Source organism: Paraburkholderia sp. Tr-20389, from assembly GCF_017104565.1.
GTDB lineage: Bacteria > Pseudomonadota > Gammaproteobacteria > Burkholderiales > Burkholderiaceae > Paraburkholderia.
In genome coordinates, this window is sequence record NZ_JAAGPD010000050.1 from 1 (window position 1) to 57,671 (window position 57,671).

The 57,671-nt window shown below is 64.1% G+C and carries 47 protein-coding genes (1 of these 47 running past the window's edge); 26 read left to right on the forward strand and 21 right to left on the reverse strand.

The genetic code is table 11. The features are described 5' to 3' along the window. A partial coding sequence (gene rsxB, locus G3N95_RS33835; RefSeq protein WP_205974446.1) for an electron transport complex subunit RsxB occupies nucleotides 1-554 on the reverse strand: 554 nt, incomplete at its 3' end. A gap of 377 nt (nucleotides 555-931) precedes the next feature. Between rsxB and G3N95_RS33840 the strand changes: the two genes are divergently transcribed. Beyond that, nucleotides 932-1,564 carry a TetR family transcriptional regulator gene (locus G3N95_RS33840; RefSeq protein WP_007583389.1) on the forward strand — a complete coding sequence of 211 codons (633 nt, stop codon included), beginning with the start codon at nucleotides 932-934 and terminating at the stop codon, nucleotides 1,562-1,564. Between the two features lie 143 nt (nucleotides 1,565-1,707). Here G3N95_RS33840 and phaZ read toward each other — a convergent pair whose 3' ends face one another. Next, nucleotides 1,708-2,988 (reverse strand): polyhydroxyalkanoate depolymerase, encoded by a 1,281-nt coding sequence (phaZ, locus tag G3N95_RS33845; RefSeq protein ID WP_205974447.1) that lies wholly within the window; start codon nucleotides 2,986-2,988, stop codon nucleotides 1,708-1,710. A gap of 219 nt (nucleotides 2,989-3,207) precedes the next feature. After that, nucleotides 3,208-5,364, reverse strand: a complete 2,157-nt coding sequence (locus G3N95_RS33850; protein ID WP_241019106.1) for a glycoside hydrolase family 15 protein — start codon at nucleotides 5,362-5,364, stop codon at nucleotides 3,208-3,210. Nucleotides 5,365-5,607: 243 nt separating this feature from the next. On the opposite strand from G3N95_RS33850, the gene G3N95_RS33855 reads away from it, so the two are divergent. Further along, nucleotides 5,608-5,853, forward strand: coding sequence for a hypothetical protein (locus G3N95_RS33855; protein ID WP_012401476.1), 246 nt, complete (start codon nucleotides 5,608-5,610; stop codon nucleotides 5,851-5,853). A gap of 232 nt (nucleotides 5,854-6,085) precedes the next feature. Here the strand turns inward: G3N95_RS33855 and G3N95_RS33860 are convergent, their stop codons facing one another. Next, the gene (locus G3N95_RS33860) at nucleotides 6,086-6,241 is read right to left on the reverse strand and encodes a DUF3096 domain-containing protein (protein ID WP_012401475.1); all 156 of its coding nucleotides are present in this window, start codon (nucleotides 6,239-6,241) and stop codon (nucleotides 6,086-6,088) included. 401 nt (nucleotides 6,242-6,642) lie between these two features. On the opposite strand from G3N95_RS33860, the gene G3N95_RS33865 reads away from it, so the two are divergent. After that, the gene (locus G3N95_RS33865) at nucleotides 6,643-7,800 is read left to right on the forward strand and encodes a lactonase family protein (RefSeq protein WP_205974449.1); all 1,158 of its coding nucleotides are present in this window, start codon (nucleotides 6,643-6,645) and stop codon (nucleotides 7,798-7,800) included. A 106-nt stretch (nucleotides 7,801-7,906) separates the two neighbouring features. Here the strand turns inward: G3N95_RS33865 and G3N95_RS33870 are convergent, their stop codons facing one another. Both G3N95_RS33870 and G3N95_RS33875 read right to left on the reverse strand, forming a co-directional pair. Beyond that, the gene (locus tag G3N95_RS33870; RefSeq protein ID WP_205974450.1) at nucleotides 7,907-11,992 is read right to left on the reverse strand and encodes a DNA translocase FtsK; all 4,086 of its coding nucleotides are present in this window, start codon (nucleotides 11,990-11,992) and stop codon (nucleotides 7,907-7,909) included. A gap of 120 nt (nucleotides 11,993-12,112) precedes the next feature. Beyond that, nucleotides 12,113-12,706, reverse strand: coding sequence for an META domain-containing protein (locus tag G3N95_RS33875; protein ID WP_205974451.1), 594 nt, complete (start codon nucleotides 12,704-12,706; stop codon nucleotides 12,113-12,115). 313 nt (nucleotides 12,707-13,019) lie between these two features. Between G3N95_RS33875 and purT the strand changes: the two genes are divergently transcribed. From purT to G3N95_RS33905, 6 genes are all read left to right on the forward strand, one after another. Beyond that, nucleotides 13,020-14,234: a formate-dependent phosphoribosylglycinamide formyltransferase gene (gene purT / locus G3N95_RS33880; RefSeq protein ID WP_205974452.1), complete on the forward strand. Its 1,215-nt coding sequence runs from the start codon at nucleotides 13,020-13,022 to the stop codon at nucleotides 14,232-14,234. A 38-nt stretch (nucleotides 14,235-14,272) separates the two neighbouring features. Next, nucleotides 14,273-14,461 carry a DUF6726 family protein gene (locus G3N95_RS33885; protein ID WP_205974503.1) on the forward strand — a complete coding sequence of 63 codons (189 nt, stop codon included), beginning with the start codon at nucleotides 14,273-14,275 and terminating at the stop codon, nucleotides 14,459-14,461. A gap of 68 nt (nucleotides 14,462-14,529) precedes the next feature. Beyond that, nucleotides 14,530-14,910: an MliC family protein gene (locus G3N95_RS33890; protein WP_205974453.1), complete on the forward strand. Its 381-nt coding sequence runs from the start codon at nucleotides 14,530-14,532 to the stop codon at nucleotides 14,908-14,910. A gap of 255 nt (nucleotides 14,911-15,165) precedes the next feature. Beyond that, entirely contained in the window at nucleotides 15,166-16,818 is a 1,653-nt protein-coding gene (locus G3N95_RS33895) for an acetolactate synthase large subunit (RefSeq protein ID WP_205974454.1), read from the forward strand. Nucleotides 16,819-16,897: 79 nt separating this feature from the next. Continuing rightward, complete coding sequence (locus G3N95_RS33900) at nucleotides 16,898-18,334, forward strand: aldehyde dehydrogenase family protein (protein WP_205974455.1); 1,437 nt, start codon at nucleotides 16,898-16,900, stop codon at nucleotides 18,332-18,334. A gap of 440 nt (nucleotides 18,335-18,774) precedes the next feature. Beyond that, a complete protein-coding gene (locus G3N95_RS33905) occupies nucleotides 18,775-20,226 on the forward strand; it encodes a DEAD/DEAH box helicase (RefSeq protein WP_205974456.1) in 1,452 nt (483 codons plus the stop codon). 71 nt (nucleotides 20,227-20,297) lie between these two features. Here the strand turns inward: G3N95_RS33905 and gluQRS are convergent, their stop codons facing one another. After that, entirely contained in the window at nucleotides 20,298-21,182 is an 885-nt protein-coding gene (gene gluQRS, locus G3N95_RS33910) for a tRNA glutamyl-Q(34) synthetase GluQRS (protein WP_205974457.1), read from the reverse strand. A 74-nt stretch (nucleotides 21,183-21,256) separates the two neighbouring features. Then, nucleotides 21,257-22,150: a sulfurtransferase gene (locus G3N95_RS33915; RefSeq protein WP_205974458.1), complete on the reverse strand. Its 894-nt coding sequence runs from the start codon at nucleotides 22,148-22,150 to the stop codon at nucleotides 21,257-21,259. 283 nt (nucleotides 22,151-22,433) lie between these two features. On the opposite strand from G3N95_RS33915, the gene dnaE reads away from it, so the two are divergent. After that, a complete protein-coding gene (gene dnaE, locus G3N95_RS33920; RefSeq protein WP_205974459.1) occupies nucleotides 22,434-25,997 on the forward strand; it encodes a DNA polymerase III subunit alpha in 3,564 nt (1,187 codons plus the stop codon). 51 nt (nucleotides 25,998-26,048) lie between these two features. Here the strand turns inward: dnaE and G3N95_RS33925 are convergent, their stop codons facing one another. Further along, nucleotides 26,049-26,807: a glycosyltransferase family 2 protein gene (locus G3N95_RS33925; RefSeq protein ID WP_205974460.1), complete on the reverse strand. Its 759-nt coding sequence runs from the start codon at nucleotides 26,805-26,807 to the stop codon at nucleotides 26,049-26,051. A 339-nt stretch (nucleotides 26,808-27,146) separates the two neighbouring features. Here G3N95_RS33925 and msbA point away from each other — a divergent pair, with 339 nt between their 5' ends. The 3 genes from msbA (at nucleotide 27,147) to G3N95_RS33940 (ending at nucleotide 31,545) form a co-directional block, all read left to right on the forward strand. Further along, nucleotides 27,147-28,940, forward strand: a complete 1,794-nt coding sequence (gene msbA, locus G3N95_RS33930; RefSeq protein ID WP_205974461.1) for a lipid A export permease/ATP-binding protein MsbA — start codon at nucleotides 27,147-27,149, stop codon at nucleotides 28,938-28,940. Nucleotides 28,941-29,025: 85 nt separating this feature from the next. Continuing rightward, a complete protein-coding gene (locus G3N95_RS33935; protein ID WP_241019107.1) occupies nucleotides 29,026-30,030 on the forward strand; it encodes a glycosyltransferase family 4 protein in 1,005 nt (334 codons plus the stop codon). Between the two features lie 240 nt (nucleotides 30,031-30,270). Continuing rightward, nucleotides 30,271-31,545, forward strand: coding sequence for an O-antigen ligase family protein (locus tag G3N95_RS33940; protein ID WP_205974462.1), 1,275 nt, complete (start codon nucleotides 30,271-30,273; stop codon nucleotides 31,543-31,545). A gap of 27 nt (nucleotides 31,546-31,572) precedes the next feature. On the opposite strand, the gene G3N95_RS33945 is transcribed toward G3N95_RS33940, so the two are convergent. From G3N95_RS33945 to upp, 12 genes are all read right to left on the reverse strand, one after another. Beyond that, a complete protein-coding gene (locus G3N95_RS33945) occupies nucleotides 31,573-31,869 on the reverse strand; it encodes a hypothetical protein (protein ID WP_205974463.1) in 297 nt (98 codons plus the stop codon). A gap of 126 nt (nucleotides 31,870-31,995) precedes the next feature. Beyond that, on the reverse strand, nucleotides 31,996-32,157 hold the full coding sequence (locus tag G3N95_RS33950) for a hypothetical protein (protein ID WP_205974464.1): 162 nt from the start codon (nucleotides 32,155-32,157) through the stop codon (nucleotides 31,996-31,998). 226 nt (nucleotides 32,158-32,383) lie between these two features. Continuing rightward, complete coding sequence (locus tag G3N95_RS33955) at nucleotides 32,384-32,572, reverse strand: hypothetical protein (RefSeq protein WP_205974465.1); 189 nt, start codon at nucleotides 32,570-32,572, stop codon at nucleotides 32,384-32,386. 77 nt (nucleotides 32,573-32,649) lie between these two features. After that, nucleotides 32,650-34,119: a ribonuclease G gene (gene rng / locus G3N95_RS33960; RefSeq protein ID WP_205974466.1), complete on the reverse strand. Its 1,470-nt coding sequence runs from the start codon at nucleotides 34,117-34,119 to the stop codon at nucleotides 32,650-32,652. A gap of 9 nt (nucleotides 34,120-34,128) precedes the next feature. Beyond that, nucleotides 34,129-34,755: a Maf family protein gene (locus tag G3N95_RS33965; protein WP_205974467.1), complete on the reverse strand. Its 627-nt coding sequence runs from the start codon at nucleotides 34,753-34,755 to the stop codon at nucleotides 34,129-34,131. Between the two features lie 161 nt (nucleotides 34,756-34,916). Then, a complete protein-coding gene (gene rlmH / locus G3N95_RS33970; protein WP_205974468.1) occupies nucleotides 34,917-35,387 on the reverse strand; it encodes a 23S rRNA (pseudouridine(1915)-N(3))-methyltransferase RlmH in 471 nt (156 codons plus the stop codon). A gap of 70 nt (nucleotides 35,388-35,457) precedes the next feature. Continuing rightward, the gene (gene rsfS, locus G3N95_RS33975) at nucleotides 35,458-35,916 is read right to left on the reverse strand and encodes a ribosome silencing factor (protein ID WP_205974469.1); all 459 of its coding nucleotides are present in this window, start codon (nucleotides 35,914-35,916) and stop codon (nucleotides 35,458-35,460) included. A 2-nt stretch (nucleotides 35,917-35,918) separates the two neighbouring features. Beyond that, on the reverse strand, nucleotides 35,919-36,635 hold the full coding sequence (locus G3N95_RS33980; RefSeq protein ID WP_205974505.1) for a nicotinate-nucleotide adenylyltransferase: 717 nt from the start codon (nucleotides 36,633-36,635) through the stop codon (nucleotides 35,919-35,921). Between the two features lie 51 nt (nucleotides 36,636-36,686). Beyond that, complete coding sequence (gene hemF, locus G3N95_RS33985; RefSeq protein ID WP_205974470.1) at nucleotides 36,687-37,619, reverse strand: oxygen-dependent coproporphyrinogen oxidase; 933 nt, start codon at nucleotides 37,617-37,619, stop codon at nucleotides 36,687-36,689. A 264-nt stretch (nucleotides 37,620-37,883) separates the two neighbouring features. After that, nucleotides 37,884-39,161, reverse strand: a complete 1,278-nt coding sequence (purD, locus tag G3N95_RS33990) for a phosphoribosylamine--glycine ligase (protein ID WP_205974471.1) — start codon at nucleotides 39,159-39,161, stop codon at nucleotides 37,884-37,886. Nucleotides 39,162-39,438: 277 nt separating this feature from the next. Further along, nucleotides 39,439-40,167, reverse strand: a complete 729-nt coding sequence (locus G3N95_RS33995) for a YebC/PmpR family DNA-binding transcriptional regulator (protein ID WP_205974472.1) — start codon at nucleotides 40,165-40,167, stop codon at nucleotides 39,439-39,441. Nucleotides 40,168-41,269: 1,102 nt separating this feature from the next. After that, entirely contained in the window at nucleotides 41,270-41,920 is a 651-nt protein-coding gene (upp, locus tag G3N95_RS34000; RefSeq protein ID WP_205974473.1) for a uracil phosphoribosyltransferase, read from the reverse strand. Nucleotides 41,921-42,199: 279 nt separating this feature from the next. Here upp and G3N95_RS34005 point away from each other — a divergent pair, with 279 nt between their 5' ends. The 13 genes from G3N95_RS34005 to G3N95_RS34065 all read left to right on the forward strand — a co-directional run. Next, entirely contained in the window at nucleotides 42,200-42,979 is a 780-nt protein-coding gene (locus tag G3N95_RS34005) for an SDR family oxidoreductase (protein ID WP_205974474.1), read from the forward strand. Between the two features lie 72 nt (nucleotides 42,980-43,051). Then, the gene (locus tag G3N95_RS34010; RefSeq protein ID WP_205974475.1) at nucleotides 43,052-43,441 is read left to right on the forward strand and encodes a methylglyoxal synthase; all 390 of its coding nucleotides are present in this window, start codon (nucleotides 43,052-43,054) and stop codon (nucleotides 43,439-43,441) included. Between the two features lie 64 nt (nucleotides 43,442-43,505). Next, on the forward strand, nucleotides 43,506-44,480 hold the full coding sequence (locus tag G3N95_RS34015) for a quinone oxidoreductase (RefSeq protein WP_205974476.1): 975 nt from the start codon (nucleotides 43,506-43,508) through the stop codon (nucleotides 44,478-44,480). A gap of 271 nt (nucleotides 44,481-44,751) precedes the next feature. Continuing rightward, the gene (locus G3N95_RS34020; protein WP_205974477.1) at nucleotides 44,752-46,743 is read left to right on the forward strand and encodes an alkyl sulfatase dimerization domain-containing protein; all 1,992 of its coding nucleotides are present in this window, start codon (nucleotides 44,752-44,754) and stop codon (nucleotides 46,741-46,743) included. A 171-nt stretch (nucleotides 46,744-46,914) separates the two neighbouring features. Continuing rightward, a complete protein-coding gene (locus tag G3N95_RS34025) occupies nucleotides 46,915-47,028 on the forward strand; it encodes a hypothetical protein (protein ID WP_007583456.1) in 114 nt (37 codons plus the stop codon). Beyond that, a complete protein-coding gene (gene kdpF / locus G3N95_RS34030; protein ID WP_020069547.1) occupies nucleotides 47,025-47,117 on the forward strand; it encodes a K(+)-transporting ATPase subunit F in 93 nt (30 codons plus the stop codon). Before G3N95_RS34025 ends, kdpF begins: the two co-directional genes overlap by 4 nt. Beyond that, nucleotides 47,114-48,919: a potassium-transporting ATPase subunit KdpA gene (gene kdpA / locus G3N95_RS34035; protein WP_205974478.1), complete on the forward strand. Its 1,806-nt coding sequence runs from the start codon at nucleotides 47,114-47,116 to the stop codon at nucleotides 48,917-48,919. Before kdpF ends, kdpA begins: the two co-directional genes overlap by 4 nt. A 57-nt stretch (nucleotides 48,920-48,976) precedes the next feature. Next, nucleotides 48,977-51,061, forward strand: a complete 2,085-nt coding sequence (kdpB, locus tag G3N95_RS34040) for a potassium-transporting ATPase subunit KdpB (protein ID WP_205974479.1) — start codon at nucleotides 48,977-48,979, stop codon at nucleotides 51,059-51,061. 41 nt (nucleotides 51,062-51,102) lie between these two features. After that, nucleotides 51,103-51,684, forward strand: a complete 582-nt coding sequence (kdpC, locus tag G3N95_RS34045; RefSeq protein ID WP_205974480.1) for a potassium-transporting ATPase subunit KdpC — start codon at nucleotides 51,103-51,105, stop codon at nucleotides 51,682-51,684. 878 nt (nucleotides 51,685-52,562) lie between these two features. Continuing rightward, nucleotides 52,563-55,421 (forward strand): DUF4118 domain-containing protein, encoded by a 2,859-nt coding sequence (locus tag G3N95_RS34050; protein WP_205974481.1) that lies wholly within the window; start codon nucleotides 52,563-52,565, stop codon nucleotides 55,419-55,421. After that, the gene (gene kdpE / locus G3N95_RS34055; RefSeq protein WP_205974482.1) at nucleotides 55,418-56,116 is read left to right on the forward strand and encodes a two-component system response regulator KdpE; all 699 of its coding nucleotides are present in this window, start codon (nucleotides 55,418-55,420) and stop codon (nucleotides 56,114-56,116) included. Before G3N95_RS34050 ends, kdpE begins: the two co-directional genes overlap by 4 nt. 149 nt (nucleotides 56,117-56,265) lie before the next feature. After that, on the forward strand, nucleotides 56,266-56,586 hold the full coding sequence (gene sugE, locus G3N95_RS34060) for a quaternary ammonium compound efflux SMR transporter SugE (protein ID WP_205974483.1): 321 nt from the start codon (nucleotides 56,266-56,268) through the stop codon (nucleotides 56,584-56,586). Between the two features lie 1,019 nt (nucleotides 56,587-57,605). After that, nucleotides 57,606-57,671: the 5' end (the start) of a DUF4126 domain-containing protein gene (locus G3N95_RS34065; protein ID WP_205974484.1), read on the forward strand. It continues 546 nt past the right edge of the window; only the first 66 of its 612 coding nucleotides appear in the window; its start codon is at nucleotides 57,606-57,608; its stop codon lies beyond the right edge, outside the window.

Genomic DNA, 57,671 nt, shown 5'->3' on the forward strand with positions numbered 1-57,671 from the left:
GCCGACGATGCGCGTCTCGCGGCCGCGCGTGCCTCCGCGGCCTCACGCTCCGCCGCAAGACGCGCGCGGCGCGCATCGTGTCGCTCGCGAGCCGCGTCGGCCTGCGGCTGAGTCCACGCGTCCCAGCCCGTCTTGTCTCCCGTCACGGGGATCATCGCGATGCAGTCGACGGGGCAGGGCGGCACGCAAAGGTCGCAGCCCGTGCAGAGTTCGGCGACCATCGTGTGCATCTGTTTCGGCGCACCGACGATGGCGTCGACGGGACAGGCCTGCATGCACAGCGTGCAGCCGATGCACAGGTTCTCGTCGATGAACGCGACGGGTCGTGGGCGCTCGATGCCGTTGTCGGGATTGAGGGGTATCACGGGCTTGCCGAGCAGCTTCGCGAGCCGTGCGACACCTTCGGCTCCGCCCGGCGGGCACTGGTTGTAGCCGGCGTCGCCTTGGGCGATGGCTTCGGCGTAAGCGCGGCAGTCAGGGTAGCCGCACTTCGTGCATTGCGTCTGGGGCAGCAGATCTTCGATGAGATCCGCGAATGTTTTGGACTCTGTCACGGTCGGGACGTGGGGGACATGCTGTTGCCGTCGATCTTGCGCGGCAAATGTTGGCGGTTCAATGGATGCGGTTTCAACTGCGCCGCCGGCATTGTGAGAAGCGCTCGCAGGCGGTGTGCAAACCGCCTCGTGACGCCAGGCCGCTAAAGCCGCTGTCGAGCCAGCACAGCGGGCGCGTTCGGCAATCGGTCAAATGCGTATTATCGCCGATTTCCCCAGTTGTTATTACCGAAGCATGTGCCATAATCGAAGCGCTTTTTTGTAAGACCGCAGGAAGGTGTTCCCACCAACCAGCCCGCGCAGCGCCGCCGTTGCAAGGCCATGCAATTGGACGGCGAGCGATCCGGATTAACGCGGCTCACGAAGCACATGCCACCATGAATCAGCCGAAAATCAAAAGAGATCCTGAAGGCACCCGTCGCCGCATTCTGCTTGCGGCAGCCGAGGAGTTTGCGAATGGTGGGTTGTTCGGCGCACGCGTCGACCAGATTGCCCGCCGCGCGGAGACCAATGAACGCATGCTCTACTACTACTTCGGTAGCAAGGAGCAACTCTTCACTGCAGTCCTCGAACACGCGTTCAGCGCGCTCACGGAAGCCGAGCGCACGCTCGATCTCGCGGGCGTCGCGCCCGTCGAGGCCGTCACGCGGCTCGCGCACTTCGTGTGGGACTACTATCGCGATCACCCCGAACTGCTGAGGCTCGTGAACAACGAGAATCTGCACGAGGCGCGCTATATGCAGAAGTCCACGCGCATCCGCGAAATGATCTCGCCGATCGTTGCCACGCTCGGCTCGATACTCGAGCGAGGGCAGCGCGCGGGGCTGTTCCGCACCAACGTCGATCCGCTGCGTTTTTACGTGACGCTGTCTGGGATGGGCTACTACATCGTGTCGAATCGCTTTACGCTCGAAGCGACACTCGGCCGCGACTTCAGCGCGGCGGCGGAGCGCAGCGAAGTGATCCAGATGAACACCGAAATCCTGCTCGCTTACCTGATGCGCCGCTAGGCGCAACCAGACGCGCAACGCTGCAAAGAAAAACGGCCTCGCAAGAGGCCGTTTTTGCATTCATCAGTCTTCAATTTAGGTGGATGCAGGCGCAACATGTCGCGGCGCCTGAGGCACGCGGCTTGCGCGCCGTGCCCGCCACGTTACGCTTCGACGCGTTCTTCCGCCTTACGCGTTGCCTTCGGCGTGTGCTCGAGAATGAAGTCGCGCAGTTGCGGATAGATGATCGTGCGCCAGCGGCGGCCAGAGAAAATGCCGTAGTGCCCGCATTTCTCAGCGGTGAAGTGACGACGGTCTTTCTCCGGAATGCCCGTGCACAGTTCGTGCGCGGCGCGCGTCTGGCCGCTGCCGGAGATATCGTCGAGTTCGCCTTCGATCGTGAAGAGCGCGGTCTTCTTGATGTCCTGCGGGCGCACGGGCTGGCCGTTCACTTCCCAGGTGCCTTCAGCGAGACTGAATTCCTGGAACACGACACGGATGGTCTGCAGATAGTACTCGGCTGCCATGTCGAGTACCGCGTTGTATTCGTCGTAGAAACGGCGATGCGCTTCCGCATCTTCTTCGTCGCCGCGCAGCATGCTCTGGTAGTAGTCCCAGTGCGATGCAGCGTGACGCTCCGGATTCATCGCGACGAAGCCCGTGTGCTGCAGGAAGCCCGGGTACACCTTGCGGCCGAAGCCCGGATAGTTCGAAGGCACGTTGTAGATCACGTTGTTCTCGAACCATTCGATCGAATGTTGCGTAGCCAGCGAGTTGACGGCCGTCGGGCTCTTACGCGCGTCGATCGGGCCGCCCATCATCGTCATCGTGCGCGGCGTGTCTTCGCCGCGGCTCGCCATCAGCGAAATGGCGGCGAGCACGGGCACCGTCGGCTGGCAGACCGAGATCACGTGCAGATTCTTCGCGCCGATATGGCGGATGAACTCCTGGATGTAAGCGATGTAATCGTCGAGGTCGAACGGGCCGTCTTCGATCGGCACCATGCGCGCGTCGATCCAGTCCGTGATGTACACCTTGTGATCCTGCAGCAGCGTGCGCACGGTGTCGCGCAGCAGCGTCGAATGGTGGCCCGACAGCGGCGCGCACACCAGCACGACGGGCTCTTCTTTCAGTTGGGTAACAGCGTCGCTGTCGTCCGAGTAGCGCTTGAAGCGCAGCAGGCGGCAGAACGGCTTCTCGACGATCGTCTGTTCGACGATCGGGATGTTGCGGCCGTCCTTGACGATCTGATGCAGGTTGAACTCGGGTTTCTCGTAGTCCTTGCCGAGACGGTACAGCAGCTCGTAGCCGGCGGAGAGGCGTGTCGCGCCGGGCACATAGGCGAACGGACTGGCCGGATTCGCAAACGATTTCGAGGCGGCCTGAGCCCAGGCGGTGAGCGGGCTCAAAAGTGCCCGCTGGAATTCGTGGAATTGATAGAGCATGGGTGCTCCAGCGTTAGCGGTTCGCGCAGGGCAGCGTGTTTGACGCGCAGCGACGAGGCGGGCCGTTTTCTGGTTACGTGTGGATGGTTGGTGACGGATTATCGGCCGACTGGTTCGGATGATGATATAGAAGCCATACGATTTGTGCAATGCAACAACAGTGCGCTGACGCACGCACCGGATGTCATAGTTACGTCATCGTCAATCCGCCCGTTTTCTTTAGACAACGGGCGACGATTGAGTACCAGCATCTGACATGCCAGCGGGCGGCGGGCCGCCTTGTCCGCCTTCGCCGTCGTGAGGAGGCTGACCGGCGGCGCGCGCCATCTCCTGTTCGTGTTTCATCAGATTGAGCCCCGTATGAACGAGGGCCACATGGGAAAACCCCTGTGGGAAATTTCCGACAAGTCGGCCGTCAGCGGGGTCGTATTCCTCGGCGAGCAGGCCGACATCGTTCGCCAGCGACAGCAGCCGTTCGTACATGTCGCGCGCCTCGGCGACGCGCCCCTGCAGCGCGAGGTTGTCGACCATCCAGAAACTGCACGCGAGAAACGTCCCTTCGCCGGGCGGCAAGCCGTCGTCGAATTCCGTCGTGTGATAGCGCAGCACGAAGCCGTTGCGCATCAGATGTTTTTCGATTGCATTGACGGTGCCGACGACGCGCGGATCCGATGGCGGCAAAAAGCCGAGTAGCGGCATCAGCAGCACGCTCGCATCGAGTTCGTCGCCGCCGTACGACTGCGTGAACGCGTTGAGCCGCGCATTCCAGCTTTTCTCGCAGACGTCCGCATGGATTTGCGCGCGGACCTCGCGCCAGTGTTCGAGCGGCCCCGGCAGATCGAATGCTTCCGCCGACTTGATCGCGCGATCGAACGCGACCCACGCCATCACCTTCGAGAAAGTGAAATGCTGACGGCCGCCGCGTGTTTCCCAGATGCCTTCGTCGCGCTCCTGCCAGATCGTTTCGAGGTGCCGGAGCATCGCGCTCTGCACGTTCCATGCGGTTTCGTCGGCCTGCAAGCCGCCGACGCGCGCGAGATGCAGCGCGTTCATCACTTCGCCGTACACGTCGAGCTGCAACTGGCCGACCGCGTTGTTGCCGACGCGCACGGGCTTCGAATTTTCGTAGCCCGGCAGCCAGTCGAGTTCGAACTCGGGCAGCCGGCGCTCGCCCGCGAGCCCGTACATGATCTGCAACTGCTCGGGCGAGCCCGCCATCACGCGACCCAGCCACGCACGCCACGCACGCGCTTCATCGTAGTAGCCGCCGCGCATCATCGCGAGCAGCGTGATGGTGGCATCGCGCAGCCACACGTAGCGGTAATCCCAGTTGCGCGAGCCGCCGATTTTCTCGGGCAGCGACGTGGTCGGCGCGGCGACGATGCCGCCCGTCGGCTCGTACGCGAGCGCCTTCAGCGTCAGCAGCGAGCGGCGGATGGCGGGCGCGTATTTGCCTTCGACGGTGCCGCGCGCGGCCCATTCGAGCCAGTGATTCTCGGTGCGCGCCAGCGCAGTGTGCGGATCGCGCGCGGGAGGAATGCGCAGATGCGATTCCGAATAGGTGAGCGAGAACGGCACGCGCTCGCCCTCCGACACGGTGAACTCGGCGACCGTCTTCATGTTTTCGCCGTGCAGGTCGACGGGCGTGCGCAGCGCGACGGTGTCCGGTCCGGCAATCGCCTTGATGCCGCTCTCGTGCGCAAGGCGGCTCACCCACGGAATCGAAAAGCCGTAGTCGAAGCGCAGCACCAGTTCCATGCGCATCTTCACGGTGCCGCGCTTGCCGACGACGATACGGATCATCTCCGACCAGCCGTTGCCTGGCGGCATGAAGTCGATCAGCGTGACGGCGCCGTCGGGCGTCTCGAAGTCGGTCTCGAGGATCAGCGTTTCGCCGCGATAGCGGCGGCGCGTCGCGCGTGCGAAGCCGGGTTTCAGCTTCGGTTCGCTGTCGTCGTGTGCATCGGTGTTCGCCTCGGCGGCCGCTGCGTCTTCGCGTCCGGCCGCTCGCGAGACGGGCGGCGCGTCGGCCTGGCGGGGAACGGGCTTGTCGGTGGAGGTGGGGTGTCCGCTTTCGCGCGTTCGCGTGTCTGCTCGTGTCTCCGCTTGTGTCTCCGCGTGTGTCTCGTCACGCAAACGCGTCCGGTCGTGGCCGAATTCGTCGGCGGGAGGCAGGTCGGCGGTGTCTTCGCATTCGACATCGTCGGCGGGCGCGATCAGCCAGCGGCCGTTGTCCTCCGTGCCGAGCAGCGCGGCGAAGCACGCGCCCGAGTCGAAACGCGGCCAGCACAGCCAGTCGACGGAGCCATCGCGCGAGACCAGCGCGGCCGTGTGGCCGTCGCCGATGAGTGCATAGTCTTCGATCAATGCGGGCATGGTAGGGCGGTCGGTCAGCGTGTAATAAGTGCGCTTCCGCACGGCGCAAAACGGTGCGCGAGCGTCGTTGTTACCGCGCGCGTGCACTATGCGACAAAGTCGCACGCCAGCGAGCGTCAAGGGTATTGGCAATACCGTTTTTGGATGCTTACAATCGGTTCGAACGTGACTTCTGATGAATCGCAGCCCACCGGCGCCCGGTGTTGCAGCATGCAGCCACGGCGTCGCTTTCGAGGATAAGCCATGCTGAACCCGTCGAAATCCGACTGCATCACGATTCTCTCCGCCGCGAGTCAGTTGCCGGATGACTCGCTCCTTCCACTCGACTTCCGCACGCTCGGCCTCTCGCGCAACGGGATGGAAACGGCCGCAGCGTTTCTGATCGAACGTGCCTGCTTCAAGCGCTATAGCGAAGCCGACGGTCATTATGCCGTCGGCGGCCTGTCCTTGCAGGGACGCTGGCGCCTCGAGCAACTCTCGAACGGCTGACGCACCCGCGCGTCAGTCCGCATTCGGAATCGCCGGCAGATCGCGGCGAATAAGTGCATGACTTGCGCGGACCGCGAGAAGCGGCCTGTGTGAATGCGCGCATCTGCGTGTGATGCAATCCGAGGCGTCGTCGATACGCCACTCGCGCCCCAGCGCTCCGCAGCAGGTAGCGGACGGTCTGCACGGGCGCGCTTTCGCACGCGCGTCACGCGCGTCACGCGCGTCACGCGCGTCACAAGTGCCCCGTTCCGCCGACGCCGAACAGCCCGATCAGTCCGATGATGATCAGATACAGCGCGACGATGTAGTTGAGCAGGCGCGGCATGATCAGAATGAGAATGCCGGCGATCAGCGCGACGAGCGGGCCGAGCGTGAGATGGATGTTCATGGCGACTCCTGTTGTTCGAATTGTTCGGGTGATTCGGATGCTTCGGACCAACGGCGACACTGCGCAACCTGTCGGTTGGCCTGCGTTCGCTCGAACGACTGGGCGAATCGCGGACAACGCTCTTATACTTCCCCACACTACGAAACTGACGATCAGCGGCACCGGCCGGGCCAACGAGGGCGCACCAGCGCACCGGCCGCTGCCGTCATGAATCCGTCACGACCACGGCACGCTTCGATCGAGCCGCGCGGCAGACCAGCGACACGCAGAATCCAAATAACCCGTCTCGCCAGGAGGTCGTCATGCAGCGTCGTACACGAGTCGTAGCGTGTGTCGTGCCACAGTCTTTCAATTCCCATCCGGGCCATTCGCTACGCTGGATCATCAGAGGGTTGACACTCATGGTATCGATTGCCGCTACGCAGGCCTTTGCGCAAGGCACTGCCGCCGCGCCCGCCGACGGTGTCTACGATCTGATCGTCGGCACCTACACGGGGCCGAAGAGCGAAGGCATCTACGTGTACCGCTTCGACACGAAATCGGGCGATGCCACGCAGGTGTCGTCGGCGAAGACGGACAATCCGTCGTACGTGATCGCATCGCGCGACGGCCGCTACGTGTACTCCGTCAACGAGCAGCCCGGCGACAACGGCCCCGCCGAACAGCGCGGCGGCATCAGCGCGTTCAGCTTCGATGCCAAGAACGGGCAATTAACGTTCCTGAACCGCGTGTCGTCGGACGGCAACGACCCGTGCTATCTGAGCATCTCGCCGGACGGCAAATATCTGACGACGGCCAACTACTCGGTGGCCGCGAACCCGGGCGGCAGCTTCGCGGTGTTTCCGTTGCAGGCGGACGGCCAGGTCGGTGCATCGGTGCTGACCGTGCATCACGACGGCGGCGGACCCGTGAAAGGGCGCCAGGACAACGCACATGTGCATTCCACCGTGTTTTCGCCGGACGGCAAGTATCTGTTCGCGCAGGATCTCGGCACGGACAAGCTGTACTCGTACCGCTACACGCCCGACGGCAGCCGCGGCCTGTTCGGCCCGACTGAGAAGCGCTACACCGACGTGAAAGCCGGTTCGGGTCCGCGCCATCTCGTGTTCGGCACGGACGGCAAGTACGCGTATCTGACGAGCGAACTGAGCGCGACCGTCACCGTATTCCGCTACGACGACGGCAAGCTCACGCAGTTGCAGGTCGTGCCGATGACGAAGCCAGGCTTCAAGGGGCAGGTGGGGGCGGCCGCGATCCATCTGTCGCCGGATGGCCGGTTTCTTTACGCGAGCAATCGAGGCGACGCGAACGAGATCGTCGTCTATGCCGTCGACCCGGCCAATGGCCATATCCGCGAAGTCGGTCGTCAGTCGAGTCTTGGAAAAGCGCCGCGAGAATTTTCAATCGACCCGACGGGGCAATGGCTGATCGTCGGCAACCAGAACAGCGATACGGCGTACGTGTTCCGTCGCGATCAGCAAAGCGGACTGCTGGAGGCGAACCCGAAGCGTATCGATCTCGGCTCGCCCGTCGACTTCAAATGGGTGTCGCCGTCGTGACGTGACGTGACGGGCGAGGTTGCCCGGTCTACATGCGTTTTTGATCGGGCCGCTGCATGTTCTGTCGTTCTCGCGGCGGCCCGTCACGGTCCAGCGTGAACGCGCCTTACTCCGCCGGTCCGGGCGCGAGCACTTCGCGGCTGCCGTTGATGCCCATCGCGGACACGAGGCCTGCCGTCTCCATCTGCTCGACGAGCCGCGCCGCGCGGTTGTAGCCGATGCGCAACTGGCGCTGCACCGCCGAAATCGACGCGCGGCGCGTACGCACCACGAACGCGACGGCTTCGTCGTACAGCGGATCGGCTTCCGCATCCGGCGTTTCGCCGAACAGGTCCTGCGTGGCGCCGCCGTCTGTCGCGGGACCGTCGAGGATGCCCTCCACGTATTCCGGCTCGCCGAACTGCTTCAGATGTTCGACGATCCGATGCACTTCCTCGTCGGCGACGAACGCGCCGTGCACACGCTGCGGGTAGCCGGTGCCGGGCGGCAGGAACAGCATGTCGCCCTGGCCGAGCAGCGACTCGGCGCCCATCTGGTCGAGAATCGTGCGCGAGTCGATCTTCGACGACACCTGGAACGCGACGCGCGTCGGAATGTTCGCCTTGATGAGACCCGTGATCACGTCGACGGAAGGGCGCTGCGTCGCGAGAATCAGGTGGATGCCCGCCGCGCGCGCCTTTTGCGCGAGGCGCGCGATCAGCTCTTCGATCTTCTTGCCCGCGACCATCATCAGGTCGGCCAGTTCGTCGATCACGACGACGATCAGCGGCAGCGGCGAAAGCGGCTCGGGTGCGTCGGGCGTCAGTGAGAACGGATTGCCGATCTTCTTTTCTTTCGCGGCGGCGTCGCGGATCTTCTGGTTGAAGCCCTGCAGGTTGCGCACGCCGACGGCCGACATCAGCCGGTAACGCTTCTCCATCTCGCCGACGCACCAGTTGAGCGCGTTCGCCGCGAGCTTCATGTCCGTCACGACGGGCGCGAGCAGATGCGGAATGCCCTCGTACACGGAAAGCTCCAGCATCTTCGGATCGATCATGATGAGGCGCACGTCTTCGGGCGTTGCCTTGTAAAGCAGCGAGACGATCATCGCGTTGATCGCCACCGACTTGCCCGAACCCGTCGTGCCCGCGACGAGCATGTGCGGCGCCTTCGCGAGATCGGTGACGACGGGGTGGCCGGTGATGTCCTTGCCCAACGCGAGCGTCAGATTCGACTTCGAGTGCTGATAGACGTCGGCCTGGAGAATCTCGGAAAGGCTGATGGTCTGACGCTTCGCATTCGGCAGTTCGAGTCCCATGCAGGTCTTGCCGGGAATCGTCTCAACCACGCGAATCGACGTCAGGCCGAGGCCGCGCGACAGATCCTTCATGAGCCCGACGATCTGGCTGCCGCGCACGCCGAGCGCGGGCTCGACTTCGAAGCGGGTGATCACCGGGCCCGCCGATGCGCCGACCACCGTCACGGGCACCTTGAATTCCTGCAGACGCTGCTCGATCAGCGCGCTCGTTTCGGCGAGCTTTTCTTCGCTGACGGGTTCGGCGTCGGACGATGCCGGCGCGAGCAGATCGAGCGCCGGCAATTCGATATGTGAGGCCGAAGGAGCATGGAACTCGAACGCGGGTCCGCTGTGGCCGCGTACTGCAGGACGGGGCGGCTGCGCGGCTGATGGCGTGTCCGGTTGTGAGTCCTGCTGCGCGTCCAGCGGATCGTCGGGTTCGTGCTGTTGCTGGACTGACGCTTGTGCGTCGTCCTGCGCATGAGGAGTGGGACTGACCGCGACGTTTTCCACGGACGCCGCCGCGCCGGACGCCGCAAACGGGAAACGCACGATGTTCGACGGCGCTTCGGGCGTGCTGGCCGTGGATGTCTCGTCGACAGCGGCTGGCTCGATGACGGACGGGAGCGGCACGACGCTGTACGCAGCCGCGTTCGACACGGGCGCATGATGCGGCTGTATCGAGGGAGCGCTGGCCGAGGCGGCACGCAGCTGCGTCACGGATTGCGTGATCGACTCCCATGGCGCGAGCGGGGTAGGGGAGGACTCGACGTGTTCTGCGGACGCTTGTTGTTCCGCCGTCGGCGTCGTGGCTTCGCTGTCGGCTACCGATGACGGTGCAGCCGGCTCTCTTGCGGCTGCGTGTTCATCGGCGATGGCGTCCTGGTCCTGGGCGAGCGATTCCGTTTGCCGGGCTGTTTCTTCGTCACGCTGCATCGACGCCGATTGCGCGGGCATTGCGATGACGTCTTCTGGTTCGGATTCGAGCGACGGTGCCGGTGTTTCGGAGGCGGGCGCAGCAGCATCGGATTGGGTATCGGTGACGCCCGGAGCCGCGAATTCGGCGGAAGCGGGTTCTGCGATGGCCGGCGCGGTCGTCATTTGCGCTGATACGGCCTGTACCGCAGCGGTGGGCGCTTGCGCTGCGATGGCCGCAGCTATCGTCGTGTCGGCAACAGGAGCCGGAATGACGGGGGCAGCCACCGGCTCTGCATGGTGAACGGGAGCCGCGGTTTGCGCTTGATGCGCGACATGCGGCTCAACGTGTTCGGCCTGCGCGTCCGCAGTGTTCGCGACGACAGGCGCTTCCGGTTCAACCGCGAGCGCAACGTCTGCCTCTGCCTCTTCATCGTTTCGTTCGGCGTTCGCCGCTGCAACTGCGAGCGCGGCTGCTTCCGCAACGGGTGTCATGTGCGAGGCGACACCATGCTGTTGCAGGCTGTCGCCAACGTCAACCGAAGCAATAGGTGTTGCAGCCGGGGCTGCAACCGCCTCAACGATCGCGGCAGACACTTGAACAGGCGCATCCGAAGGCGGCGTCGCCGCTTCTGCGCGCGCGCCACCGATAACCGCTTCGAGCGCCGACACGACATGATCGACGGCGGCGACAGCGGTCGAGCCCGCAACCGCAGGCGTGCCCGGCACAGCGACGATGTCCGCCGGTGCCGCAATCACAACGGGCGTAGCGATGTCGGGCGCGTTGCGCGTCTCGACGACCTTCGCGGGATCGCTGGCCGTGCGGCGAGCCAGGCTCGCGCCAGCCAGCGTCGTCCAGCGCGCGGCGTTTTCCTCGATGCTGCGCAAGGTTTCCTGCACGCTCGCCGCCGGCGCGACAGGCTGTGCCGGCTGATTGGCTCGCGTGTAAGCGGGTACCTTGAGATTCGGCGTGTTCGGACGCATCGCCGGCGAACCGGACGGCGCGGCTGCGTGGCGCGACTGTGCCGTGTGCATTGCAGTGCCGAGCGACGTCGACTGGCGGCTCTGCGAGAGTCCGGCAGCGCGTAACGACGCCGAACGTGCCGACGTCACCGCCGGGTTCACCGACACGCCGCGCGCCGCCGCCTGAGCGGCCGCTGCCTTCGACGATTGCAGTGCAGCCGTGCTGCCGAACACCGTCGGCGGCGTGGACGCGACACGTGCGGCCTCCATCGTGACGGGCGCGCTCTCGCGCGTCTGCGCGCGGGCCGCGTCCGGACCGAGCCAGCCGGCAGGTGCGACGGGTTCGGAGGGTGTCCATGACGTGGGGCGGCCGGGGTTGCGGCCGGACGCATGACTGCCCGCCGCGCCAGACGGCGTGCCGCCCGTCGCATGGCGCGCGACGCCTGCGCCGCCAACAGTCGGGCCGCCCGACATCCCCATCGTTTCGCCTGTCACGCCGGCAGCCGCCGCGCCGCGCGTCTTCGTGGCGGGCGGTCGCCACACGGTGGGTCGTGCGTAGCGTCCATTGGCCTTCGGCGCCATCGTATTGATCGGCGCACTGCTATGCGACGGCGTCGAGTCGACGGCGGCGGCGCGCGCGTGGCTGCGCGGCTCATCGTCACGGGGACGGCGCGCGAGGCCGAGGCCGAATGCTTCGTTGGCCCAGCCGACGAACGACGACCACCGGAAGCCGATCAGCCACGGCAGTGCGATTACGAACAGGCCGAGCATCACGAGCGGCGTCGCGACGCGGCCCAGCAGATGCGTGAACCCCGTCGACAGCGCATGCCCCAGTCCGTCGACGCCCTGCACGTTGACGAGCGATGCCTCCAGCGTGCAACTCGCGATCAGCACGCAGAGAAAGCCGAGCCACAGCCGGATCGTGCCGGGGCCGCGCAGGCCCGCGCCGCCCGGCAGCGCGGACTTCACGAGACGCCACACCAAGGGAAGAAACCAGACGGCGGAAGCGCCGAACCAGCCGAAAACTACCGTTTGCATGCTAGACATCAACGAATGACGGATGCGCAAACGCGCGAGCCGTCGAGTTTAACTGGGCGAAACTTCTCGCTTCCCAGGCGTGCAGCGTGCGCAGGCTGTCGATGCTCGCCGGACGCGCGCTCATTGGCCGCGCCGCGCGAACACGAGCGTGTCGCCGTCGCCGAGCATCAGTTGAAGCTGCTGCGGCTTGCGCATGTCGACGGCCGAGTGTTCGATATGCGCGAGCGCATCGAGATACGCGGCTTCGATCTTGCCGCCCGCCGTCGCGCAGGCCATGCGCGTACCCGCGAGCGGGCCGAAGCTCAGCTTGCCGTCCTTGAGCGAATAGGTGCCCGTGTAGCGGTTGCAGCCCGAAAAGCCACTTGCGCGCCGCTGGCCCGTTTCCGTCGACAGCACCAGCGTGACGGGTTCGCCGCCTGCGTTACCCGGCACCTCGCGCGTGCCGCCTGCGGCGAGCTTCCAGCCGGTGAGCTGCCAGTCGGTGTTGTCGAGCAGTTGCGTGGCTGCGGGGTTGAACGGATCGGGCGGCGGGGCTTCCGAGTCGGGGTGTTTCGGCAGCGAGCAGGCGGCGAGCATGGCGATCGACACGACGGCGAGCGCTGCGCCTGCGCGGCGGCGGAACGATGCCCAGACTGCGCGGTCAGGTGCATGCGACGATGCATCGGGTGTGGCGTTCGAGCGTGCGTCGCGTTGCGTGGCAGACGTGGGCTGCATATCGTCGTTCCTCTCTAAACTGGCGAAGGCGTAAGGGTATCGCACTACGCTTGCCGCATGCGAGCGCAAACGCGGGTGACGAAACGCATAGGCAAAAATGCATCGGTGCCGCGACGGGGCCGGTCATCGCCGGCAGCAGTCCCATCGCGATACCTCGGCGGCCGGGCGGAACGGCACGTCGGATGGCTCGAAACGCAGCCGGCAACACAGGTTATCGGCACGCGGCAGGCGTAGTCGCAGGGGCCGCGCATGTTAACATCGCCGCAGTCATTCATTCCACCCGCTTTTTGTCAAAAAATTCTCTGGAGCTTCCATGCAGATCGGCCAACGCATCGGCACACCGCTTTCGACTTCGGCTACGCGCGTCATGCTGCTCGGCGCGGGCGAGCTGGGCAAGGAAGTGATCATCGCGCTCCAGCGGCTCGGCGTCGAAGTGATCGCGGTGGACCGTTATCCGAACGCGCCGGGGCATCAGGTCGCGCATCGCGCGCACGTGATCGACATGACAGACCCGAAAGCGCTGCGCGCGCTCGTCGAAGAAGAGCAGCCGCATCTGATCGTGCCGGAGATCGAGGCGATCGCCACCGACGCACTCGCCGCGATCGAAACGGAAGGCGTCGCCGAAGTGATCCCGACGGCGCGCGCCACCCAGTTGACGATGAACCGCGAAGGCATCCGCCGCCTCGCCGCCGAGGAACTCGGCCTGCCGACTTCGCCGTACGCGTTCGCCGATTCCGTCGAAGAGCTGAAGGCGGGCATCGCGAAGGTCGGTTATCCGTGCGTCGTGAAGCCGGTGATGTCGTCGTCCGGCAAGGGGCAGTCGGTGCTGCGCAGCGACTCCGACATCGAACCCGCGTGGCAGTACGCGATGGCGGGTGGACGCGTGAATCATGGCCGCGTGATCGTCGAAGGCTTCATCAACTTCGAATACGAGATCACGCAGCTGACCGTGCGCGCGATCGATCCGGCCACGCAGCAGACGGCGACCTATTTCTGCGACCCGATCGGCCACGTGCAGGTGGCGGGCGATTACGTCGAGTCGTGGCAGCCGCAGCCGATGAGCCCGCGCGCGCTCGAACAGTCGCGCGACATCGCCGACAAGGTGACGAAGGCGCTCGGCGGCCGGGGCCTGTTCGGCGTTGAACTTTTCGTGCGCGGCGATGACGTATGGTTCTCGGAAGTGAGCCCGCGTCCGCACGACACCGGGCTCGTCACGCTCGCGTCGCAGCGGCTTTCCGAGTTCGAACTGCATGCGCGTGCGATTCTCGGCCTGCCCGTCGATACGACCCTGCGTGCGCCGGGTGCGTCGGCCGTGATCTACGGCGGGCTCGACGAAACGGGCATTGCGTTCGAAGGCGTCGCGCAGGCGCTCGCCGTGCCGGGTGCGGATCTGCGGCTGTTCGGCAAGCCCGAGAGCTTCGTCAAGCGCCGCATGGGCGTGGCGCTCGCAACGGCGGGCGATATCGGCGAAGCGCTGCAGCGCGCGAAACAGGCTGCGGCGGCTGTCAAGCCGGTGTCGGCGAAATAAGGCCGTTGCAAGGAGTGCAGTGCGTGAAGCTTGAACAGATGAGCAGCGCAGCCGCGCGGCGTGTTGCGTTGCTGGCGGCGTCCATTATGACGATGACGTCGCTGGGCGGCTGCGGGCTGGCCGCTGCGCCGTGCCGCATTGCCTCGGCGGGGCTGAAGATCGTTCCCGTCGTCGGTCACGTCGCCGCCGCGCCGACCGATGCCTGCGCCGACGTCATCGATCCCTGATCACTCGACGCAACCTTCAGCACAATCTCCTGGTCATAACGGCACAGCGTCAGGAAACGAGGCATTCGATGAGCAGACGGTGGTGTGCGTGGTTGGGCCTGCTGGGGTTATTCGCCGCTTCGGGCGTGGTGGACGTGGCCAGTGCCGCTGATTTGCTGCCGTTGCCCGATATCCGGACCGCGCATCGCGTGACGCAGAAATACACCTGCGCGACGGGCCGCGTCCTCCAGGTCACCTATCTGAACGCAACCAACGGTCAAAGCTTCGCGGTGCTGCCGGTAAAAGGCACGCAAATGCTGTTCGTCAACGTGCTGTCCGGCTCGGGCGCGAAGTATCAGGCGGGCAGCTACACGTGGTGGACCAAGGGGCCGCAGGCGACGCTCTACGACGCCATGCTCGGCGAGGACGCGCCGCCGCTGCTGTCCGATTGCGTGACCATCGTCCGTTGATGCTCTTCTGACTGCCGCACGGTGGCTATGTCCGTGCCGCGCTGTAGCGGGCGCGTTCATTTTTCTCCGCGCCTCGCAGCCTGCCCGTGAAACGGCACGTTTCTGCCTGCGGTAGTAAGCTGTGTGCCACGCAATGGCCGCGCCCCGTATCGATGCATCGGCGCGGCTGTCATCGTTTTCGATCATCCTTGTCCGCGTGCCGTCGAGTGTCAGAGTCACGGCCCGGTCTGCGTTCGTTCGTCAAGCGAGACTTCCATGAAAGCATCGGATCTGTTCGTCAAATCGCTGGAGGCTGAAGGCGTCGAGTACGTGTTCGGCATTCCCGGCGAAGAAAATCTCGATCTCCTCGAATCGCTGCGCCGCTCCCGCATCAAACTCGTGCTGACGCGCCATGAACAGGCGGCCGGCTTCATGGCCGCGACCTATGGCCGTCTGACGGGGCGCACGGGCGTGTGTCTGGCAACGCTTGGGCCGGGCGCCACTAACTTCGTGACGGCCGCCGCGTATGCGCAGCTCGGCGGCATGCCGATGCTGATGGTCACGGGCCAGAAGCCGATCAAGTCGAGCAAGCAGGGCCATTTCCAGATCGTCGACGTGGTGCGGATGATGGAGCCGCTCACCAAGTACACGCGGCAGATCGTGTCGATCGGCAATATTCCGGCGTCGGTGCGCGAGGCGTTCCGGCAGGCCGAGGAAGAGCGCCCGGGCGCCACGCATCTCGAACTGCCCGAAGACGTCGCGCACGAAGAGGGCGACGGCAAGCCGATTCCGAAGAGCTATAGCCGACGGCCCGTCGCCGAAGAAAAAGCCGTCCAGCACGCGGTGAAGGCAATCGTCGAGGCAAAGCATCCGTTGCTGATGATCGGCGCGGGCGGCAACCGCAAGACGACGCGCAAGATGCTGCGCGAATTCGTCGACCAGATCGGCATCCCGTTCTTTACCACGCAGATGGGCAAGGGCGTGATCGACGAATCGCATCCGCTGTGGCTCGGCAACGCGACGCTCTCGGACGGCGACTTCGTGCACCGTGCGATCGATCACGCCGACTGCATCATCAACGTCGGCCACGACGTGATCGAAAAGCCGCCGTTCTTCATGCGCGGCGCGGATGCCAACGAGAAGACCGTGATCCACGTGAACTTTCTCGGTGCGGAAGTCGACCCCGTGTATTTCCCGCAGATCGAAGTGGTCGGCGACATCGCGAACGCTGTGTGGCAGATGAAGGAAGCGCTGCAAGGCAAAGGCGAGCATTGGGACTTCGCGCGCTTCAAGGAAATCAAGGCGCATTTCGAAGCGCATCTGGCGAAAGGCCAGCACGACGACCGCTTCCCGATGTACCCGGTGCGGGTCGTCCACGACGTGTACGAAACGACGCCCGTCGACGGCATCCTCTGTCTCGACAACGGCATGTACAAGATCTGGTTCGCGCGCTACTACCGCGCGCACGAGCCGAATTCGCTGCTGCTCGACAACGCGCTCGCGTCGATGGGCGCGGGGCTGCCGTCGGCGATCGCGACCAAGATCGTGCATCCCGAGCGCAAGGTGATGGCCGTGTGCGGCGACGGCGGCTTCATGATGAACTCGCAGGAGCTGGAGACGGCCGTGCGGCTGAAGCTCGATCTCGTCGTATTGATTCTGCGCGACGACGCGTTCGGCATGATCCGCTGGAAGCAGGAGAACATGAACTTCCCCGACTACGGGATGATGCTCAGCAACCCCGATTTCGTCGACTACGCGAAGAGCTATGGCGCGCAAGGGCATCGCGTCGGCTCGGCGGAAGAACTGGCGCCGCTCGTGCGCGAGTGCTTCGCAACCCCGGGCGTGCACGTGATCGACGTGCCCATCGATTACTCCGACAACGAGCGCGTGCTGAATCGCGAGATCAAGCGTCTGTCCGCGCAGCTTTGAGGTTTCAGTCCGGTGCGCGGCGGCGCCGTTACGGAACGGTCGTTGCCGCGCGTCGCTGATCGATCAAGGAGAACGAGTCATGTTGCAGAAGAGTTACCCCTACTATCTCGCGAACGAGCCCGTCGCCGCGAACACCGATCTCGAAGTCACCGACAAGTTCAGCGGCGAAGTGGCGACGCGCGTCGCGATGGCCGATGCGAAGGCCATCGATCAGGCGATCGGCGCCGCCGTCGCCGCGCTGCCCGCACTGCGTGCGTTCCCGCCGTTCAAGCGTCAGGCCGTGCTCGAACATTGCGTGAAGCGCTTTCGCGAGCGCGCCGACGAAATGGCGATGGCGCTGTGCATCGAAGCCGGCAAGCCGATCAACGATTCGCGCGGCGAAGTCACGCGTCTGATCGATACGTTCAAGGTCGCGGCGGAAGAATCGGTGCGCATCGACGGCGAAATCATCAACCTCGAAATCTCGCCGCGCGCGAAGGGCTATCACGCGTACGTGAAGCGGGTGCCCATCGGGCCGTGCTCGTTCATCTCGCCGTTCAACTTTCCGCTGAACCTGGCAGCACACAAGGTGGCGCCCGCGCTGGCGGCGGGCGTGCCGTTCGTGTTGAAACCGGCGAGCCGCACGCCCATCGGCGCGCTGATCATCGGCGAAGTGCTCGCGGAGACCGATCTGCCGAAAGGCGCGTTCTCGATCCTGCCCGCGCATCGCGACGGCGCCGACCTGTTCACCACGGACGAGCGCTTCAAGCTGCTGTCGTTCACGGGTTCGCCTGCCGTCGGCTGGGATCTGAAGGCGAAGGCGGGCAAGAAGAAGGTGATTCTGGAACTGGGCGGCAACGCGGCCGCGATCGTCGACGGCGATCAGCGCGACAAGCTCGACTACGTCGTGGAGCGGCTCGCGTTCGGCGCGTTTTATCAGTCGGGGCAAAGCTGCATCGGCGTGCAGCGCATTCTCGTGCATGCGTCGCTCTACGACGCGTTGCGCGAGAAGCTGATCGCGAAGACGAAGTCGCTGAAGATGGGCGATCCGAAGGACGAAAAGACTTTCGTCGGGCCGATGATCTCCGAATCGGAATCGCGGCGTCTTTCAGGCTGGATGGACGGCGCGGTGAAGGCGGGTGCGAAAATCGTCGCGGGCGGCAAGGTGGACGGCGCGATGTTCGAGGCAACGCTGCTGGAGAACGTCGGACGCGAGACCGACCTGTACCGCAAGGAGGCGTTCGGGCCGGTGGCGATCCTCGAAAAATTCGATGATTTCGCGAGCGCGCTCGCGACCGTCAACGACAGCGATTTCGGTCTGCAGGCGGGCGTGTTCACGGATTCGCTGGCGCACGCACATCAGGCATGGGATGAACTGGACGTGGGCGGCGTGGTCATCAACGATGTGCCGTCGTTCCGCGTCGACAACATGCCGTATGGCGGCGTGAAGGACTCGGGGCTCGGCCGCGAAGGCATTCGCTACGCAATCGAGGACATGACGGAGCCAAGGCTGATGGTGATGCGCGAAACGTGGTGAGGAAATGGGGGCGGGAGGCGGGCGGCGCGGTGTCGGACGCATGTCAGCCCGTTGTCACCAGATTGCCTTGCGCAGCGTCTACGCTGCCCGCGTCGGCATGGTCCGTCCCCGCTTGAAATATGCCGTCATGTGGCGCTGCAGCGCCGGTAAGGCGGTAAGCCTGCATGCACGGCAAGGGTAGGCGGCCCGAAGTGCTACAATACCGGCCTTTCCGGCGGGTGTTTCCGCCGGCGGGAGCCGGCCGCATGCTTGCTGATACCAACTGGTACGTAAGCGGGGCCTTATACGGGACGCCGTGGCTCCGCCTTCATCCTGATGCCCTCCGCGGCCCCGGCCGCTGCAGAAGAAGCTGCAGAAACTGTTTGAGCGGACGCCCACGCGCCCGCCTTTGGCAACGCGCAAGCGGTCCGAGCGCAGGCGCATTTTTAGCGAAAGCCACCATGTCCGATACAGCAACCACGCCTACCAACGCGACCTTCGACCAGTTCGGCCTTCACGCCGACATTCTCAAAGCCATCGCGGAGCAGGGCTACACGACGCCGACGCCAATCCAGGCCCAGGCGATTCCCGTCGTGCTGGGCGGGCGGGACGTGATGGGCGCCGCGCAAACGGGCACGGGTAAGACGGCGGGTTTTTCGCTGCCGATCATCCAGCGTCTGTTGCCGCTCGCGAGCACGAGCGCGTCGCCGGCACGACACCCGGTGCGCGCACTGATCCTCACGCCTACGCGTGAACTCGCCGACCAGGTCGCCGCGAACGTACGGTCGTACGCGAAGCACACGGCGCTGCGCAGCGCCGTCGTGTTCGGCGGCGTCGATATGAACCCGCAATCGGCGGAACTGCGGCGCGGCGTCGAAATCCTGATCGCGACGCCGGGACGTCTGCTCGACCACGTGCAGCAGAAGACGGCCAATCTCGGCCAAGTGCAGATGCTCGTGCTCGACGAAGCCGACCGGATGCTCGACATGGGCTTCCTGCCCGATCTGCAGCGCATCCTGAACCTGCTGCCGACCGAACGTCAGACGCTGCTGTTCTCGGCGACTTTCTCGCCCGAAATCAAGAAGCTCGCGTCGACGTACCTGCGCAATCCGCAGACGATCGAAGTGGCGCGCAGCAATTCGACGGCGACGAACGTCACGCAGATCGTCTACGAAGTGGCGGAGGGCGACAAGACGGGCGCCGTCGTGCAACTGATCCGCCAGCGCAGTCTCAAGCAGGTGATCGTGTTCTGCAACAGCAAGATCGGCGCGAGCCGGCTTGCGCGTCAGCTGGAGCGCGACGGGGTGGTTGCGACCGCGATTCACGGCGATCGCACGCAAAGCGAACGGATGCAGGCTCTGGACGCGTTCAAGCGCGGCGAGATCGAAGCGCTGGTCGCTACGGACGTCGCGGCGCGCGGTCTCGACATCGCCGAACTGCCTGCCGTGATCAACTTCGATCTGCCGTTCAACGCGGAAGACTACGTGCACCGGATCGGCCGGACGGGCCGCGCGGGCGCGTCGGGCGATGCGCTGTCGCTGTTCAGCCCGAACGAGCGCAAGCAGCTTGCCGATATCGAGAAGCTGATCAAGCGGCCGCTGGATGTGCAGCGTCTGACGGTCGATACGCCCGTGCGTCATCATCACGACGAACGCGGCGCACGGCGCGACCGCGACGATCGTGGCAGCCGCCGCCGGACGACGGGTGCGCACGAGCGTCCGTCGCATGGCTCGCATCATCGTCAGCAGCCCGTCGACGATTTCTTCTTCAAGCCGTACGAGCCGTCGCCTGCGGCTGCGGCCAAGCGTGATGAAGCGCCTGCCGCGCCGCAGAAGCCTGCGTCGAAGCAGCCGCTGGCCGCGTTGCTGGGCGGGTTTGGGATGCCGCGCAAGACGACGACTTCGTCGAATTGATGTCGCGGCAGTGGTAGATTCTGATTGCTTTGAAAATGGCGCCTTCGGGCGCCATTTTTATTGCCGCTGCGTTATTGCCGCGTGATGCGCGCCGACCACGCTGCTGTGGCTTCCGAGTAGAACGCATCAAGCGATGTCGCGGCCGCCGCACCCAGCTTCAATCCCAGATGTCGCGCAGCGTGATTCAGCGCGACGAGCGGTTCGGTTGCGTCGAGCGCCGCTGCACCCGTCTGCTTGCTGAGTTTTTCGCCGTCGGCGTTCGTGACGACGGGCACATGCAGGTAGGAGGGCGTAGGCACACCGAGGCAGCGTTGCAGATAGATCTGTCGCGCGGTCGAGTCGAGCAGGTCGGCGCCGCGCACGATGTGGGTGATGTCCTGATCCGCGTCGTCGACGACCACGGCCAGCTGATAAGCCCACTGGTCGTCCGCGCGACGCAACACGAAGTCGCCGACTTCAGTGGCGAGATTCTGGACTTGCCCGCGTTGCCAGCGATCGTCGAATGTCACGATGGCGGCATCGCCGTCCGGCACACGCAGTCGCCACGCGCGCGCGGGCTTGCCGTTCAGGCCGTTGCGGCAGGTGCCGGGGTAGGCGAGCGTCGTGTGCCGGGCGTGCGCCTGAACGAGTGAATCGGCGATTTCCTTGCGGGTACAGCCGCACGGATAGATGAGACCGGTAGTCTGCAGGCGCTCGAATGCCTGCTGGTATAGCGCGACACGCCGGCTTTGCCAGACGGGCGGTTCGTCGGCCGCCATGCCGAAGCGCGCGAGGGTATCCAGAATGTCTTGCGCGGCGCCCGGGACGGTGCGCGGACCGTCGATATCTTCGACGCGCACCAGCCACGTGCCGCGATTGGCGCGCGCATCCAGCCAGCTTGCGAGCGCGCTGACGAGCGAGCCGACATGCAGCGGGCCCGTCGGGGAGGGCGCGAAACGTCCGCGATAGCGTGTCATGCGAGGGCGTCATGAGCCGCTGCGGCACGGCTCATGCGAAACGGGTTCATGCGGCGGGCAATGACGCGCTGCGTTCAGGCCACATCGGCCGCGTGCGAGGCGTGTGCCGCTTCGGCTTGCGGCTGCGCGTCCGGATGGCAGGACGCGCACGTCTTGCCCGGCACGTAGTACGGCGACTTCTGGCCTTCCGGCATCACGACGGCGCGGCAGCCGAAGCATTGCACGGTTGCCGTCGGCTGCAGATTGGGATCGAGCGCGGTGCGGTAGTCGAACACGAAGCATTCGCCGTTGTAGTGCGCACCGCCCACTTCTTCGAAATACTTCAGGATGCCGCCTTCGAGCTGGTAGACGTTCTCGATGCCGACGTCCTTCATATGGATGGCCGCCTTTTCGCAACGGATGCCGCCCGTGCAGAACGACACCACGGTCTTGCCTTCCAGGTCCGCGCGATTCTGCTCGATCACCTCGGGGAATTCACTGAACTTGGTGATGCGATAGTCGAGCGCGTTGTCAAACGTGCCGACATCGACTTCGAACGCGTTGCGCGTGTCGAGCATCACGACCGGGCGGCCTGCATCGTCGTGACCGCGGTCGAGCCACGCCTTCAGCGTGCGGGCATCGACGAACGGCGCACGGCCGAGTTCCGGCTTGATGGCCGGTTTCTTCATCGTGATGATTTCGCGCTTGAGCTTGACGAGCATGCGCCGGAACGGCTGCTTCTCCGACAGGCTTTCCTTGAACTGGAGTTCGGCGAATTTGCCTTCGAACAGCGGATCGTGCCGGACGTAGTGGATAAATTCGCGCACGCGCGCAATCTCACCGGCGATAAACAGATTGATGCCTTCCGGCGCGAGCAGGATAGTGCCGCGCAGGCCGAGTTCGTTGCAACGCGCGGTGACGAGCGGCCGCCATTCGACGATCTTGTCGAGCGTCGAGAACTGATAAGCCGAGAGATTCAGGATATTCATGCTGGTCCAGCGATAAAGCGCCGTGCCCCGCGCGCGCATGGAGGGCGAGCGCAGCACGCGTACGGCAGAAAATGGATTCGAACGCGTATTATCCCTCATCCTGAGAATCGGCCCGCAATCCGCCTGAAGCCGTATTGACTTGCGTTGAAATGGCCGATTGGCCGGTCCCGATTCGCGCAAAGCACCGTTGGCAAACGCTCTTGCACAAGCGTGCCTGGCCGGATGGGCAATCGGGCAGATCGAGGGCGGTTTGCGCGAAATTTTTCAGGAGGGCGGGGTTACAATGTCGCCCATGTCAGATCCCCGCTTCGTCCATCTCCGCGTTCACTCCGAATTCTCGATTGCCGATGGCATCGTGCGCATCGACGACGTCGTCAATGCCGCTGCCAAAGACGGTCAGGGTGCGCTCGCGCTCACCGATCTCGGCAACGCATTCGGTCTCGTCCGTTTTTACCAGGAAGCCCGCGGCAAAGGGGTCAAACCCATTGCCGGCTGCGATGTCTGGATCACGAATCCCGACGACCGCGACAAGCCTTCGCGACTTCTGCTGCTGGTCAAAAACAAGACCGGCTATCTGAATCTTTGCGAACTGCTGTCGAAGGCGTGGCTCACCAACCAGTATCGCGGGCGCGCGGAAGTGGAAACGGCGTGGCTCGAAAGTGGCCTCGCTGAAGGACTGCTGGCGTTGTCGGGCGCGCAGCAAGGCGACGTGGGCCTCGCGCTCGCGGCGGGCAACGAGGAAGCCGCGCGGCGCAACGCGCAGCGCTGGGCACAGATCTTCCCGAACGGTTTCTACATTGAGTTGCAGCGCGGCGGACAAGCCGGTGCGGAAGCGTATGTGCAGCAGGCCGTCGCGCTGGCCGCATCGCTGAAGCTGCCCGTCGTCGCGACGCACGCGCTGCAGTTCATGACGCCCGACGACTTCACCGCGCACGAAGCGCGCGTGTGTATTTCCGAAGGCGATATTCTCGCGAATCCGCGTCGGCAGAAGCGCTTCACGACGGACCAGTATTTCCGCACGCAGGACGAGATGATCGCGATGTACGCGGACATTCCGTCCGCGATCGCGAACACCGTCGAAATCGCGAAGCGCTGCAACCTCACGCTCGAACTCGGCAAGCCCAAGCTGCCGCTGTTCCCGACGCCGGACGGTATGTCGCTCGACGACTATCTGGTCCAGCTGTCGAAGGAAGGGCTGGAAAAGCGCCTGGAGCAACTGTTCCCGGAACAGGCCGAGCGGGACGCGCAGCGCGAAACGTATTACGCGCGGCTCGACTTCGAATGCGGCACGATCATCAAGATGGGCTTTCCCGGCTACTTCCTGATCGTGGCGGACTTCATCAACTGGGCCAAGAACAATGGCGTGCCCGTTGGGCCGGGCCGGGGCTCCGGCGCGGGCTCGCTGGTCGCGTACGCGCTCGGCATTACCGACCTCGATCCGCTGCGTTACAACCTGCTGTTCGAACGTTTTCTGAATCCGGAGCGGGTGTCGATGCCCGACTTCGACATCGACTTCTGCCAGCACGGCCGCGATCGCGTGATCCAGTACGTGAAGGAGAAGTACGGCGCGGACGCGGTCTCGCAGATCGCGACGTTCGGCACGATGGCCGCGAAGGCTGCGGTGCGGGATATCGGCCGCGTGCTCGATCTCGGCTATATGTTCACGGACGGCGTCGCGAAGCTGATTCCGTTCAAGCCGGGCAAGCACGTCACGATCGCAGACGCGATGAAGGAAGAGCCGCTTCTGCAGGAACGCTTCGACAACGAAGACGAAGTGCACCAGCTGCTCGAACTCGCGCAGCGCGTGGAAGGCATTACGCGTAACGTCGGCATGCACGCGGGCGGCGTGTTGATCGCGCCCGGCAAGCTGACGGACTTCTGTCCGCTCTACACGCAGGGTGACGAGAGCGGCGTCGTGAGCCAGTACGACAAGGACGACGTCGAAGCCGTCGGCCTGGTGAAGTTCGACTTTCTGGGTCTGACCACGCTGACCATTCTCGACTGGGCCGAGCGCTATATTCGCCGTCTCGATCCGTCGAAGGAAAACTGGTCGCTCGCGCAGGTGCCGCTCGACGACCCCGCGTCGTTCTCGATCCTCAAGAAAGCGAATACGGTCGCCGTGTTCCAGCTGGAAAGCCGCGGCATGCAAGGCATGCTGAAGGACGCACAGCCCGACCGCTTCGAGGACATCATCGCGCTCGTGGCGTTGTATCGTCCCGGCCCGATGGATCTGATCCCGAGTTTCTGCGCGCGTAAGCACGGCCGCGAGACGGTCGAATATCCGGATCCGCGCGTCGAACCCGTCCTGAAAGAGACCTACGGCATCATGGTCTATCAGGAGCAGGTGATGCAGATGGCGCAGATCATCGGCGGCTATTCGCTGGGCGGCGCCGACCTGCTGCGTCGCGCGATGGGCAAGAAGAAGCCCGAGGAAATGGCGAAGCATCGCGAGATCTTCGCCGAGGGCGCCGCGAAGAACGGCCTGACCCGCGAGAAGGCCGACGAAACATTCGACCTGATGGAGAAGTTCGCGGGCTACGGCTTCAACAAGTCGCACGCGGCCGCTTACGCGCTGCTCGCATACCACACCGCGTGGCTCAAGGCGCACCATCCCGCTGAATTCATGGCGGCCAACATGTCGCTCGCGATGGACGACACGGACAAGGTCAAGATCCTGTTCGAAGACTGCCTCGCGAACAAGATGGCCGTGCTGCCGCCCGACATCAATCTGTCCGCGTATCGTTTCGAGCCGGTCGCGGAAGTGGACGGCAAGCGTTCGCGCACGATCCGCTACGGCCTCGGCGCGATCAAGGGCAGCGGCCAGAACGCGATCGAAGAAATCCTGCGCGCGCGGGAAGAAGGTCCCTTCGTCGATATCTTCGACTTCTGCAACCGCATCGATCGACGCGTCGTCAATCGCCGCACGATCGAAGCGCTGATCCGTGCGGGCGCGTTCGATTCCTTGCACGAGAACCGCGCGCAGCTGATCGCATCCGTCTCGCTGGCGATGGAAGCCGCCGATCAGGCGAGCGCCAACGCGATGCAGGCGGGGCTGTTCGACATGGGCGACGCGCCGTCGCAGGGCCACGAACTCGTCGACGAACCCGCGTGGCCGGACAAGCGGCGTCTGCAGGAAGAGAAGACGGCGCTCGGCTTCTATCTGTCCGGGCATCTGTTCGACGCTTACAAGGACGAAGTGCGCCGCTTCGTGCGCCAGAAGATCGGCGAACTGAAGGAAGGGCGCGACAAGCTGGTGGCGGGCGTGATCGTGTCACTGCGCACGCAGATGACCCAGCGCGGCAAGATGCTGATCGCGCTGCTCGACGACGGCACGGGTCAGTGCGAAGTGACCGTCTTCAACGAGCAATTCGAGGCGCACAAGCAGTTGTTCAAGGAAGACGAACTGCTCGTCGTGCAGGGGCAGGCGCGTAACGACGCATTCACGGGCGGCATCCGCTTCACCGTCGATACGCCGATGGATCTCGGCCGCGCTCGCACGCGCTACGCGCAGGCGGTGAAGGTGCAGATGAACGGCAACGCGAATGCGCATGCATTGCGCGCCGTGCTCGAGGCGTATCGCGCGAAGCCGGAAGACGCTGAAGTCGCGGCGCCGGCTCCGCGTAGCGGTGGCCGTGGTGGCTTCAACAGCAACGGCGATTCGGGCGGGCGCTCGCAACGGCCGTCGGCGCCGATGCCGAACGGGCTCGCCGTGCAAATCGTCTATCGCAGCGACAACGCGGAGGGCGAAGTGCGGCTTGGCGACGCGTGGCGCGTGAAGCCGACGGACGAACTGCTCGCCGCGTTGCGCAGCGAATTTTCCGGCAGCGCGATCGAAATCGTGTATTGACCGCGTGTGACGCCGCGCGCGTAGTGAGCGTGCCGGCGGCATTCGGCGCGGTTAACCGTCCTCGCGGCCCAGTTGTGCGAGCTTCATGAACCGGTAGTACACGGTTTCCGCATTGAACATCGCGATCATGAAGCCCGCGCGGCCGTCGAGAAACCCGCGGCGCAGCAGGTACGTCCGCACGAACGCCCAGACGCCGCGCGCGACGGCCTTGCCGAAGCTCCCGCGCTGGCCGGCCGCGTGGCGCTGCTGCGCACCTGCCGTCGAATACGCGTCGAGCTTGCGCAGCACCGTCTCGAAGTCTTCGTACGAGTGGTGCATCAATTTGCCTTCCAGACGCTTCGCGGGCGACTCGAACATGAGCCGTTCGTGCACGAGGTCGTCGGAGAAGCGCGCGGTGCCGCGTTTGAACAGGCGCGGAATCCAGTCCGGATACCAGCCGCTGTGGCGCACCCAGTGTCCGCAGAACGCCGACAGACGGTCGACGGCATAGACGTCGGCGGCCGGTGTGGCGAGCGCGCCGGCAATCGACACAGCCAGTTCCGGCGTGACGATCTCGTCCGCATCGATCGACAGCACCCAGGTCGTGCCGAGCGCATCCAGTGCGCGGTTCTTTTGCGGGCCGAAGCCCGGCCAGTCGGTATGCGAGAGCACGCGCGCGCCGTGCGAACGGGCGATCTCGACGGTGCCATCCGTGCTGCCGCTGTCGACGACGACGATCTCGTCGGCGAACGCGACGGCGCGCAGGCATTCATCGAGTCTGAGCGCCGCATTCTTCGTGATGATGGCGACGCCGAGTGTGGGTTGTGTCATGCGAATCGATGCCGGGAGAGACGGGCAGGGCGGGCGTCCGGTCCACGCAGCCTGCTGCCGTGGCCGTCGCCCAACGAAAGTTGCGCAAGTATATACATAGCGGGTGCATGCCCACGTAAAGCCGCGGAGGGCTGTCAAACGGCCCAGATTGGGCTCGAGCGGGGCATCCATGGACAGGCGCGCCTGCGCCGTGCCGAAGAAATCCGCAAACGCGTGGATTTCCAATCATTTAGCCGCGCCGGGATGACATGCCGGACGGTTTACAATGTCGCATTTGCAATCCGCCCGAGGGGCGGTCCACGGGTGTCGTGAAGCACGCCCGCATTCCCAGAGGAACTCTTGAGCGCCAAGCCAACGTTAAGCAAGCCCATCGGCTCCGGTGAAGCAACGTCGACCATCGTGGTCCTGCGGCGTCTGTGGCCGTATGTCAAACCGCTCATCTGGACCGTTTTAGCCGGCATTTTGACGATGGGCGTCGTTGCCGCCACCGAGGCGGGGATCCCCGCGCTGCTCAAGCCGCTGCTCGACCACGGCTTCGGCGCGCACGGCAGCGACAGTGCGAAGTGGTACGTGCCGCTCGCCGTGATCGGTCTCGCGTTCGTGCGCGGTGTCGCGCAGTATGCGTCGGGCTACCTGCTGTCCTATGTGTCGAACCGCATCCTGCTGGAACTGCGGCTCACCATGTTCAACCGGATGATTCACAGCAGCGTCGGCTTCTTTCAGCGCGAAACGGCGAGCACGGTCATCAACGCGATCGTCTTCGAGGTGAACCAGATCCTGAACACGCTGACGGGCGTGATGGTCACGCTCGTGCGCGACTCGCTGACGGTCGTGTTCCTGCTCGGCTACCTGTTCTATCTGAACTGGCGCCTGACGCTGATCGTCGCGGTGCTGCTGCCGGGCATCGGCTGGCTGGTCGGCAAGATCAACCGCCGGCTGCGGCGCCTGAACCGCGAGCATCAGAACCTCACCAACGAACTCTCGTACATCGTCGAGGAGACGGTGGGCGGCTACAAGGTCGTCAAGGTGCATAACGGCGAGCAGTACGAGATCGACCGTTTCACGGAGATGAGCAAGCGGCTGCGCGGCTACTCGATGCGCATGACGGTGTCGGGCGGCCTCGCGCAACCGCTCACGCAGTTCCTCGCGTCGATCGCGCTGGCCGTCGTCATCACGATCGCGGTCGTGCAGTCGTCGCACGACCAGACGACGGTCGGCGGCTTCGTCGCGTTCGTCACGTCGATGCTGCTGATCATTTCGCCGCTCAAGCATCTGATGGACGTGAACCAGCCCTTGCAGCGCGGGATGACGGCGGCCGAGCTGATCTTCGGGCTGATCGACGAGCCGTCGGAACCGCCGGGCGGCGGCCGCAAGCTGGAACGGTCGACCGGCGAGGTCGAGTTCCGCGACGTGTCGTTCATGTACGGCGCAAGCGGTCCGATGCAGCGGCAGACGCTGGACACCGTGTCGTTCAAGGTCGCGCCGGGTGAGATGGTCGCGCTGGCTGGGCCCTCGGGCAGCGGCAAGACGACGCTCGTGAACCTGCTGCCGCGATTCTTCGATCCGAGCGGCGGCAAGATTCTCGTCGACGGTGTTGCGCTGCCCGACTACGGCATCCACGAGCTGCGCAGCCAGATCGCGATGGTGAGCCAGGACGTCGTGCTGTTCAACGACACGATCGCGAACAATGTCGCTTACGGCAAGACGGCAGATCCGGAGCGCGTGAACGCGGCGCTGCGCGCGGCCAATCTGTGGGACACCGTGGCCGCGATGCCGAACGGCATCGAAACGCTGATCGGCGACAACGGCATGATGCTGTCGGGCGGACAGCGCCAGCGTCTCGCCATTGCGCGCGCGGTCTACAAGGACGCGCCCATTCTGATTCTCGACGAAGCCACTTCCGCGCTCGATTCCGAATCCGAGCGCCACGTGCAGGCCGCGCTCGAAACGCTGATGAAGGGCCGTACGACGCTGGTGATCGCGCATCGTCTGTCGACCATCGAGCGTGCGGACCGCATCCTCGTGCTCGACGCGGGGCGCATCGTCGAACGCGGCAGCCATCGCGAACTGCTGGCACAGAATGGCCTGTATGCGCATCTGCATCGCATCCAGTTCCAGCAGCACGCGGCATGAGAACCTCTGCGTGAGCATCCTATAGAGAGAACGCCCGCGCGGCCCAGCGCCGCATGCGGGTGCGCCCGCCGCTGCGAGTCGTCCGATGCAGCCGGTGACTATTCAGACAGAAGGCATGATTCACATCTTCAACGGGTTTCACAATCCGAACGGCGGCAGCGAGCAGGAGGCGCTGCGCCTGTACGAGCTGCTGCGCGGCAAGAGCGACGTGCAGCTATGGAGCACGTCGTCGCGGACCTCCGAGGAACTGTCGGCGGCGTATCCGATTCGCCGCGTCGCGCCGCACAAGGCGAGCGTGCCGCGCGGCGGCACTTATGTGTTCGTCGGCGCGCACTGGCGCAACCGTCTGTGGCCGTATTTCGCGGGCCGTCCCGAACGGCTCGTGTACGTGTTCAACACATTTCATCCGAAACTGCTCGCGCTCACGTCGACGCCGCAGCCGCTGTTGCGCTGGCCCGCGGCCGAGTACGTGCTGATCTCCGCGTTCCAGTCGCGGCTGCTTGGCGTGAAGGGCGAGATCCAGCCTTCGCCGATCGACATCAGCCGCTTTGCGCCGCGCGCGCATGAAGCGCATGCGCGACCCGTCGTCGGCCGCTTGAGCCGCGATACGTCCGACAAGCATCATCCCGACGACATCGCCGTCTACAAGACACTCGCCGCGCGCGGTTGCAAGCTGCTGTTGCAAGGCGCGACGACCCTGACGGGCGCGTTGCCGCAAGACGATTCGATCCGGCTTTTGCCCGAAGGTGCGATGTCCGCGCCGGACTTCCTGCACGAACTCGATATCTTTTACTACCGCACGGGCGAACACGTCGAAACGTTCGGCCGCGTGGTGCTCGAGGCAATGGCGTGCGGTTTGCCCGTCGTGTGTCACCGTCATGGCGGCTACATGGATGTCGTGCGGCACGGCGAGAACGGCTATCTGTTCGATACATCCGAAGAGGCGCTGGCGATACTCGATCAGTTGATCGAGCAACCGGCGTTGCGCGCGCAGATCGGCGCGGCCGCGCGCAAAACGGTCGAGCAGCTATATTCGCGCGAGGCGCTCGACGCGCGCACGGCGTTCTATCTACGCGACGCGACGCGATGAATTGCCGGGCCTTACCATTGCTTGCGAGTCTGGCCGGGGCGCAACCAAATCGTACGCACGCCGTGAGATGATGGCGACGGCGCAACTCGTGCCGCCGGCGCGAATGGCAAGAGAGCGGGCAGGATCAAGCAGGCAAGATCGACAAAAGGCACCGGCTGAACGACGCGTGTGCCACTGACGCAGCGAGCTGACGGTCCACAGCTACGCGAGCGCACTTCGTCATTGAGAGTTGAAGCACACATGCAACACGCCAGAAAAGATTCGTATCCGTTGATCCTTGCGCGAACTTTCGCGCTCGTCGCGCTGTTTGCCGTTCCGTTGTCCACTGCAGGCGTCAACATCGCGGCGTCGCTGTTTGCAGCGTGCGCGTTGCTGTCGCCAGAGGTTTGGCGCAACTGGCGTGCGATTTTCACGGACCGTGTCAGCGTCGCCGCGTTGCTGCTCGCCGCTGCGTTGGCGCTGAGCCTCGCGTGGACGAGCGCGGATCGCGGGCATGCGCTCGACTTCCTGATGAAGTACCGCAAGCTGATTTATCTGCCGCTGCTGATGCTGACGTTCCGCGATTGCCGTACGACGGCCTGGACGACCGTCGCGAAGTGGGCATTGTTCGGCGCGCTGACCTTTGCGTTGCTGCTGTCGTGTTCGAATTACGTTGGCTGGACTTCGATTGGCCCGTGGCATTCGGATACCGATCCCATCCGCCGCGCGTGGGTGTTCAAGGATCACATCGCCGCAGGGATCATGACGGCGCTGCTGTTCTACCTTGCGCTGAACTTCGCGAAGCATGCGCGTTCGCGTGCCGTGAAGGCCGTGCTCTATGTCGTCGCGCTGCTCGCGATCGTCAATGTGCTGTTGATGATGCAAGGGCGCACGGGGCAGATCATCGCGATGCTCTTCATTGTGATCTACGTCGTGACGTACTTCGTGTCGCTGCGCGGTATGAAGCCGTGGGTGCGATGGGGCAGTGGCGTCGTGCTGGTGGCCGTCGCGGGTAGCCTCGTCTACGCGGCGCTGCATTCTCACGGCTCGCGGCTCGCTGAAACGAATGACGAAATCAGCGCGTACGAGACGTCGAACAAGAACACATCGATGGGCGTGCGCATCGTGTTCTACCGGCGCAGCCTTGAACTGATAGGCGAGCGTCCTCTCATCGGTCATGGCGTGGGCACCGTGCAGGAAGAGTTCGATGCCTACGCGCGCAACGCCACGGGCGCGGCCGCCGCGACGGCGGGCAATCCGCACAACGAATTCCTGCTGATGGGGATTCAGCTGGGCGCACTCGGTATCGCGCTGTTTGTGTTCTTTCTCGTGCAGATCGGACGGTCCGCGCTCGAGTTGCGCGAGCCGGCGCGCACGATCGTCTTTGCTTATCTGTTCGCCTTTGCGATCGGCTGTTTTGCGAATTCGCTGTTGCTCAACTTTACCGAAGGCAATCTGTTTATTTTCCTCGTCGGTATCTTCCTGAGTTGTCGCAAAGGCACGCCGTCGAAAGCGGAAGAGCGTGTGGCTCGCTAAGCGTCGGCCCGGACGTTTCGAGCTTTGTCAAACCCCGCTCGTCACCAGCGACAGCACCGACAGATCGGGATGTGTGCCCTCGATGATGCTCTTGCCGATGTGCACGGCTTCGTCGCTGGCATCGTCGAGTGTTTTGAAAGACTCCTCGCCGTCGGCGTGAAATGGGACCGTGTGACCCGGCAGTTTCGGGTTCGCGCCGGGATGACAGACGTAGCCGATATAGGTGTAGCGCGCCGTGCCGTCTTTCAGCGACGGCGCGACGTGAATCTCGAAGCCTTCATAGTCGACTTGTTGCCAGCTCAGGGTTACGGCTTCGTCGCTCATGATCGCCTCCGTACGGCGCGTCGTGCGGCCTGAGGGTGACGGGCGGGGCCGACGCTTGCCGGTGTCGTGCGCCGCGGCGAGCGGCGCGAGTGGATAGGGATTGGGGATGGATGGGTACGGGGCGGCTCAGTGACGGTGCCGCAGGCGTTCCCACCAGCGATGCCCGTCGAGGCGACCCGGCATCCCGTCGCGATAGTGATGCTCGCGCCGCAACTGATGCGACAGCAGCGTCACGATCACCGCCAGCACGACGATGCCGACCACGATACCAACCATTGACTCAGCCATGACAGCCTCCGTCTATTGCAACTGCATACGGAAAGTCTAGTTGATTTGCCGGAAGAGGGCGCGGGATCGGCTGCCTCGCCTGTGAGGCGCCAGGCGCCAGGCGCCAGGCGCCGGTCAAACCCGTTTCGGTTTTCCCATTGACGCCGCTCGCGATCGATCGCTGTAACCTCTACACGGAAGCGATTGAAATTTCGTATCGCACATCGATGCGCGGCGCATCGGCAGGTCAGTTTTCGTCGTCGGAAAGCAGCGCTTCCAGGCCGAACAACCAGGCGATGCCGAAGGTCAGCATGCCCGCCGCCGTGCGTTTTCGCTGGGTGTTTTTCTCGTGAGCGGACGGACTGCAAAGCCCGTCGTAGCAAGGGCTCGGCAGGGGTGTCTGATCGTCGTTGTAGTCGTATTGTTCGGAGCGCATGTCGCCTCCCGCGTGCGGTGTCGATTGCGACCAAGCAAGCGATGTGCCCGACGGGTTGGCTTTGATGGACGGCGCGGTTACATCAGGACAATATCGTACTGCTCCTGACTAAGATTCGACTCGACCTGCAATGACACCGGCTTGCCGATGAAGTCGATCAGCATCGCCAGATGCTGGGATTCTTCCTCCAGGAACAGATCGATCACCTGCTGCGAAGCGACCACGCGAAACTCGCGCGGATTGAACTGACGCGACTCCCGCAGAATTTCACGCAGCACGTCATAGCAAACGGTGCGTGCCGTTTTCACCTGCCCTTTGCCCTGGCACACGGGACAAGGCTCGCACAGCACATGCGCGAGCGATTCGCGCGTACGCTTTCTGGTCATCTCGACGAGACCCAACTGCGAGAACCCGTTGACCGTCACACGCGTGCGGTCGCGCGCGAGCGCCTTCTTCAGTTCTCCAAGCACCTGATCGCGATGCTCGGTGTTCTCCATGTCGATGAAGTCGATGATGATCACGCCGCCCAGATTGCGCAGCCGCAATTGCCGCGCGATCGTATGCGCCGCTTCGAGGTTGGTCTTGAAGATCGTATCGTCGAAATTGCGCGCGCCGACATAGCCGCCCGTATTGACGTCGATGGTCGTCATCGCTTCCGTCTGGTCGATCACCAGATAGCCGCCCGACTTCAGATCGACACGCCGCGATAGCGCACGCTGGATTTCGGTCTCGATGTTGTACAGATCGAAGAGGGGGCGCTCGCCCGTGTAGTGATGCAGCTTCGACGAAACAGCGGGTGTGAACTCGGCCGCGAACTCCGTGAGCATCTGAAACGTCTCGCGAGAATCCACCTGAATGCGCGTGGTTTCGTCGTTGACGAAGTCGCGCAGCACGCGCTGCGCGAGATTCAGATCCTGATAGAGCAGGCTGGTGGGCGGCATGCGCTGCCCCTGCGAGAGTATCGTCGCCCACGTCTTGCGGAGATACGCGACGTCGGCGGCCAGCTCCTCGCTCGTCGCGTCTTCGGCGATGGTGCGCACGATATAGCCGCCCTTCTCGTCGACGGGCAGCACCGACGTGAGCCGCGCTCGCACGGCTTCGCGCTCCGCTTCGCTTTCGATCTTCTGCGAGATGCCGATATGCGGTTCCTGCGGCAGATAGACGAGCGTGCGCCCGGCGATGCTCACCTGTGTGGAGAGCCGCGCGCCTTTGGTGCCGATCGGATCCTTGACGACCTGAACCATCAAGGTTTGCCCTTCGAAAACGATCTTCTCGATGGGCTGATGCGGCACCTGTTGCTGCGGTTCACCCGCGAGCCGCGGATGCCAGATATCGGCGACGTGCAGAAACGCGGCACGTTCCAGACCGATGTCGATGAACGCGGACTGCATGCCCGGCAGCACACGCACAACCTTGCCGAGATAGACATTGCCGACCCGCCCGCGCGACAGCGTGCGTTCGACGTGAAGCTCCTGCACTGCGCCCTGCTGGACCAACGCTACGCGCGTCTCCTGTGGCGTAACGTTAATCAGGATTTCTTCGTTCATGGTGTTGTTCTAGAAGTCGATGCGCGCCGCACGTAGAAGGGCAGCGGTTTCAAACAATGGCAAACCCATGATACCTGAATAGGACCCGTCGATATGCTCGATGAACTCCGCGGCGCGCCCCTGAATGCCATACGCGCCTGCCTTGCCGAGCGGCTCGCCGCTTGCTGCGTAGCGGCGTAGCGCGTCGCTTTGCACTGCAGCAAAACGGACCCGCGACACGGAGAGCGCGGGCGCCAGCAATTCGCCTTGCGCATCGACGACGGCCACGGCCGTCAGCACTTCATGATCGCGGCCGATGAGGCGCGAGAGCATCGCCACGGCATCGTCGGTATCGATCGGCTTGCCGAGTATCGCATCGTCGATCGTGACGGTTGTATCGGCAACCAGAATGGGCGCATTCGCATGACCTCCCGCAACGAGCCGCGCGCGCGCCGCATGCGCCTTCGCGACGCACACGCGCATCACGTAGTCGTGCGCTCGCTCGCCCGGCAACTCGGCTTCGAGCGCTTCTGCGTCTTCATCGGGACGCGGCAGCAGCAGTTCGAAGCGTACGCCCAGTTGCGTCAGCAGTTCCTGACGGCGCGGGCTCTGCGATGCGAGATGGACGAACGGAAAAGCGGCACTCTGAATGGACATGGATCGGTCACCAGCGAAGAAGAACGGCGCGGCCTCGCAGCGCGACGCCGATAACAGGTGTTGAGCGTAACAGACAGGGAGGGCGGCGCGCACCCTGGCCGTCCGGCCAGGTTGTGCGCAGGGACGCGGAATCTGAAGATATCCGTATGTTCAGACGGAGGTCAGACCCGATGATACGGATGATTCTGCGTGATGGTCCACGCGCGATACAACTGTTCGGCAAGCAGTACGCGGACCATCGCGTGTGGCAGCGTGAGACTCGACACGCGCAGCAACATGTCGGCGCGCGCTTTCAGGTCGGGATCCAGCCCGTCGGCGCCACCGATCAGAAACGCGACGTCGCGTCCGTCCTGTTGCCAGGTCGGCAGAGCGTTCGCGAGCTGCATCGTCGTCCAGTCTTTGCCGCGTTCGTCGAGCGCAACGATGCGGGCATTCTTCGGCAGCGCCGCTTCGATCTTCTGCCGCTCGGACGCCATCACGCTTTCAGCGGAACGGCCCGACGAGCGCTGCTCCGGTTTGATTTCACGCAGTTCGATGCGCAGTTCGGGCGGCATGCGCTTCGCGTATTCATCGAAGCCCGTAGCGATCCAGTCCGGCATCTTGTGGCCGACCGCAAGGATATGCAGTTTCATTGGCGACCTCGCGCGGATTCAGTGCCGCGCACGACGGCGAGCACAAACCGTGGCTCGAACAGCGGCGTGCTCACGAACGGCGGCGAGCGGGTGCCTTGCGAGCCGGACGCGCAACGGGGGCTTCGTCTTCCTCGTCTTCGTCGTCGAGCGGCTCGGACGGACGCGCGCCTCCGAAGGGGTTCGGTGTCGACAGTTTCACGCGCACCGGCTTGTCGCCCCAGATCTCTTCGAGGTTGTAGTACTGGCGCAGCGCGGGTTGCAGGATGTGCACGACGGCATCGCCGCAATCCACCAGCACCCATTCGCCGATGTCTTCGCCTTCCGTGCTGATGATGTCGCCGCCCGCTTCCTTGACCTTCTCGCGCACGCTGGACGCGAGCGCCTTGGTCTGGCGGTTCGACGTGCCGCTCGCGACGATCACGCGGTCGAACAGTTCGGTGAGGTGGCTGGTGTTGAACACCCGGATGTCTTGCGCCTTGACGTCTTCGAGTCCGTCGACGATGGCACGTTGAAGCTTGCGTATATCCATGATTACCGATGGTACAGATGATGTTGAACAATATAGTCCCACACTGCCGTGGGGACATGATTCTGTGCAGATTGGCCGTCGCCGGCCGCTGCTGCGTTTTCGAGCGACGCGCGCAGGTGCGCGCGAATGTCGGTGGCCGATACGTCGAACGCCAGCGACGTATCGATCAGCAAATGCCCGGCCGGGGTCGCCTGCAGCGTGGCGGCGTCAGCCGCGCGTTGCGCGATTGCCGCTGCGACGGCGGGCGGCACGTCCGATACGTCGAAGCCCGGGCGCGTCGCCGCTGCGATATGCGCGTAGTCGAACAACTGCTGCCAGTCGCGCCAGGTGTCGAGCCGCACCAGCTGGTCCGCGCCGATCAGCAGCGAGATCGACGCGTCTTTTCCTTCGCGTTCGCGCCAGCGCCGCAACGTATCGACCGTGTAAGTCGGGCCGTCGTGCTCGATTTCATCCGTGGCGACACTGACCGTCACACCCGGCAGCGTCAGCGACGCGGCGGCCGCGCGGGTCATGGCGAGCCGGTGCCCGGCCGCCGACACATCCGCTTTCTGCCACGGCTGACCGGCCGGCATCAGCACGAGTTCGGTCAGATCGAGCGCACCGGCGAAACGCCGTGCGAGCGCGAGGTGGCCGTCGTGGATGGGATCGAACGTGCCGCCGAGTATGCCGATGCGGCGCAATGTGCGTTTCAGCGCGACGGTTTGAGCGGTCGGATTCAGTTGCGGTTCCTTTGCCTGTCGGTTGGAGAGGGGGCGGCGCGGCGGAGCGCGTCAGACCCACTCGCGCTGCACGAGAAAGTCGCTGTAGAGGCGCGCTTCCGGCGTGCCCGGCTGGGGCTGCCAGTTGTAGCGCCAGTTCACGACGGGCGGCATCGACATCAGAATCGATTCCGTACGTCCCCCGCTTTGCAGCCCGAACAGTGTGCCACGGTCGAACACGAGGTTGAATTCGACGTAACGGCCGCGCCGGTACGCCTGGAAGTCGCGCTGGGCCTCGCCGTACGGCATGTTGCGGCGCTTCTCGATGACGGGCAGATACGCATTCAGGAACGCATCGCCAACGCTCTTGACCATCGCGAACGATTTGTCGAAGCCCGGCTCCGAGAAATCGTCGAAGAAAATCCCGCCGATGCCGCGCGGCTCGTTACGATGCTTCAGGAAGAAGTAGTCGTCGCACCAGCGCTTGAAGCGCGGGTAGAGGTCGTCGCCGTACGGTTGCAGCGCGTCGCGGCAGACCCGGTGGAAATGCTGCGCGTCTTCCTCGAACCCGTAGTAGGGCGTCAGATCCATGCCGCCGCCGAACCAGAACACGGGCGCTTCGCCCGCTTTCGTCGCGACCAGGAGGCGCACATTCATGTGAACGGTCGGACAGTACGGGTTGCGCGGATGCAACACGAGCGACACGCCCATCGCTTCGAAGCCGCGCCCTGCCAGTTGCGGACGCAGTGCGCTCGCCGAGCCGGGCAGTGCATCGCCTTGGACATCCGAGAAGCCGATGCCCGCGCGTTCGAAAAACGCGCCGTCTTCCAGAATGCGCGTGCAGCCGCCGCCGCGCAGTTTCTCGCCGGGCGCGCGCTGCCAGCTGTCGGTGGCGAGCGGTGTGCCGTCGAACGCACCGAGCGCGTCGGCGATCCGCGTCTGCAAGCCTTGCATCCAGGAGCGGACGGTCTGGGTATCGTGAGCGTCGTGAATCGAGTCGATCATGATATGTGGGGCGCGGCAGCCGGAATACGCTGGCGCGGTCGGGATTCAATGGGACGGATTGGGCGCTATGCGCCGTTCGCGGCACATGGTCGGGCGGTTGCCGGCGCTGTTCAGCCGGGGCGCACCCCTCGCGGCAGAAATCGGCCGACAGACCCAAGTGTAGCGCCGGCGCGGCCATATGGCCCCGGAGGGCTGTTTCGCGGGTCCGGGCAGGGTGCCCCGGACGCCGCGCCGGAACGCGCTTCGGCGCGGAAAATGGCCGGTTTAGCCGTGCTTGCGGTTGGCCGCGCGATAACCGATGTCGCGGCGATACTGCATGCCGTCGAACGAAATATGGTTGATCGCCTCGTAAGCGACCGACTGCGCGCTGCGCACGGAATCCGCCAGCCCGACGACGCACAGCACGCGTCCGCCCGAGGTCGTCAGCTTGCCGTCCGTGAGCGTCGTGCCTGCATGGAACGTCACCGCGTCCGCCGTCTCCGCCGGAATGCCGCTGATGAAATCGCCCTTGCGCGGCGCTTCCGGATAATCGTGCGCGGCGAGCACCACGCCCAGCGCGGTGCGGCGGTCCCATTCCAGTTCCACCGTGTCCAGGGTGCCCGCGATCGCCTGCTCGACGACCTTCGAGAAGTCACCCTTCAGGCGCGCCATGATCGGCTGTGTTTCCGGGTCGCCCATCCGGCAGTTGAATTCGAGCGTCTTCGGGTTGCCTTGCGCGTCGATCATCAGGCCGGCGTACAGGAAGCCCGTGAAGCGGATGCCTTCTTTCTCCATGCCGCGCACCGTCGGCAGGATGATTTCACGCATCACGCGTGCGTGGAGTTGCGGCGTGACGATGGGCGCGGGCGAGTAGGCGCCCATGCCGCCCGTGTTCGGGCCCTGATCGCCGTCCAGCAGACGCTTGTGGTCCTGGCTCGAGGCCAGCGCCAGCACGTTCTTGCCGTCCACCATCACGATGAAGCTCGCTTCTTCGCCCGCCAGGAACTCTTCGATCACGACGCGCGCGCCCGCGTCGCCGAGCTTGTTGTCCGACAGCATCATGTCGACGGCGTGGTGTGCCTCGTCGAGCGTCAGCGCGACGACCACGCCCTTGCCGGCTGCAAGGCCATCGGCCTTGATGACGATGGGTGCGCCCTTCGCGTCGATGTACGCATGCGCGGCCGCCACGTCGGAGAAGGTCTCGTACTCGGCCGTCGGAATTGCGTGGCGCTTCATGAACGCCTTCGCGAAGTCCTTCGAGCTTTCGAGCTGCGCCGCTTCCCTGGACGGGCCGAAGATCTTCAGGCCGCGCGCGCGGAAGATGTTGACGATGCCCGCTGCGAGCGGCTGTTCCGGGCCCACCAGCGTGAACGCGATCTGTTCCTTCTCGACGAAGTCGGCGAGTGCGTTCGGATCGGTGATGTCGATGTTGCGCAGGCGGTCGTCCTGCGCGGTGCCGCCGTTGCCCGGCGCGACATAGACGAGCTGCACGCGCTGCGACTGCGCGAGCTTCCATGCGAGCGCATGTTCGCGACCGCCGGAACCGACGACGAGTAACTTCATGTGATTCCCCGAATACTAAAAACCGTGAACGTCCCGCGCACTGGCGCGGGACGTGGATATCCATCTCTACCATCGCACAACGCGAACGCGTTGCCTGTGAGACAGGCCGCAAAGCCGTACGTTGTGGCGGAAAAAGCCGCGAAATATGCGGCCAAGGTATGCAGCCGGCCGCACGCGGTCATTCATACGAAACGCCCGTGCTGCGAGCGGGAGGAGCGCTGCGACGGCTCACGTGCGGGACAGGCCCGACGCGCGGCCGGCGCGCTCACTCCATGCGTCATTCGTCGGCGATTGCCGCGTTCGTATAAACCTCTTGCACGTCGTCCAGATTTTCCAGCGCGTCGAGCAGCTTTTGCATCTTGACGGCGTCATCGCCGGTGAATTCGACTTCCGTTTGCGGCTTCATCGTCACTTCCGCGAGTTCCGCCTTGAAGCCGGCGGCTTCGAGCGCGGTCTTGACCTTGGAGAAGTCGTTCGGCGGGCAGATCACTTCGATACTGCCGTCCTCGTTCGTGACGACGTCGTCGGCGCCCGCTTCGAGCGCGGCGTCCATCAGCTTGTCTTCGGGCGTGCCGGGCGCGAACAGGAATTGGCCGACGTGATCGAACATGAACGACACCGAGCCGTCCGTGCCCATGTTGCCGCCAAACTTCGAGAACGCGTGACGCACTTCCGCTACGGTGCGCGTGCGGTTGTCCGTCATCGTATCGACGATGATGGCTGCGCCGCCGATGCCGTAGCCTTCGTAGCGGATTTCCTCGTAGTTCGCGCCATCGACGCCGCCGACGCCGCGCTGGATCGCGCGGTTGATGTTGTCCTTCGGCATATTGGCGTCGTACGCCTTGTCGACTGCGAGCCGCAGACGCGGGTTCGAGTCGATGTCGCCGCCGCCCATGCGGGCCGCGACCTGGATTTCCTTGATGAGCCGCGTCCAGACCTTGCCTTTCTTGGCATCGGCCGCTGCTTTCTTATGCTTGATGTTGGCCCATTTCGAATGACCCGCCATACCTTTCTCCGTGGCGCGCGCCAGCGGGGCGCACGCAGTGTGCAAATGTCGTCAGTCCCGTCGCACCCTGTGCCTTTCACGCTGCTTTGGCGGCCATGTCTCGACGTGCGCCAGGAACCCGGGCGCTGCGGGGTGATGCCGCGCGAGCGTTGCAGGATCGACGGAAGCGGGCGGAGCGTTAAGCGTCGCCGCTGGTCACGGCCGGCAAGTTGGTGAAGGGTGGACTGCCCGTGTTTCAGGGGCAGACAGCGATTTTATCATGGAGGGGAGAGGGTTTTTGCCTGCGGCGCGGCTTTGCCTTCCGGTTTGGTTTTTTTGCTGGTATCCGCGTTGTGTTTTGATTTTCGCTGGCATCCGCGATTTCCAGCGCTGGCATCCGCGGTTTGCTTCTGGTTTGCTAGTGTTGCCCCTGTGCGGGGCGGCACTTACTTTCTTTGCCGCCGCAAAGAAAGTAAGCAAAGAAAGCGGGCTCACACCGCTAGCCCTTGTTTTTGCCTGCGGGCCCCCGACAGTTCTTACGCTTCAGGCGGCAACGCGCTGATTTGCGCCCGTTGCCAGCGTGCTAACTCAAGCATCACCCGCTTCACACTCTCGCGTCACGGGCCGCGTTACCAGGCGTCCACTGCCGCCCAGGTGGCAAACTGTGTGTAGGCCATCGCGCCGGAAGTGCACCACTCCGGACGGAACAGCGGGATCGGTGTCGTAGGAGCGCGAACGCACGCGCTGCGACAACCTACACACAGTTTGCCACCTGGGCGGCACAAACCATTCGCTGCCGCTCGCTGCGCTACGGGTGATTGAAGAGGGTGATGCGCCTGTTCAAGGCGCTGGCAACGGGCACAAAACAAAGTGTTGCCGTGTGAAGTGCGGGACCCGTTGGGGGCCCGCAGGCAAGAACATGGGCTGGCGGTGTTAGCCCGCTTTCTTTGCTTACTTTCTTTGCGGCGGCAAAGAAAGTAAGTGCCGCCCCGCACAGGGGCAACACTAGCAAACCAGAAGCAAAACGCGGATGCCAGCGCAACACAACGCGAAAGCCAGCGAAAACCAAAAACCAAAAACCAAGAACCAAACCGGCAAAGCCCGCGCCTCGAAGGCACAAACCTTAATTCTTGGTCCCAAACAACCGATCCCCGGCATCGCCGAGACCCGGAATAATGTACGCATGCTCGTTCAGATGCGAATCGAGCGAAGCCACAAACAGCTTCACATCGGGATGCGCATCCTGAAACACTTTCACGCCCTCGGGCGCGGCGACGAGCGCCAAAAACGAAATGTTCTCGCCCGCGACACCGCGGCGCTTCAGCACATCGATCGCATGCACGGCCGAATACCCCGTCGCAACCATCGGATCGCACAGGATGAAAATCCGGTCCTCGAGATCCGGCAGGCGCACCAGATACTCGACAGGGCGATGATCGTCGTCGCGATACACGCCGATATGACCGACCCGCGCCGACGGAATCAGCTCGAGCAGGCCGTCCGACATGCCGACGCCCGCCCGCAGCACGGGCACGATCGCGAGCTTCTTGCCGGCGATCACGGGCGCGTCGATGTCGACGAGCGGCGTGCTCACGCGACGCGTCGTCATCGGCAGGTTGCGGGTGATTTCATAGCCCATCAGCAGCGTGATCTCGCGCAGCAACTCGCGGAACGTCCGCGTGGACGTGTCGCGGTCGCGCATGTGCGACAGCTTGTGCTGGATCAGCGGGTGATCGAGGATGAAAAGATTGGGAAAACGGCTGTCCTGAGTCATGACGGGGCGCCTCGCGGCGAAGTTGGGCTGGCTGATGATCGTCTGGGGACGTTCTGGCAATTCTCTGGCGCGGCGCTCACGCGGCCCACAAGGGCGGCGGTGCGCACTGCGCCGTGACTGGGAGTTTACCGGAAGGGACGGCGCCTGATGAAAGGTATTGCAGCCAGGCCCGGCAGCGCCGCGTCGATTCTTCTAGAATCGGGGGACAGTTGACCGACCACCCCGGCGCAATACGCGGCAGCTTGGCCGCGTCGCGCGCACGACAACAGGAATAAGCACATGGATCTGGGCATCGCAGGAAAAACCGCGCTGGTGTGCGCGGCGAGCAAGGGATTGGGGCGCGGCTGCGCCGAGGCGCTCGCGGCCGAAGGCGTGAACGTGACGATCGTCGCGCGCACCGCTGAAACGCTCGAAGCGACGGCGGCCGCCATCCGCGCGAACGCGGGCGTCGACGTGCAGGCCGTGGCCTGCGACATCACTACGCCCGAAGGCCGCGCCGCGGCGCTCGCCGCCTGCCCGCAGCCGGACATCCTCGTCAACAACGCGGGCGGCCCGCCACCCGGCGACTTCCGCAACTTCACGCACGACGACTGGATCCGCGCGCTCGAAGCGAACATGCTGACGCCGATCGAACTGATTCGCGCGACCATCGACGGAATGATGTCGCGCGGCTTCGGGCGCGTGGTGAACATCACGAGTTCGTCGGTGAAGGCGCCCATCGACGTGCTCGGTCTGTCGAACGGCGCGCGCTCGGGGCTGACGGGCTTCGTCGCGGGCGTCGCGCGCAAGGTCGCGCCGAACGGCGTGACGATCAACAACCTGCTGCCGGGCATTTTCGACACGGACCGCATCGCCGTGACGTTCGACGCCGCGGCAAAAACGCAGAACATCTCCGTCGACGAAGCGCGCAAGCAGCGCATGGCGACGATTCCGGCGCGCCGCTTCGGCACACCGGACGAGTTCGGCCGCGCCTGCGCGTTCCTGTGCAGCGTGCACGCGGGCTATATCACGGGACAGAACTGGCTGATCGACGGCGGCGCTTACCCGGGCACGTACTGACGTGCCGCGCCGCGGCACATCGCGAACACCCATAACGACAACACACGACGACAACACAAGAGGAGCAACGACATGACAACACGCGTCGCGCTGATCGCGCACGATCACAAGAAGGACGACATCGTCAAACTGGCGGGGGAGTACGTCGACACGCTCGCACGCTGCGAGTTGCTCGCGACGGGCACGACGGGAGGCCGCATCGCCGATACGCACGGTCTGAAGGTCGAGCGGATGCTGTCCGGTCCGCATGGCGGCGACCTGCAGATCGGTGCACAACTGGCCGAAGGCCGTGTCGACATGGTGATCTTCCTGCGTGACCCGATGACGCCGCAGCCGCATGAACCCGATATCAACGCTCTGGTCCGTGCGTGCGACGTCCACAACGTGCCCTGTGCCACGAATATCTCGACGGCACGGATGATCCTCGACGTGTTGACGCTGCGTCTCGCGCAGCAGGTCTGATGGCGTCGTCCGATTTCATTCACGCAATGCGCGCCACTCGGGCGCGAACGAATCTGGAGACAACATGACCAAGGCAATTCGATTCGACAAGACGGGCGGCCCGGAAGTGATGAAGTGGGTCGACGTCGAGGTGGGCGAACCGGGCAATGGCGAGATCCGCATCAGGCAGCATGCTGTCGGCCTGAACTATATCGACGTGTATTTCCGCACCGGGCTGTATCCGCTGCCGCTGCCGGGCGGGCTCGGCATGGAAGCGGCGGGCGAGGTGGTCGCGGTCGGTCCGGACGTGACGGACGTGAAAGTGGGCGAGCGCGTCGCGTATGTCGCGCGGCCGCCGGGCGCGTACGCGCAGGAGCGCGTGCTGTCCGCGGCGCAGGTCGTGAAGCTGCCTGACGCGATCGGCTATGAAGAGGCGGCCTCCGTCATGTTGCAGGGCTTGACCGCCCAATATCTGCTGCGCCGCACGTACCCGGTCAAGCAGGGCGACACGATTCTGATCCAGGCGGCCGCGGGCGGCGTCGGCCTGCTCGTGTGCCAGTGGGCAAAGGCGCTGGGCGCGACAGTGATCGGCACGGTCAGCTCCGACGAGAAGGCGGAGATCGCGCAGGCGCACGGCTGCGACTATCCCATCGTCTATACGCGCGAGAACTTCACGAAGCGCGTGCGCGAAATCACGAACGGCGCAGGCGTGCCCGTCGTGTACGACTCGATCGGCAAGGATACCTTTACGGCCTCGCTCGACTGTCTTGCGCCGCTCGGGATGTTCGTGAGCTTCGGCAATGCGTCGGGCCCGCTGCCGCCCATTGATTCGTCGGAGTTCGCCGGGCGCGGCTCGCTCTTCTTCACGCGGCCAACCCTCTTCACCTATATGGGCAAGCGTAGCGACTACGACGCGATGGCGGCCGAACTGTTCGACGTGATCGGCTCGGGCAAGGTGAAGACGAGCATCAATCAGCGCTATGCGCTGTCAGATGTCGGCAAGGCGCACGCCGATCTGGAGGCACGGAAAACGACGGGGTCGACGGTTTTGCTGCCTTGAGGATTTTCGCCTCGCGACCATGCATGTTGCATGGGGCGCGAGATTGACGCGCGTATGCGGCCAGTTGTATCCAGTCGGCGTACGCGCGTCAACCCACAGTTGGTGCGCCGGGCGACGCCCCGACAATCGATGTGGTGCCATACATCAAGCAATGCGCATCGTGTTTACCTCCAGCTGACTATATACTTCTGCGGCGACTCGAAGTTCGCATTAAATGATTGGTTGTACTTATCTATAAATTGATTCGGTATCCATACTTATAAAAACGCCAATGAAACTGTTAGCCAGCCTCATCACCCTGTCTTTTTTTGCAGTCGCTCACGCGCAACCTGTGCCGGCGTCGAGCGCTCCCAGCGCCGGCTCGGACATTGCGTCAAAGGACGCAACGGCAGCCACGCTGCGCGCGAACGACCAGATACGCTCCCAGCTGAACTTCTCCGACCGGCGCGACTTCGACGATGCACGGCGCGGCTTCATCGCCACCCTGCCGCAGCCGGTGCTCAAAGGCAGCGGCGGGCGCACCGTCGTCGATCTGACGAAATACGACTTCCTGCGCAACACTGACGCCGCGCCGCCCACGGTCAATCCGAGCCTGTGGCGTCAGGAGCAGATTCTGGCCATCCACGGCCTGTTCAAGGTGGTGGACGGCATCTATCAGGTTCGCAACATCGACCTGGCCAACATCACCTTCGTGCGCGGCAAGACGGGCTGGATCGTCGTCGATACGGGCAGCTCCGAGGAAAGCGCGAAGGCAGCGCTCGATCTCATCAACGACAAGGTGGAGCGCCTGCCTGTCTCGGCCGTCATCATTACGCACAGCCATGTGGATCACTTCAGCGGCTTGCGCGGCGTCGTCAGCGAGCAGGACGTCCGCTCCGGCAAAGTGAAGCTGATCGCACCCGATGGCTTCATGGAAGAGGCCGTCAGCGAGAACGTATTCGCGGGCAACGCGATGAGCCGTCGCGCGTCGTACATGTACGGCGATCTGCTGCCGAAGAGCCCGCGCGGCACGGTCGGCAGCGGGCTCGGGCTCGTCAACGCGACGGGCACGCTGACCCTGCTGCAGCCGAATACGCTGGTGCACAAGACGGGCGAAAAGCTCACGGTGGACGGCATCGATGTCGTGTTCCAGATGGCGCCCGGCACGGAAGCGCCTGCGGAAATGCTGTTCTACTTCCCGCAATACAAGACGCTCGACGTCGCCGAGGACGCGACCCATTCGCTGCACAATCTGCTGACGCTGCGCGGCGCGAAGGTCCGCGATGCGGGGAAATGGGCAGAAGCGCTCGACCAGACCATCGACATGTTCGGCGGCGACGTCGCGGTGTCGATGGCCAGCCACCACTGGCCGCAATGGGGCAACGACCGCGTCGTCGAACATCTGAAGAAGCAGCGCGATCTGTACAAGTACATCAACGACCAGACGCTGCGCATGGCGAACGAAGGCCTGACGATGCACGAAATCGCCGAACAGTTCGTGCTTCCCGATGCGCTCGCGAAGGAGTTCTACAACCGCGGCTACTACGGCAATCTGAAGCACGACGTTCGCGCGACCTATCAGATGTATCTCGGCTGGTGGGACGCGAACCCGGCGAACCTCGATCCGCTGCCGCCGGCGGAGGAAGCGAAGCGCTACGTCGACCTGATCGGCGCGGACAACATCATGGCCAACGCGCGCAAGGCGTTCGAGCAAGGCGACTATCGCTGGGTCGCGACGATCACGAGCAAACTCGTGTTCGCGCAACCGGAAAACCAGGCGGCGCGCCAGCTCGAGGCCGATGCGCTCGAGCAGCTCGGCTATCAGACCGAGTCGGGACCGGTGCGCAACGTGTACCTGACTGGCGCGGAAGAACTGCGCAACGGCATCCGCAAGATGGCTGCGCCTAACACCGCAGCGCCCGACATCATCGCGGCCATGACGACGGACATGTTCCTCGACTTCCTCGCGATTCATCTGAACGGCCCGCGCGCCGCCGACGTCCATTACACGTTCAACCTCGTGCTGCCCGACGCGAACGAGCGCTACGCGGTCACGGTCGAAAACGGCGTGATGATCCACAGCAAGGGCAAGACGCTGCCGAATGCCGACGCAACCATCACTTTCGACCGTTCTACACTGGATGACATCGCGCTCGGCAAGCTGCGCCTGACGGATCTCGCGGATAGCGGGAAAGTGAAGTTCGAGGGCGACAGGGCCGGGTTCAAGGCGCTGCTCGGACTGTTCGACAAGTTCGACTACTGGTTCGCGATCACGACGCCGTAACGGACTGCGCTTCGATTGCTGCGCGTAGGGGAGGGAGCCATCGGTGGTAGCCGGTGGCTCCCTCTGTCGTTTACGCGTTTTTTACACGGCCCATCCAATCTTTGACCAGCCCTTTACGCCGATCGGCATAACGTTGCGCACATCCATCGTCCAACAAATGGAGAACATGAAATGGATGTGCTGTACGTCGGGGGTATCGCGCTTTTTGCTGCGCTGACCTTTGGATTGATCGCCGGGTGCGAGAAGCTGACGCGCTACGGCCGTGGTCAGGGAGCGCGCTCATGAACTGGATGCTCTGGCTCTCGGGCGCGGCGACCGCGCTGCTGTTCGCCTATCTCGTCTATGCGCTGCTGCGCGCGGAGGACATTGAATGAACCTCAACAATGTCCTGCAGCCAGCGCTCTTCATTGTCGTGCTGCTAGCGGCCGCCGTGCCCGTTTCGCGCTATCTGTCGCGCGTGATGGACGGCACCTCGCGCGTGGTCAAACTGGGCGGCCCCGTCGAGCGAGTGCTGTACCGTCTCGCGGGCGTCGATCCATCGCAGGAAATGGGTTGGAAGCACTACGCGATCGCCACGCTCGCGTTCAATCTGCTCGGCGTCGTGTTTCTGTATGTGCTGCTGCGCGTGCAGGGCTGGCTGCCCGGCAATCCGCAGCAGTTCGGCGCGATGACCGTCGACGGTGCGTTCAACACCGCGATCAGCTTCGTCACCAACACGAACTGGCAGGACTACACGCCGGAACAGACGGTCGGCTATCTGACGCAGATGCTCGGTTTCACGGTGCAGAACTTCTTGTCGGCGGCGACGGGCATCGTCGTCGTGATCGCGCTGGTGCGCGGTTTCGCGCGCCACACCGCGCAGACCATCGGCAACTTCTGGGTCGACATCACGCGCGTGACGCTCTACGTGCTGCTGCCGATGGCGGCCGTCATCGCCGCGCTGCTGATGAGCCAGGGCGTGATCCAGAACTTCAAGTCCTATGAAGACGTGCCGACGCTGCAGACCACCACGTACGCCGCGCCGAAAATGGATGCGCAGGGCAATCCCGTGAAGGACGCGAAGGGCAACCCCGTGACCGTCGATACACCTGTGAAGTCGCAGACCATCGCGATGGGCCCCGTCGCCTCGCAGGAAGCGATCAAGATGCTCGGCACGAACGGCGGCGGCTTCTTCAACGGCAATTCCGCGCATCCGTACGAGAACCCGACACCGTTCGCGAACTTCGTGCAGATCTTCTCGATCCTGATCATTCCCGCTGCGTTGTGTCTGGTGTTCGGCCGCATGATCGGCGATCGCCGGCAAGGCATCGCGGTGCTCGCGGTGATGACGATCGCGTTCGCCGTCTGTGTCGCGAGCGAGATCGGCGCCGAACAGGGCGGCAATCCCCTCTTTACGTCGCTGCATGTCGACCAGTCCGCGAGCGCGTTGCAGGCGGGCGGCAACATGGAAGGCAAGGAGACGCGCTTCGGCATCGCGCAGTCGGGCATCTTCACGGTCGCGACGACGGCGGCTTCTTGCGGCGCTGTCGCCAATACGCACGATTCGCTCACGCCGCTCGGCGGCCTCGTGCCGATGCTGCTGATGCAACTCGGTGAAGTGATCTTCGGCGGCGTGGGTTCGGGTCTCTACGGGATGCTGGTGTTCGCGCTGCTCGCGGTGTTCGTCGCGGGGTTGATGATCGGGCGGACGCCGGAATACGTCGGCAAGAAGATCGAAGCGTATGAGATGAAGATGGTGTCGATCGTCGTGCTGCTCACGCCGCTGCTCGTGCTCGTCGCGACGTCGATCGCGGTGCTCACGGACGCGGGCAAGGCGGGCATCCTGAATCCGGGCGCGCATGGCTTCTCGGAGATTCTCTACGCGTTCAGTTCGGCGGCGAACAACAACGGCAGTGCGTTCGCGGGCCTCACGGTGAGCACGCCGTTCTACAACTGGCTGACGGCGATCGCGATGTGGTTCGGCCGCTTCGGCACGATCGTCCCGGTGCTCGCGATTGCCGGCTCGCTCGCCGCCAAGAAACGCATTGCCGTGACGGGCGGCACGCTGCCGACGCACGGACCGCTCTTTGTCGTGCTGCTGCTCGGCACGGTGCTGCTGGTCGGCGCGCTCACCTACGTGCCCGCGCTCGCCCTCGGCCCCGGCGTCGAACATCTGATGATGATCGCGGGTCATTGATACGCCACACGCGACATACGAAGGCGCAAAAAACAGGCGAAGCAATTAGAGGAAGAAATGACTGACCATTCCGCCACCCGGTCCATGTTCGATCCGGCGCTCGTGCGCCCGGCGATCGTGGACTCGTTCAAGAAACTCAAGCCGCACACGCAGTTCCGCAACCCGGTGATGTTCTGCGTGTACGTCGGCAGCATCCTGACGACGATCCTCTGGATCGCCGCGCTGATCGGCCAGGCCGAGGCGCCCGCGGGCTTCATTCTCGCGGTGTCGCTGTGGCTGTGGTTCACGGTGCTGTTCGCGAACTTTGCCGAGGCGCTCGCGGAAGGGCGCTCGAAAGCGCAGGCGGCATCGCTGCGCAGCGCGAAGAAAGACGTGATGGCGAAGAAGCTCAATGAGCCGCATCCGAAGTCGCCGATTCGCATCATGACGGCCTCGGACCTTCGCAAGGGCGATGTCGTGCTCGTCGAAACGGGCGACGTGATTCCCGCCGACGGCGAAGTGATCGAGGGTGTCGCGTCCGTTGACGAATCGGCCATCACGGGTGAATCCGCGCCCGTGATCCGCGAATCGGGCGGCGACTTTTCGTCGGTGACGGGCGGCACGCGCGTGCTGTCGGACTGGATCGTCGTGAAGGTGACGGCCAATCCGGGCGAGGCGTTTCTCGACCGCATGATCGCGATGGTCGAAGGCGCGAAGCGTGCGAAGACGCCGAACGAAATCGCGCTGACCATTTTGCTCGTCGCGTTGACCATCGTGCTGCTGCTTGCGACGGCCACGCTGCTGCCGTTCTCGATGTTCTCCGTCGAAGCAGCGAAGGCTGGACACGTGGTGACGATCACTGCGCTCGTCGCGCTGCTCGTGTGCCTGATTCCGACGACGATCGGCGGTCTGTTGTCCGCGATCGGCGTGGCGGGCATGAGCCGGATGATGCAGGCCAACGTGATCGCCACGTCGGGCCGCGCCGTCGAAGCCGCAGGCGACGTCGATGTGCTGCTGCTGGACAAGACGGGCACGATCACGCTCGGCAACCGTCAGGCATCGGCGTTCATACCTGCTTCGGGCGTCGCGGAAGAAGCGCTCGCGGATGCGGCGCAGCTGTCGTCTCTGTCGGACGAAACGCCGGAAGGCCGCAGCATCGTCGTGCTTGCGAAGCAGCGCTTCAATATCCGCCAGCGCGACATGGCCACGCTGCATCCCGTGTTTCTCGCATTTAGCGCACACACGCGCATGAGTGGCGTCGATCTGCCCGGCCGCGAAATCCGCAAGGGCGCGGCGGACGCCGTCAAGCACTACGTCGAAGCGCACGGCGCCCAGTTCCCCGCTTATGTCGCGAATGCGGTGTCGGACGTCGCGCGACGCGGCAGCACGCCGCTCGTGGTGGCGGAGAAGGCGGAAGGCGCTGCGCGCGTGCTTGGCGTGATCGAACTGAAGGACGTGGTGAAGGGCGGCATCAAGGAGCGCTTTGCCGAACTGCGCAAGATGGGCATCAAGACCGTGATGGTGACGGGCGACAACCGTTTGACGGCGGCCGCGATTGCTGCGGAAGCGGGTGTCGACGATTTCCTCGCCGAAGCCACGCCGGAAACGAAGCTCGCGACGATCCGCGCGCATCAGGCGGAAGGGCGCCTTGTCGCGATGACGGGCGACGGCACCAATGACGCACCCGCGCTCGCGCAGGCCGACGTCGCCGTTGCGATGAACACGGGCACGCAGGCCGCGAAGGAAGCGGGCAACATGGTCGACCTCGATTCGAATCCGACCAAGCTGATCGAGATCGTCGAGATCGGCAAGCAGATGCTGATGACGCGCGGTTCGCTGACGACGTTCTCGATCGCGAACGACGTCGCCAAGTATTTCGCGATCATTCCGGCGGCGTTCGCGACCACGTATCCGGCATTGAACGCAGTGAACGTGATGCATCTGGCGACGCCGACGTCCGCGATCATGTCGGCCGTGATCTTCAACGCGCTGATCATCGTGCTGCTGATTCCTCTGGCGCTGAAGGGTGTGAAGTACCGGCCGCTCGGCGCGGCGATCCTGCTGAGGCGCAATCTGCTGATCTATGGACTTGGCGGCATCGTGGTGCCGTTCATCGGGATCAAGCTGATCGACATGGTGCTGGCCGCGTTCGGCTGGGTGTGAGTGCTACGCGAGCTTTGAATAGAGAACAAGGAAGCTGAATCATGAAATCGCTTTTTCGCCCGATGGTTGTGATCTTCGCCGTGCTGGCGGCGCTCACGGGGCTGGCGTATCCCGCCGTGATGACGGCGTTCGGCCAGGCCGTTTTTCATAACGAAGCCAACGGCAGCATGATCGAGCAGAACGGCAAGGTGGTCGGCTCGCGGCTGATCGGCCAGCAGTTCGATGCGCCGCAGTACTTCTGGGGGCGGTTGTCGGCGACGTCGCCGATGCCGTACAACGCTCAGGGGTCGAGCGGCTCGAACTTGGGGCCGATCAATCCGGCTCTCGCCGATGAAGTGAAGGGGCGGCTCGATGCCTTGAAGGCGGCTGGGCATCAGCCTGCTGGTGTGGCTGTTCCTGTCGATCTCGTGACTTCTTCAGGCAGTGGCCTTGATCCTGAGATTTCGCCTGCGGCCGCGGCTTATCAGATTGAGCGGGTTGCTGCCGCACGGAAGATGAATGTGAACGATGTCGCGGCGTTGGTGGACCGCTATACGCGCGGTCGGCAGTTTGGGGTCTTCGGCGAGGCGCGGGTGAATGTGCTTGAGCTCAATCTCGCGTTGGATGACGCGCAGCGTGGTTAGTGGTTTTTGATGTCTGCGACGCAAGCGCCATGTTTGCCTTCTCGGCGCGGGCTACGCCTTTTGGTTTTTGCTCTGCGCTTTCGCTGGCCTCCGCGGTTTGCTTCTGGTTTGCTGGCGTTGCCCCTGTGCGGGGCGGCACCTACTTTTCTTTGCAGCGGCAAAGAAAAGTAGGCAAAAGAAAGCCGCTCACCCCGCTAGCTCTTGTGCTTGCCTGCGGGCCCCCAACGGGTCCCGCACTTCGCGCGGCAACGCGCTAATTTATGCTCGTTGCCAGCGCTCTTATAACCGCATCACCCACTTCACACTCCCGCGTCACCGACCGCATTACCAGGAAGTCCACGGCCGCCCAGGTGGCAAACTGTGTGTAGGTCGTCGCGATCAAAGTGCACCACTCCGGACTGAACTTCGAGATCGGTGTCGTAGGATCGCCAACGTGTACGGTGCGACCGCCTACACGCAGTTTGCCACCTGGGCGGCGCAGACGAGTCGCTGCCGCTGGATGTGCTACGGGGGATTGAAGCGGGTGATGCGTCTGTTCAGGGCGCTGGCAACGGGAGGAAAGAAGTATGTTGCCGCGTGGGGCGTAAGAACTGTCGGGGGCCCGCAGGCAATCACTGGCACTGGCGGGGTTAGCGGCTTTCTTTTGCCTACTTTTCTTTGCCGCTGCAAAGAAAAGTAGGTGCCGCCCCGCACAGGGGCAACGCCAGCAAACCAGAAGCAAAAACGCGGATGCCAGCGAAAGCAAAAAGCCGAAGGCAAGACCGAAACCCAAAGGCGAAGCCCGCGCCGAGAAGGCCAGACTGGCGCCTGCGTCGCAGACAAGAAAAAACCCAAAAACCATGTCACCATACCCGCACGAAAGTGCATAACCACCCACTATGCCCCGCCCCGACCCCGACGAGCTCCTCGACAAACTCCAGCGAGAAGAAGAAAAACGCCAGCGCGGCAAGCTCAAGATCTTCTTTGGCGCATCAGCCGGCGTCGGCAAGACCTATGCAATGCTGCAAGCAGCAAAACGCCGCAAGGAAGAGGGCATCGACGTCGTCGTCGGCATCGCGGAGACGCACGGCCGCAGCGAAACAGCGGCGCTACTCGAAGGCCTCGAAGTCGTGCCGCTCGCGCGCATCGAATATCGCACCCGGCTGCTAGCGGAATTCAACCTCGACGCCGCGCTCGAACGCAAGCCGCAACTGATCCTCGTCGATGAACTCGCGCACTCGAACGTGCAAGGCGCCCGCCATGCCAAACGCTGGCAGGACGTCTACGAACTGCTCGATGCAGGCATCGACGTCTACACGACCGTCAACGTCCAGCACCTCGAAAGCCTCAACGACGTGGTCGGCCAGATCACGGGCATCCGCGTGTGGGAGACGGTGCCCGACCGGGTATTCGACCGCGCCGACGAAGTGACGCTCGTCGATCTGCCCGCCGAAGAACTGCTCGACCGCATGCGCGACGGCAAGGTCTATATGCCGCAGCAAGCCGAGCGCGCGGTGCGCAACTTCTTTCGCAAAGGCAACCTGATCGCGCTGCGCGAACTGGCGCTGCGGCGCACCGCCGATCGCGTCGATGCGCAGATGCGCGAGTACCGCGCCGATCGTTCGATCGAACGCATCTGGCAGGCACGCGAGCGGCTGCTCGTGTGTGTCGGTCCCGGTCCCGAGGCGCCGTTGCTGGTGCGCGCGGCGGCGCGTCTTGCAGCAAGCCTGAAGGCCGACTGGATCGCCGTGTATGTCGAAACGCCGAAGCTGCAGCGCCTGTCCGACGCACGCCGCGAACGCACCCTCGATGCACTCAAGCTCGCCGCCGAACTCGGCGCCGAAACGGCGACGCTCGCAGGCGCCGATGCGGTCCCGACATTGATCGGCTACGCACGCGTGCGCAACGTGTCGAAGCTGGTGGCGGGCGGCTCGTCGGCCACGGGCGTCGCGCGCTGGCTGCGCCGTCCATTCGGCGAGCGGCTCGCGGAACGGGCCAGCGATCTCGATCTCACGCTGATTCGTGCGAGCAATGACGAAACGTGCGCAGCAGGCACGACGCGCGATCGCATCGTCGACGCGGAAGGACGTGCGTGGCGCGATGCGCTGATCGCCGCACGCGACCGCCGCTCGCCGCCGCGCAGCTATGCGTGGGCCGTCGCGATCTGCGCGGGCGTGACGTTGGTCGCGAGCCAGCTGATCGACCGGATCGATCTCACGAACCTTGTGATGCTGTATCTGCTCGGCGTGATCTTCACAGCCGTGAAGTTGGGCCGCGGGCCGGGCGTGATGCTGTCGTTCCTGTCCGTTGCCGCATTCGATTTCTTCTTCGTGCCGCCTCGCATGTCGCTCTCGGTGAGCGACACGCAATATCTGCTGACGTTCTTCGGCATGCTGCTGACCTCGCTCGTGATCGGCCATCTGACGTCGAGTCTGCGGCGCGAGGCGAGCGTCGCGCGACGGCGCGAGCAGCGCACGGGCGCCATGTACGCGATGGCGCGTGAACTCGCGGCGGCGTTGACGACCGAGCAGATCGTCGGCATTGGCAGCCGTCATGTGAGCGAGGTGTTTCGCGCGCGCGTCGCGATGCTGCTGCCCGATAGCGCGGACCAGGTGAAGCAGAAGATCGACGATCCCGACACGAGCATCATGCTCGATCACGCGTCGCTCGATGTCGATGTCGGCCAGTGGGTCTACGATCAGCAAAAGCCTGCCGGACACGGTACGGACACGCTGCCCGCCGCCAAGGCGCTCTATCTGCCGCTGCGCGCGCCGATGCGCACGCGCGGCGTGCTCGCCGTCACGATGCAGGACGAACGCGAACTCGATGTGCCCGAGCAGCAGCGCATGCTCGACGCGTTCGCCGCGCAGATCGCGCTCGCGCTGGAACGCGTGCATTACGTCGATATCGCGCGCGATGCGCTCGTCAGCATGGAATCGGAGCGGCTGCGCAACTCGCTGCTGTCCGCGATTTCGCACGATCTGCGCACGCCGCTCACGGCGATTGTCGGTTTTTCGTCGATGCTGGCCGCGCAGCGCGACGCTCGCACCGATGCTCAGGGCGAACTGGTCGATGCGATCCACGAAGAGGCGTTGCGCATGACGGGCATCGTCACGAATCTGCTCGACATGGCGCGTCTGCAGGCGGGCAGTCTCAAGCTGAACCGCCAGTGGTCGCTGCTCGAAGAGACGGTCGGCTCGGCGCTGCGCGACTGCCGGCGCACGCTCGCGCGGCATCCTGCGAAGGTGTCGCTGCCCGCCGATCTTCCGCTGTTGCAGCTCGATGCCGTGCTGATGGAACGGCTCTTCGCGAACCTGTTCGAGAACGCCGCGAAGTACGTGCCACCCGACACGCCGTTGATGATCGGCGCGCAATGCATCGAAGAGAACGGCAAGCCGTTCGTGCGTGTCACCGTCGACGATACGGGACCGGGCTTGCCTTCGGGGATGGAAGCCCGCATCTTCGAGAAGTTCACTCGCGGCGAAAAGGAATCGGCGACGCCCGGCATCGGCCTTGGGCTTGCGATCTGCCGCGCGATTGCGGAAGCGCATGGCGGTAAAATCGGCGCGGCCAACCGCATCGCTGCCGATGGCCGCGTCGAAGGCGCGCGCTTCTGGTTCACGCTGCCCATCGAGACGCCGCCGCCCGTGCCCGATGTGTCGGATCTGCCCGATGAAGCAGCCGGCGAGCCCGATCCCGAACCGCACGCTCGACAACGAGCCGATACGCATCCGCATACTCACGATAACCACTCATGAGCGACCTGAGCATTACCGTCGTACTGATCGAAGACGAGCAACAGATTCGCCGCTTCGTGCGGGCGTCGCTGGAAGGCGAGGGCATGACCGTGTACGACGCGCCGACGGGCAAGCAGGGGCTGATCGAAGCGGCGACGCGCAAGCCCGATCTCGTGATCGTCGATCTGGGCTTGCCCGACACCGACGGTCTCGACGTGATCCGCGAACTGCGCGGCTGGAGCGAGTTGCCTGTGATCGTGCTGTCGGCGCGCACGCAGGAGAGCGAGAAGGTTGCCGCGCTCGATGCAGGCGCCGACGACTATCTGACCAAGCCGTTTGGCGTATCCGAACTGCTGGCGCGGATCCGCGCACATTTGCGCCGGCGCAACCAGGGCGGCCCGGCCGAGACGCCGCAGGTACATTTCGGCGGCGTGACCGTCGATCTGGCCTTGCGGCAGGTATCACGCGACGGCGAGCCCGTGCATCTGACGCCGCTCGAATACCGGCTGCTCGCGACGCTCGTGCGTCATGCGGGGCGTGTGCTCACGCATCGCCAGTTGTTGCGCGACGTGTGGGGGCCGTCGCATGTCGAAAGCCATCACTATCTGCGCATCTACATGGCGCATTTGCGGCAGAAGCTGGAGCGCGATCCGGCGCAGCCCGAGCATATCGTCACGGAGACGGGGGTGGGGTATCGGTTGGTCGGTGTTGCCTGAGGCGGACAGTGTTGCGGCGATTCATATCGGATCGCGTATGGCTGGCGGTGAAAGGCGCACCATCTTGATATAATTGTGGGTGGCAAGGACGGCCTTGCTGCATCCGCTTTCAACGGGGACGGCCCCATCGATCAATGGGAGTTCGTCTCATGTCCTGGATTCTTCTCTTTATCGCCGGTCTGCTGGAAGTTGCGTGGGCGGCCGGTCTCAAGACCTCCGAAGGTTTCACTCGTTTCTGGCCGTCGGTGTTCACCGTCGTGACGGCGCTCGGCAGTTTCGTGCTGCTCGCAATGGCTATGCGGCAGTTGCCGCTGGGAACCGCTTACGCGGTGTGGACGGGGATTGGCGCCGTCGGCGCGTTTATCTTCGGCATCGTCATGATGGGTGAAGCGGTGACCGTTGCACGCGTTGGCAGCGCGGTGCTCATTGTTGTGGGGTTGATCGGGCTTAAGTTGTCGTCGGGGCATTAAGGTTTTTTTGTTGTCTGCGACGCAGTCGCCATTGTTGCCTTCTCGGCGCGGGCTTCGCCTCTTGGGTTTCGGTCTTGCCTTCGGCTTTTTGCTTTCGCTGGCATCCGCGTTTTTGCTTCTGGTTTGCTGGCGTTGCCCCTGTGCGGGGCGGCACCTACTTTTCTTTGCAGCGGCAAAGAAAAGTAGGCAAAAGAAAGCCGCTAACCCCGCCAGTGCCAGTGCTTGCCTGCGGGCCCCCGACAGTTCTTACGCTCCACACGGCAACGTACTTCTTTTCTCCCGTTGCCAGCGCCCTGAACAGACGCATCACCCGCTTCAATCCCCCGTAGCACATCCAGCGGCAGCGACTCGTCTGCGCCGCCCAGGTGGCAAACTGTGTGTAGGCGGTCGCGCCGTACACGTTGGCGCTCCTACGACACCGATCCAGAAGTTCAGTCCGGAGTGGTGCATTTGCGTCGAGACAGCCTACACATAGTTTGCCACCTGGGCGGCAGTGGGACGTCTGGTAACGCAGTCCGCGTCGCGGGAGTGTGGAGTGGGTGATGCGTGCATTAGCACGTTGGCAACGCGCGAAAGCAAGTGCGTTGCCGCGTGAAGCGTAAGAACTGATGGGGGCCCGCAGGCAACAAGTAGCACTGGCGGTGTGAGCCCGCTTTCTTTGCTTACTTTCTTTGCGGCGGCAAAGAAAGTAAGTGCCGCCCCGCACAGGGGCAACGCATGAACTACCAACACCAAAACGCGGATGCCAGCAACAGCAACAGCAACAGCAAAAAACCAAACCGACAGGCGAAGCCGCGCCGCAGGCAAAAACCGGCAAAACCGCGCCGCAGGCAAAACCCGAAAACGAGCCCACCCCCCGTGGGCTAGCTATAATGAGACGGAAATCATCCTGAAATTGCTCCGCGCGGCCTTGATGCGCGGATCCGGCGGCTTCGGCACGGCGGAGCCTCTGGCACTTCCGCGTCCCCGGCACGAGCCGCCGGAACTGACGGCACGCGACGCGCGCCTCGGAGGCGGCCATGCTTGAACCTCTTTCGCTTGCGGCGGGCCTGTCGTGGGGCAGCGGCTTGCGTCTTTATCTGACG

Coding starts and splice junctions, on each gene's coding strand:
- G3N95_RS33840 (WP_007583389.1), top strand. CDS start 932: ATGAATCAGCCGAAAATCAAAAGAGATCCTGAAGGCACCCGTCGCCGC.
- phaZ (WP_205974447.1), bottom strand. CDS start 2,988: ATGCTCTATCAATTCCACGAATTCCAGCGGGCACTTTTGAGCCCGCTC.
- G3N95_RS33850 (WP_241019106.1), bottom strand. CDS start 5,364: ATGCCCGCATTGATCGAAGACTATGCACTCATCGGCGACGGCCACACG.
- G3N95_RS33855 (WP_012401476.1), top strand. CDS start 5,608: ATGCTGAACCCGTCGAAATCCGACTGCATCACGATTCTCTCCGCCGCG.
- G3N95_RS33860 (WP_012401475.1), bottom strand. CDS start 6,241: ATGAACATCCATCTCACGCTCGGCCCGCTCGTCGCGCTGATCGCCGGC.
- G3N95_RS33865 (WP_205974449.1), top strand. CDS start 6,643: ATGGTATCGATTGCCGCTACGCAGGCCTTTGCGCAAGGCACTGCCGCC.
- G3N95_RS33870 (WP_205974450.1), bottom strand. CDS start 11,992: ATGCAAACGGTAGTTTTCGGCTGGTTCGGCGCTTCCGCCGTCTGGTTT.
- G3N95_RS33875 (WP_205974451.1), bottom strand. CDS start 12,706: ATGCAGCCCACGTCTGCCACGCAACGCGACGCACGCTCGAACGCCACA.
- purT (WP_205974452.1), top strand. CDS start 13,020: ATGCAGATCGGCCAACGCATCGGCACACCGCTTTCGACTTCGGCTACG.
- G3N95_RS33885 (WP_205974503.1), top strand. CDS start 14,273: ATGAGCAGCGCAGCCGCGCGGCGTGTTGCGTTGCTGGCGGCGTCCATT.
- G3N95_RS33890 (WP_205974453.1), top strand. CDS start 14,530: ATGAGCAGACGGTGGTGTGCGTGGTTGGGCCTGCTGGGGTTATTCGCC.
- G3N95_RS33895 (WP_205974454.1), top strand. CDS start 15,166: ATGAAAGCATCGGATCTGTTCGTCAAATCGCTGGAGGCTGAAGGCGTC.
- G3N95_RS33900 (WP_205974455.1), top strand. CDS start 16,898: ATGTTGCAGAAGAGTTACCCCTACTATCTCGCGAACGAGCCCGTCGCC.
- G3N95_RS33905 (WP_205974456.1), top strand. CDS start 18,775: ATGTCCGATACAGCAACCACGCCTACCAACGCGACCTTCGACCAGTTC.
- gluQRS (WP_205974457.1), bottom strand. CDS start 21,182: ATGACACGCTATCGCGGACGTTTCGCGCCCTCCCCGACGGGCCCGCTG.
- G3N95_RS33915 (WP_205974458.1), bottom strand. CDS start 22,150: ATGAATATCCTGAATCTCTCGGCTTATCAGTTCTCGACGCTCGACAAG.
- dnaE (WP_205974459.1), top strand. CDS start 22,434: ATGTCGCCCATGTCAGATCCCCGCTTCGTCCATCTCCGCGTTCACTCC.
- G3N95_RS33925 (WP_205974460.1), bottom strand. CDS start 26,807: ATGACACAACCCACACTCGGCGTCGCCATCATCACGAAGAATGCGGCG.
- G3N95_RS33935 (WP_241019107.1), top strand. CDS start 29,026: ATGCAGCCGGTGACTATTCAGACAGAAGGCATGATTCACATCTTCAAC.
- G3N95_RS33940 (WP_205974462.1), top strand. CDS start 30,271: ATGCAACACGCCAGAAAAGATTCGTATCCGTTGATCCTTGCGCGAACT.
- G3N95_RS33945 (WP_205974463.1), bottom strand. CDS start 31,869: ATGAGCGACGAAGCCGTAACCCTGAGCTGGCAACAAGTCGACTATGAA.
- G3N95_RS33950 (WP_205974464.1), bottom strand. CDS start 32,157: ATGGCTGAGTCAATGGTTGGTATCGTGGTCGGCATCGTCGTGCTGGCG.
- G3N95_RS33955 (WP_205974465.1), bottom strand. CDS start 32,572: ATGCGCTCCGAACAATACGACTACAACGACGATCAGACACCCCTGCCG.
- rng (WP_205974466.1), bottom strand. CDS start 34,119: ATGAACGAAGAAATCCTGATTAACGTTACGCCACAGGAGACGCGCGTA.
- G3N95_RS33965 (WP_205974467.1), bottom strand. CDS start 34,755: ATGTCCATTCAGAGTGCCGCTTTTCCGTTCGTCCATCTCGCATCGCAG.
- rlmH (WP_205974468.1), bottom strand. CDS start 35,387: ATGAAACTGCATATCCTTGCGGTCGGCCACAAGATGCCGGACTGGATC.
- rsfS (WP_205974469.1), bottom strand. CDS start 35,916: ATGGATATACGCAAGCTTCAACGTGCCATCGTCGACGGACTCGAAGAC.
- hemF (WP_205974470.1), bottom strand. CDS start 37,619: ATGATCGACTCGATTCACGACGCTCACGATACCCAGACCGTCCGCTCC.
- purD (WP_205974471.1), bottom strand. CDS start 39,161: ATGAAGTTACTCGTCGTCGGTTCCGGCGGTCGCGAACATGCGCTCGCA.
- G3N95_RS33995 (WP_205974472.1), bottom strand. CDS start 40,167: ATGGCGGGTCATTCGAAATGGGCCAACATCAAGCATAAGAAAGCAGCG.
- upp (WP_205974473.1), bottom strand. CDS start 41,920: ATGACTCAGGACAGCCGTTTTCCCAATCTTTTCATCCTCGATCACCCG.
- G3N95_RS34005 (WP_205974474.1), top strand. CDS start 42,200: ATGGATCTGGGCATCGCAGGAAAAACCGCGCTGGTGTGCGCGGCGAGC.
- G3N95_RS34010 (WP_205974475.1), top strand. CDS start 43,052: ATGACAACACGCGTCGCGCTGATCGCGCACGATCACAAGAAGGACGAC.
- G3N95_RS34015 (WP_205974476.1), top strand. CDS start 43,506: ATGACCAAGGCAATTCGATTCGACAAGACGGGCGGCCCGGAAGTGATG.
- G3N95_RS34020 (WP_205974477.1), top strand. CDS start 44,752: ATGAAACTGTTAGCCAGCCTCATCACCCTGTCTTTTTTTGCAGTCGCT.
- G3N95_RS34025 (WP_007583456.1), top strand. CDS start 46,915: ATGGATGTGCTGTACGTCGGGGGTATCGCGCTTTTTGCTGCGCTGACC.
- kdpF (WP_020069547.1), top strand. CDS start 47,025: ATGAACTGGATGCTCTGGCTCTCGGGCGCGGCGACCGCGCTGCTGTTC.
- kdpA (WP_205974478.1), top strand. CDS start 47,114: ATGAACCTCAACAATGTCCTGCAGCCAGCGCTCTTCATTGTCGTGCTG.
- kdpB (WP_205974479.1), top strand. CDS start 48,977: ATGACTGACCATTCCGCCACCCGGTCCATGTTCGATCCGGCGCTCGTG.
- kdpC (WP_205974480.1), top strand. CDS start 51,103: ATGAAATCGCTTTTTCGCCCGATGGTTGTGATCTTCGCCGTGCTGGCG.
- G3N95_RS34050 (WP_205974481.1), top strand. CDS start 52,563: ATGCCCCGCCCCGACCCCGACGAGCTCCTCGACAAACTCCAGCGAGAA.
- kdpE (WP_205974482.1), top strand. CDS start 55,418: ATGAGCGACCTGAGCATTACCGTCGTACTGATCGAAGACGAGCAACAG.
- sugE (WP_205974483.1), top strand. CDS start 56,266: ATGTCCTGGATTCTTCTCTTTATCGCCGGTCTGCTGGAAGTTGCGTGG.